45 protein-coding genes and 3 tRNA genes (1 of these 48 cut by a window edge) are annotated in these 57,671 nt (G+C 60.0%); 31 read left to right on the top strand and 17 right to left on the bottom strand.

Going from position 1 to position 57,671, the window contains the following annotated elements; translation table 11 throughout:
* Nucleotides 1-177: 177 nt before the first annotated feature.
* From rpsT to ACLIRY_RS05605, 6 genes are all read left to right on the top strand, one after another.
* Nucleotides 178-438, top strand: a complete 261-nt coding sequence (rpsT, locus tag ACLIRY_RS05630; protein ID WP_413204377.1) for a 30S ribosomal protein S20 — start codon at nucleotides 178-180, stop codon at nucleotides 436-438.
* 924 nt (nucleotides 439-1,362) lie between these two features.
* The gene (gene dnaA / locus ACLIRY_RS05625) at nucleotides 1,363-2,931 is read left to right on the top strand and encodes a chromosomal replication initiator protein DnaA (protein ID WP_413204779.1); all 1,569 of its coding nucleotides are present in this window, start codon (nucleotides 1,363-1,365) and stop codon (nucleotides 2,929-2,931) included.
* Between the two features lie 205 nt (nucleotides 2,932-3,136).
* Complete coding sequence (gene dnaN, locus ACLIRY_RS05620; RefSeq protein WP_413204376.1) at nucleotides 3,137-4,255, top strand: DNA polymerase III subunit beta; 1,119 nt, start codon at nucleotides 3,137-3,139, stop codon at nucleotides 4,253-4,255.
* A gap of 223 nt (nucleotides 4,256-4,478) precedes the next feature.
* A complete protein-coding gene (gene recF, locus ACLIRY_RS05615) occupies nucleotides 4,479-5,645 on the top strand; it encodes a DNA replication/repair protein RecF (protein ID WP_413204778.1) in 1,167 nt (388 codons plus the stop codon).
* Nucleotides 5,646-5,816: 171 nt separating this feature from the next.
* On the top strand, nucleotides 5,817-8,228 hold the full coding sequence (gyrB, locus tag ACLIRY_RS05610) for a DNA topoisomerase (ATP-hydrolyzing) subunit B (RefSeq protein WP_413204375.1): 2,412 nt from the start codon (nucleotides 5,817-5,819) through the stop codon (nucleotides 8,226-8,228).
* A 113-nt stretch (nucleotides 8,229-8,341) separates the two neighbouring features.
* A complete protein-coding gene (locus ACLIRY_RS05605; protein WP_413204374.1) occupies nucleotides 8,342-9,391 on the top strand; it encodes an NAD(P)H-dependent flavin oxidoreductase in 1,050 nt (349 codons plus the stop codon).
* Between the two features lie 1,013 nt (nucleotides 9,392-10,404).
* Here ACLIRY_RS05605 and ACLIRY_RS05600 read toward each other — a convergent pair.
* On the bottom strand, nucleotides 10,405-11,433 hold the full coding sequence (locus tag ACLIRY_RS05600; protein ID WP_413204373.1) for a complex I NDUFA9 subunit family protein: 1,029 nt from the start codon (nucleotides 11,431-11,433) through the stop codon (nucleotides 10,405-10,407).
* Nucleotides 11,434-11,693: 260 nt separating this feature from the next.
* Between ACLIRY_RS05600 and ACLIRY_RS05595 the strand changes: the two genes are divergently transcribed.
* The 9 genes from ACLIRY_RS05595 to ptsN all read left to right on the top strand — a co-directional run bounded on the left by ACLIRY_RS05595 (nucleotide 11,694) and on the right by ptsN (nucleotide 19,327).
* Nucleotides 11,694-11,780 (top strand) — tRNA-Leu (locus tag ACLIRY_RS05595).
* A 177-nt stretch (nucleotides 11,781-11,957) separates the two neighbouring features.
* Nucleotides 11,958-12,044 (top strand) — tRNA-Leu (locus tag ACLIRY_RS05590).
* Between the two features lie 127 nt (nucleotides 12,045-12,171).
* Nucleotides 12,172-12,801 (top strand): ribonuclease D, encoded by a 630-nt coding sequence (locus ACLIRY_RS05585; RefSeq protein WP_413204372.1) that lies wholly within the window; start codon nucleotides 12,172-12,174, stop codon nucleotides 12,799-12,801.
* A 388-nt stretch (nucleotides 12,802-13,189) separates the two neighbouring features.
* Nucleotides 13,190-14,221, top strand: coding sequence for a KpsF/GutQ family sugar-phosphate isomerase (locus ACLIRY_RS05580; RefSeq protein WP_413204371.1), 1,032 nt, complete (start codon nucleotides 13,190-13,192; stop codon nucleotides 14,219-14,221).
* Between the two features lie 50 nt (nucleotides 14,222-14,271).
* Nucleotides 14,272-15,000, top strand: a complete 729-nt coding sequence (gene lptC, locus ACLIRY_RS05575; RefSeq protein WP_413204370.1) for an LPS export ABC transporter periplasmic protein LptC — start codon at nucleotides 14,272-14,274, stop codon at nucleotides 14,998-15,000.
* A gap of 32 nt (nucleotides 15,001-15,032) precedes the next feature.
* Nucleotides 15,033-16,004, top strand: coding sequence for an LptA/OstA family protein (locus ACLIRY_RS05570; protein WP_413204369.1), 972 nt, complete (start codon nucleotides 15,033-15,035; stop codon nucleotides 16,002-16,004).
* 263 nt (nucleotides 16,005-16,267) lie between these two features.
* The gene (lptB, locus tag ACLIRY_RS05565; RefSeq protein WP_413204777.1) at nucleotides 16,268-16,987 is read left to right on the top strand and encodes an LPS export ABC transporter ATP-binding protein; all 720 of its coding nucleotides are present in this window, start codon (nucleotides 16,268-16,270) and stop codon (nucleotides 16,985-16,987) included.
* A gap of 13 nt (nucleotides 16,988-17,000) precedes the next feature.
* On the top strand, nucleotides 17,001-18,506 hold the full coding sequence (gene rpoN / locus ACLIRY_RS05560; RefSeq protein WP_413204368.1) for an RNA polymerase factor sigma-54: 1,506 nt from the start codon (nucleotides 17,001-17,003) through the stop codon (nucleotides 18,504-18,506).
* A 356-nt stretch (nucleotides 18,507-18,862) separates the two neighbouring features.
* The gene (gene ptsN, locus ACLIRY_RS05555) at nucleotides 18,863-19,327 is read left to right on the top strand and encodes a PTS IIA-like nitrogen regulatory protein PtsN (protein ID WP_413204367.1); all 465 of its coding nucleotides are present in this window, start codon (nucleotides 18,863-18,865) and stop codon (nucleotides 19,325-19,327) included.
* A 93-nt stretch (nucleotides 19,328-19,420) separates the two neighbouring features.
* On the opposite strand, the gene gluQRS is transcribed toward ptsN, so the two are convergent.
* The gene (gluQRS, locus tag ACLIRY_RS05550) at nucleotides 19,421-20,314 is read right to left on the bottom strand and encodes a tRNA glutamyl-Q(34) synthetase GluQRS (RefSeq protein WP_413204366.1); all 894 of its coding nucleotides are present in this window, start codon (nucleotides 20,312-20,314) and stop codon (nucleotides 19,421-19,423) included.
* 261 nt (nucleotides 20,315-20,575) lie between these two features.
* On the opposite strand from gluQRS, the gene ACLIRY_RS05545 reads away from it, so the two are divergent.
* The 3 genes from ACLIRY_RS05545 to ACLIRY_RS05535 all read left to right on the top strand — a co-directional run bounded on the left by ACLIRY_RS05545 (nucleotide 20,576) and on the right by ACLIRY_RS05535 (nucleotide 25,626).
* Nucleotides 20,576-22,267, top strand: coding sequence for a methyl-accepting chemotaxis protein (locus tag ACLIRY_RS05545; protein ID WP_413204365.1), 1,692 nt, complete (start codon nucleotides 20,576-20,578; stop codon nucleotides 22,265-22,267).
* A 588-nt stretch (nucleotides 22,268-22,855) separates the two neighbouring features.
* A complete protein-coding gene (locus ACLIRY_RS05540; protein WP_413204364.1) occupies nucleotides 22,856-24,499 on the top strand; it encodes a methyl-accepting chemotaxis protein in 1,644 nt (547 codons plus the stop codon).
* A gap of 563 nt (nucleotides 24,500-25,062) precedes the next feature.
* The gene (locus ACLIRY_RS05535) at nucleotides 25,063-25,626 is read left to right on the top strand and encodes an HNH endonuclease (RefSeq protein ID WP_413204363.1); all 564 of its coding nucleotides are present in this window, start codon (nucleotides 25,063-25,065) and stop codon (nucleotides 25,624-25,626) included.
* Here ACLIRY_RS05535 and ACLIRY_RS05530 read toward each other — a convergent pair.
* Nucleotides 25,623-26,963, bottom strand: coding sequence for a PLP-dependent aminotransferase family protein (locus tag ACLIRY_RS05530; RefSeq protein ID WP_413204362.1), 1,341 nt, complete (start codon nucleotides 26,961-26,963; stop codon nucleotides 25,623-25,625). The genes ACLIRY_RS05535 and ACLIRY_RS05530 overlap by 4 nt on opposite strands.
* 235 nt (nucleotides 26,964-27,198) lie before the next feature.
* On the opposite strand from ACLIRY_RS05530, the gene ACLIRY_RS05525 reads away from it, so the two are divergent.
* On the top strand, nucleotides 27,199-27,825 hold the full coding sequence (locus ACLIRY_RS05525; protein WP_413204361.1) for a DJ-1/PfpI family protein: 627 nt from the start codon (nucleotides 27,199-27,201) through the stop codon (nucleotides 27,823-27,825).
* Here ACLIRY_RS05525 and ACLIRY_RS05520 read toward each other — a convergent pair.
* From ACLIRY_RS05520 to ACLIRY_RS05485, 8 genes are all read right to left on the bottom strand, one after another.
* The gene (locus ACLIRY_RS05520; RefSeq protein WP_413204360.1) at nucleotides 27,822-29,141 is read right to left on the bottom strand and encodes a bifunctional folylpolyglutamate synthase/dihydrofolate synthase; all 1,320 of its coding nucleotides are present in this window, start codon (nucleotides 29,139-29,141) and stop codon (nucleotides 27,822-27,824) included. The genes ACLIRY_RS05525 and ACLIRY_RS05520 overlap by 4 nt on opposite strands.
* Before the next feature lie 73 nt (nucleotides 29,142-29,214).
* Nucleotides 29,215-30,219, bottom strand: a complete 1,005-nt coding sequence (gene accD, locus ACLIRY_RS05515) for an acetyl-CoA carboxylase, carboxyltransferase subunit beta (protein ID WP_413204359.1) — start codon at nucleotides 30,217-30,219, stop codon at nucleotides 29,215-29,217.
* An 86-nt stretch (nucleotides 30,220-30,305) separates the two neighbouring features.
* Nucleotides 30,306-31,112, bottom strand: a complete 807-nt coding sequence (gene trpA, locus ACLIRY_RS05510) for a tryptophan synthase subunit alpha (RefSeq protein WP_413204358.1) — start codon at nucleotides 31,110-31,112, stop codon at nucleotides 30,306-30,308.
* The gene (gene trpB / locus ACLIRY_RS05505; RefSeq protein ID WP_413204357.1) at nucleotides 31,109-32,335 is read right to left on the bottom strand and encodes a tryptophan synthase subunit beta; all 1,227 of its coding nucleotides are present in this window, start codon (nucleotides 32,333-32,335) and stop codon (nucleotides 31,109-31,111) included. Before trpB ends, trpA begins: the two co-directional genes overlap by 4 nt.
* A gap of 137 nt (nucleotides 32,336-32,472) precedes the next feature.
* Complete coding sequence (locus tag ACLIRY_RS05500) at nucleotides 32,473-32,709, bottom strand: hypothetical protein (RefSeq protein WP_413204356.1); 237 nt, start codon at nucleotides 32,707-32,709, stop codon at nucleotides 32,473-32,475.
* Nucleotides 32,710-32,765: 56 nt separating this feature from the next.
* The gene (gene moaB, locus ACLIRY_RS05495) at nucleotides 32,766-33,302 is read right to left on the bottom strand and encodes a molybdenum cofactor biosynthesis protein B (RefSeq protein WP_413204355.1); all 537 of its coding nucleotides are present in this window, start codon (nucleotides 33,300-33,302) and stop codon (nucleotides 32,766-32,768) included.
* Nucleotides 33,303-33,334: 32 nt separating this feature from the next.
* Nucleotides 33,335-35,065, bottom strand: a complete 1,731-nt coding sequence (locus ACLIRY_RS05490; RefSeq protein WP_413204354.1) for a transglycosylase SLT domain-containing protein — start codon at nucleotides 35,063-35,065, stop codon at nucleotides 33,335-33,337.
* A gap of 116 nt (nucleotides 35,066-35,181) precedes the next feature.
* Complete coding sequence (locus ACLIRY_RS05485; protein WP_413204353.1) at nucleotides 35,182-36,174, bottom strand: uracil-DNA glycosylase; 993 nt, start codon at nucleotides 36,172-36,174, stop codon at nucleotides 35,182-35,184.
* A 176-nt stretch (nucleotides 36,175-36,350) separates the two neighbouring features.
* Here ACLIRY_RS05485 and ACLIRY_RS05480 point away from each other — a divergent pair, with 176 nt between their 5' ends.
* The 5 genes from ACLIRY_RS05480 to ACLIRY_RS05460 all read left to right on the top strand — a co-directional run bounded on the left by ACLIRY_RS05480 (nucleotide 36,351) and on the right by ACLIRY_RS05460 (nucleotide 43,166).
* Entirely contained in the window at nucleotides 36,351-37,985 is a 1,635-nt protein-coding gene (locus ACLIRY_RS05480; RefSeq protein WP_413204352.1) for an electron transfer flavoprotein-ubiquinone oxidoreductase, read from the top strand.
* Nucleotides 37,986-38,213: 228 nt separating this feature from the next.
* Nucleotides 38,214-39,977, top strand: a complete 1,764-nt coding sequence (locus tag ACLIRY_RS05475) for a tetratricopeptide repeat protein (protein WP_413204351.1) — start codon at nucleotides 38,214-38,216, stop codon at nucleotides 39,975-39,977.
* Complete coding sequence (locus ACLIRY_RS05470; RefSeq protein ID WP_413204350.1) at nucleotides 39,974-40,894, top strand: 4-(cytidine 5'-diphospho)-2-C-methyl-D-erythritol kinase; 921 nt, start codon at nucleotides 39,974-39,976, stop codon at nucleotides 40,892-40,894. Before ACLIRY_RS05475 ends, ACLIRY_RS05470 begins: the two co-directional genes overlap by 4 nt.
* 747 nt (nucleotides 40,895-41,641) lie before the next feature.
* Entirely contained in the window at nucleotides 41,642-42,973 is a 1,332-nt protein-coding gene (locus ACLIRY_RS05465) for a methyl-accepting chemotaxis protein (RefSeq protein ID WP_413204349.1), read from the top strand.
* Between the two features lie 118 nt (nucleotides 42,974-43,091).
* Nucleotides 43,092-43,166, top strand: a tRNA-Gln gene (locus ACLIRY_RS05460).
* A gap of 580 nt (nucleotides 43,167-43,746) precedes the next feature.
* Here ACLIRY_RS05460 and ACLIRY_RS05455 read toward each other — a convergent pair.
* The 6 genes from ACLIRY_RS05455 to ACLIRY_RS05430 all read right to left on the bottom strand — a co-directional run bounded on the left by ACLIRY_RS05455 (nucleotide 43,747) and on the right by ACLIRY_RS05430 (nucleotide 49,642).
* Nucleotides 43,747-44,733, bottom strand: a complete 987-nt coding sequence (locus ACLIRY_RS05455; protein WP_413204348.1) for an NAD-dependent epimerase/dehydratase family protein — start codon at nucleotides 44,731-44,733, stop codon at nucleotides 43,747-43,749.
* Nucleotides 44,733-45,242: a dTDP-4-dehydrorhamnose 3,5-epimerase family protein gene (locus tag ACLIRY_RS05450; protein WP_413204347.1), complete on the bottom strand. Its 510-nt coding sequence runs from the start codon at nucleotides 45,240-45,242 to the stop codon at nucleotides 44,733-44,735. The genes ACLIRY_RS05455 and ACLIRY_RS05450 overlap by 1 nt, the downstream gene beginning before the upstream one ends.
* Nucleotides 45,239-46,264 carry an aldo/keto reductase gene (locus ACLIRY_RS05445; RefSeq protein ID WP_413204346.1) on the bottom strand — a complete coding sequence of 342 codons (1,026 nt, stop codon included), beginning with the start codon at nucleotides 46,262-46,264 and terminating at the stop codon, nucleotides 45,239-45,241. Before ACLIRY_RS05445 ends, ACLIRY_RS05450 begins: the two co-directional genes overlap by 4 nt.
* A 165-nt stretch (nucleotides 46,265-46,429) precedes the next feature.
* Entirely contained in the window at nucleotides 46,430-47,182 is a 753-nt protein-coding gene (locus tag ACLIRY_RS05440) for a crotonobetainyl-CoA--carnitine CoA-transferase (protein WP_413204345.1), read from the bottom strand.
* 122 nt (nucleotides 47,183-47,304) lie between these two features.
* Nucleotides 47,305-48,609 carry a B12-binding domain-containing radical SAM protein gene (locus tag ACLIRY_RS05435; protein ID WP_413204344.1) on the bottom strand — a complete coding sequence of 435 codons (1,305 nt, stop codon included), beginning with the start codon at nucleotides 48,607-48,609 and terminating at the stop codon, nucleotides 47,305-47,307.
* Nucleotides 48,602-49,642: an NAD-dependent epimerase/dehydratase family protein gene (locus ACLIRY_RS05430; protein ID WP_413204343.1), complete on the bottom strand. Its 1,041-nt coding sequence runs from the start codon at nucleotides 49,640-49,642 to the stop codon at nucleotides 48,602-48,604. The genes ACLIRY_RS05435 and ACLIRY_RS05430 overlap by 8 nt, the downstream gene beginning before the upstream one ends.
* Nucleotides 49,643-49,781: 139 nt before the next feature.
* Here ACLIRY_RS05430 and ACLIRY_RS05425 point away from each other — a divergent pair, with 139 nt between their 5' ends.
* From ACLIRY_RS05425 to ACLIRY_RS05395, 7 genes are all read left to right on the top strand, one after another.
* Nucleotides 49,782-50,726 (top strand): class I SAM-dependent methyltransferase, encoded by a 945-nt coding sequence (locus tag ACLIRY_RS05425; protein WP_413204342.1) that lies wholly within the window; start codon nucleotides 49,782-49,784, stop codon nucleotides 50,724-50,726.
* Nucleotides 50,727-51,289: 563 nt separating this feature from the next.
* Nucleotides 51,290-53,335 carry a thiamine pyrophosphate-dependent enzyme gene (locus tag ACLIRY_RS05420; RefSeq protein ID WP_413204341.1) on the top strand — a complete coding sequence of 682 codons (2,046 nt, stop codon included), beginning with the start codon at nucleotides 51,290-51,292 and terminating at the stop codon, nucleotides 53,333-53,335.
* Nucleotides 53,336-53,412: 77 nt separating this feature from the next.
* Entirely contained in the window at nucleotides 53,413-54,450 is a 1,038-nt protein-coding gene (locus ACLIRY_RS05415; RefSeq protein WP_413204340.1) for a kinase, read from the top strand.
* A complete protein-coding gene (locus tag ACLIRY_RS05410) occupies nucleotides 54,447-54,974 on the top strand; it encodes an NUDIX hydrolase (RefSeq protein ID WP_413204339.1) in 528 nt (175 codons plus the stop codon). Before ACLIRY_RS05415 ends, ACLIRY_RS05410 begins: the two co-directional genes overlap by 4 nt.
* 28 nt (nucleotides 54,975-55,002) lie before the next feature.
* Nucleotides 55,003-55,833 carry a transketolase gene (locus ACLIRY_RS05405; protein ID WP_413204338.1) on the top strand — a complete coding sequence of 277 codons (831 nt, stop codon included), beginning with the start codon at nucleotides 55,003-55,005 and terminating at the stop codon, nucleotides 55,831-55,833.
* Between the two features lie 16 nt (nucleotides 55,834-55,849).
* Nucleotides 55,850-56,767, top strand: coding sequence for a transketolase family protein (locus ACLIRY_RS05400; protein ID WP_413204337.1), 918 nt, complete (start codon nucleotides 55,850-55,852; stop codon nucleotides 56,765-56,767).
* A gap of 20 nt (nucleotides 56,768-56,787) precedes the next feature.
* Nucleotides 56,788-57,671: the 5' portion of an aldo/keto reductase gene (locus ACLIRY_RS05395; protein ID WP_413204336.1), read on the top strand. It continues 253 nt past the right edge of the window; only the first 884 of its 1,137 coding nucleotides appear in the window; the start codon lies at nucleotides 56,788-56,790; its stop codon lies off the right edge, out of view.

Raw genomic sequence — 57,671 nt, 5'->3', positions numbered from 1 at the left:
TTGCCATGGGGGCGGCCCCCTCTTTTTCTTGACGACTGCCCAGGGGCGATCTATAACGCCGCCCTTCCGCGTCTCCAGCCCGGCTGGGACCTTTTGCGCGGTCTCCAATTCCCATCGTCGCCTAGCGGGTCCTCCGGGTCCCTGTGGGTGACGGCAAATTCGAACAGGTAGAAGTCTATGGCCCATCATAAATCGGCTAAGAAGCGCATTCGTCGCAACGCCAACCGTTACGAGATCAATCACGCGCGTATCAGCCGTATCCGCACCTTCGTGAAGAAGGTGGAGGCCGCCATCGGCGCCGGTGACAAAGACGCCGCCCAGGCCGCGTTCAAGGTTGCCATGCCGGAAATGCAGCGCGGCGTGACCAAGGGTGTGGTTCACAAGAACACAGCCTCCCGCAAAATCTCGCGTCTGTCGGCGCGTATCAAGGCCATTTAATCGACCGCTTGCCTAAGGCAGACCATGCCGCACTTGGGGTCAGATGCAGACTCCGGGCGGGGGTGATTGCCGCAGGGTGGGATGGGGAGAGAATTGGCCTGTGAAAAGGACTGCCCTAAGGGGTGGGCTTCACAGTTTGATATACGAGAAGGGTTGCCATCCGTGATGGAGGCGACCCTTCTCTTTTGTGTTGTTGCGAGTGTTTGGTTCGTTTCTCTTTCGAAATATGATAGTCTAAAGCAGACTCGGCAAGAAAAGCAGTAAAAGCCAGATAGTGCTGGGCAGAGTCCGAGCGGCTCCTGGTGTCCGCTTCGCCAAAGCGGAGCGTGCTTTTTCCCGCCTGTCGTGGATTTGTCACCGAGACTGAACGAGTCCGAGGAGTCTGCCTTTGGTTTGCGGCCTCTCTGTGGTGTAGAAGCTCTTGAAAATGCTGTATTTAGTGGTTTTCTAGTAGTCGGCCCTACGGAAAACACGAGATGTGGTGTCAACGCGCGAAATTTCCAATGTACCCCCTTCGTTCTCGTTGTTTTGAATCCGAGGGGGACATATTCTCTCTGCTGCGGCCCAAATGAGGCTGAATTCACGAAGTGGCTAGGGGATCTTCGATGTCCCTCTTCGCGCTAGTTCTCCAAGAGAATATGGCGAAAGTACTCCATTCTTTTCGAGGAGTACTTTATCCAAAGGTCGGTGGAGTGAAATTTTAAGCAAATGCGGCAACGTTTATTTGCTTAATCATTTAGTAAGGGTCTGTGGCATTCTCTGCGCACGCAGGCGTCACCGTTTTGTCTCCCCACTGTCATGGGTGTGTCCGATGTTCCGGTGCAACGGGCCAGGGCATGCGCGCTGCAGGTAAGGGGGGCAGATCGTGGGATTTAGGGTAACGGGGCGGCGGCGTGCCGCCTGAAGTGAGAGCTGAGAGTGAGCGTGAGCGTGAACGTGGGAATCTACGAGACAACGGGCGGGGATGGCGCTCTGGCCGATCGATGGGATCGGGTGCGGGGTCAGCTGCGTCTGGAGTTCGGCGATGCAGCCTATCGCACCTGGGTGGCGCCCATGACCCTGGCGGACGGGGAGGGGGGGCAGGTCCGTCTGGGAGTTCCCACGCCATTCATGCGTGATTGGGTGATGAACCACTATGGCGACCGGATCAAAAGTTTGTGGTGCGCCGAGGACCCAAGCGTGCGGATGGTGGATTTCGTCGTGGATTCGGTGGCGACGCGTGCCGCTTCAGCGTCCAAATCCCGGTCGCGGTCGGCACCGCAGGCCGCGGGCGGCGAGGCCTCGGTCGGAAAGCGGCGGTCTGCGGGCGGGGGGAATGCCGGTCTGCAGTCGGGTGCCGCTCGTGGAGTCGAAGAGGGTGCCGAAAAAGGGAATACCGATAGGCAGGCCCGCTCCGTCCCGTCGGCGGAAGCAGCCAGTGGAAACCGTGTGAGCGCTGCTGTCGCCGGGACCGAGCGCAACGATGACGGCCTGTCCGCTCCTTTGGACCCCCGATTCACCTTTCAGAATTTCGTAGTCGGCAAGCCCAACGAGTTTGCCTATGCCGCCGCCAAGCGGGTGGCGGAATCGGATCGGGTGGCCTTCAATCCCCTGTTCCTCTATGGCGGCGTCGGGTTGGGGAAGACCCATTTGATGCATGCCATTGCCCGTCAGGCCAGGGAGAGCAATCCGGAACGCCGGATGATCTACCTGTCGGCGGAACAATTCATGCACCGCTTTATCCGAGCCCTGCGCCAACAGGACACCCTGTCCTTTAAGGAGCAGTTTCGCAGCGTGGATGTTCTGATGGTCGACGACATCCAGTTCATCAGCGGCAAGGACAGCACCCAGGAAGAATTCTTCCACACCTTCAATGCCCTGGTTGACCAGGGCAGTCAGATCGTGCTGTCCGCCGACAAATCCCCCAACGATCTGGAGAACATTGGCGCCCGCCTGCGGTCCCGCATGGCCTGTGGTCTGGTGGCCGATATCCATCCCACCACCTACGAGTTGCGTTTGGGGATTCTCGAGTCCAAGGCCGAGCAATTGGGCGCCCCCGTGCCAGAGAAGGTCCTGGAGTTCATCGCCCATAAGATTACGGCCAATGGTCGGGAGGTCGAGGGCGCACTGATTCGTCTGGTGGCCCATGCCCAATTGGTGGGGCGCGAACTGAACCTGGAAACTGCTCAGGAGGTCCTCCACGACCTTCTGCGCTCCTACGACAAACGGGTCACCGTTGACGAGATCCAGAAGCGGGTGGCCGAACATTTCAAAATCCGCTTGGCAGACATGCATTCCGCACGACGCTCCCGCTCCGTTGCCCGGCCCCGGCAGGTGGCGATGTACCTGAGCAAGCAGCTCACCAGCCGGTCCTTGCCGGAAATCGGCAAGAATTTCGGCGGGCGGGACCACACCACCGTCATGCATGCCGTGCGTAAGGTGGAGGAGCTGATCAATGGGGACTCCAGCTTTGCCGAGGACGTGGACCTTCTGCGGCGCATGCTTGAGGGCTGACCTCTGACCGAAACAGGGGGTGGCTGGAGAGCAAAAGACGGAGAGGTCTTTCTTGGTCCTTGACGGGTTGTGAAAAGCGCTTGGGTCATGGCCCCTCCCCGCGTATACTTCCGGCCCTTTCGGTGGGTTTCGCCCGCCGGTTTTCCCTCCATTGACGGGCGGGCGCCCCTGGTGGCGTCGACCCGGATTGTAAACGGGCCAGTCCATGAAGCTGACCATCGAGCGCACCGCCCTCCTGAAATCCCTGGGACATGTGCAAAGCGTCGTCGAGCGCCGCAACACGATTCCCATCCTGTCCAATGTTCGGATGGAAGCGACGGATCGCGGGTTGAGCCTGAACGCGACCGACATGGATCTGGAGATCGTGGAAACCGTCACCGCCGAGACGTCCACACCGGGCATTACAACGGCGCCAGCCCACACCCTCTACGATATCGTTCGCAAGCTGCCTGATGGCAGTCAGGTGGAATTGGTCTTCGACGGTGGCGATGGACAGTTGGTGCTGAAAGCCGGTCGGTCCCGATTCTCCTTGGCCTGTCTGCCGGTGGAGGATTTCCCGGTCATGAGCGCCGGTGAGTTCTCCCACAGCTTCTCGCTGGCGGCGGCGGAACTGCGCGGGCTGATTGACCGCACCCGGTTCGCCATCTCCACGGAAGAGACCCGCTATTATCTGAATGGCATCTTCCTGCATGCGGCGGACAGCGACGGCGTGCCGGTGCTGCGGGCGGTAGCCACCGATGGCCATCGCTTGGCACGGGCTGAAGTGCCTCTGCCAGAAGGGGCCAGGGACATGCCGGGGATCATTATCCCCCGCAAGACCGTGGCCGAGGTGCGAAAGTTGATTGATGAAACGGGTATGGATGTCACCCTGGCCCTGTCCGACCAGAAGGCCCGCTTCGATTTTGATGACACCCGGCTGACCTCCAAGCTGATCGATGGAACCTTCCCCGATTACGAACGGGTGATCCCGACCGAGAACGACAAGGTTCTGGAGGTGGACTGTAAGATCTTTGCCCAAGCCGTGGACCGGGTTTCCGCCATTTCTACCGAAAAGTCTCGGGCCATCAAGGTCACCGTCGGGGCGGGCAGTCTGACCCTGTCAGCCTCCAGCCCCGACGCAGGCAGCGCCGTGGAAGAGATCGAAGCGAGTTACGGCTCCACTGCCATGGATATCGGGTTCAACTCCCGCTATTTGCTGGATATTCTGGGGCAGGTAGAAGGTGATGCCGTGCGCTTGACTCTGGCCGATGCGGCTTCTCCCACCGTGGTACGGGACGTGGCCGACGCTTCGGCGGTCTATGTGCTCATGCCCATGCGCGTGTGACCGGGGCGTGATCCTAGAGCGAAACAGGGTCAGCTTGAGTCAAGCTGGCCCTGTTTCGCTCTGATTCTATAAATTTTAGAGTGTCTTCGAGATCAAGTTGGGCCATGAAATGGCCCAACTTGATCTCAGAATACTCTAAGGGAAATGTGGTCCCGTGACCGAGTCCCAGCAGCCATCACACCCACGCCAACGCCCTGGCCCCGCATCCCCGTCTTCTCCTCCTGTGCCTGAGGGGCGGCAGGGAGCCGCGGTCACCCGTCTGATTCTCACGGATTTTCGGAGTTATACGGGGCTGCGCCTGACGGTGGAGCCCCGTTCCGTTGTTCTGACCGGCCCCAATGGCGCGGGTAAGACCAACCTGCTGGAGGCCCTCTCCTTTCTGGCCCCAGGTAAGGGGCTGCGTCGGGCCGCCATCGCAGACGTGGTCCGCCGAGGGTCGGGTCTCAGCGATGCGGCGGGGGATGGCGGTTGGGCCGTTGCCGCCCGCGTCTTGCCGGTGAGTGGAGCCTCCCTGGACCTGGGAACGGGGCGGGAGCCTGGCCCCCTGGAGCGCCCGGGAAGCGACCGTCGGCTCGTCCGGGTGGATGGGGAGGCGGCTTCCGGTCAATCGGCCCTGGGGGAGCGGCTATCCGTCCTTTGGCTGACACCGGATATGGATGGCCTGTTCCGGGGAAGTGCCGGAGACAGGCGCCGTTTTCTCGATCGTCTGGTGACCGCTCTGGATGCTGATCACGCGGGCCGGGCCAATGCCTATGCCCATGCCCAACGCGAGCGGGGCCGTCTGCTGCGCGAGGGGCGGGGAACCGATGCCTGGCTTTCTGGATTGGAAGACGCCATGGCTCGCCATGGCGTGGCCCTCGTCGCCGCCCGCCGAGATCTTGTGGCGCGCCTGTCCGCTGCGGTTGGTCGGGCCGTTGGACCATTTCCCCGGGCTGACTTGGCCCTGGAGTCTGAGGTCGGTCAATGGTTGCTCGAAGGGCCGGCCCTTGCTGCGGAGGATCGCCTGCGGGACGCGCTCTCCGCATCTCGCCGTCGGGACGCCAAGGCAGGTGGAGCCGCCCATGGCCCGCACCGGGACGACTTGCTGGTGCGCCATGGCCCCAAGGACCTGCCCGCAGCCCAGGCCTCCACCGGCGAGCAAAAGGCGGTTTTGATCGCCCTCATGCTCGCTCAGGCCCGGGTTCAAGCGGGGACCCGCACCGGTGCCCCCCTGCTTTTGCTCGATGAAGTGGCCGCCCATCTGGACCAAGGACGGCGTGCGGCCCTGTTCGAAGCCTTGGATGGCTTGGGCGTCCAGGCCTGGGTCACGGGAACCGACGCCCAATCCTTTGAGTCTTGGGAAAAAACTGCGCAATTCCTACGCATTGATGAGGCGTCCGTGGTACAATAAATTTGTCATCGAAGGTGGTCTTCGGACCGCTCGGGTTGTCCGCATTTCTTGTCGGATAACTTATTGATTTATCAACCAGTTGGCGCCGATCTGTCAGGGGATTTCTCCGATCCCATGGGTCCCCTTGGAGACCGATTGGTCCGGCGCCGGTCAACATGAAGACGGGACCCCATGACCCAGCAGGCCTATACCTCCGATTCCATCAAGGTTCTCAAGGGACTGGAGGCGGTGCGAAAGCGCCCCGGCATGTACATCGGAGACACCGACGACGGGTCGGGCCTGCATCACATGGTCTACGAGGTGGTGGATAATGCCATCGACGAGGCTTTGGCGGGCTATTGCGATAAGTCGGAAGTGATTTTGAATGGCGACGGATCCGTCACCGTACGCGACAATGGCCGGGGCATTCCCGTGGACATCCACAAGGAAGAGGGGGTCAGCGCCGCAGAGGTCATCATGACCCAGCTCCATGCGGGCGGCAAATTCGACCAGAATTCCTACAAGGTCTCCGGTGGCCTGCATGGGGTGGGCGTGTCCGTGGTCAACGCCCTGTCCGACTGGCTGAACCTGCGCATCTGGCGGGATGGCAAGGAACATTTGATCCGCTTCGAACATGGCGTGGCCGTGGCCCCCCTTGAGGTGGTCGGGGACTGCGGGGACCGGACGGGTACGGAAATCACCTTCCTGTTTTCCCGAACCACATTCTCGGGCGTGAATGACTACGATTATGCCACGCTGGAACACCGTCTTCGGGAATTGGCCTTCCTGAATTCCGGGGTGCGCATCCTTTTGACCGATAAGCGCGGCGCCGAGCCGAAAAGCACGGATCTGCACTACGACGGGGGAATCGAAGCCTTCGTTCAATATCTGGATCGCTCGAAGACGGCCGTACATACCCCCCCCATTTCCGCCGTCGGCGAAAGGGATGGGATTACGGTCGAGTTGTCCATGGAATGGACCGACAGCTACCACGAGAATGTCCTGTGCTTCACCAATAACATTCCCCAACGGGATGGCGGCACGCATCTGGCGGGCTTTCGCGGCGCCCTGACCCGGACGGTGAATGCCTATGCCCAGGAAAGCGGCCTGCTGAAGAAGGAAAAGGTGGCCCTGACCGGAGACGACATGCGCGAGGGGCTGTCCTGCGTGCTGTCGGTGAAGGTCCCGGATCCGAAGTTCTCCAGCCAAACCAAAGACAAACTGGTGTCCAGCGAGGTTCGGCCCGTGGTCGAGTCGGTGGTGGCCCACCGTGTGTCCCAATGGTTCGAGGAACACCCCCAGGACGCCAAGAAGATTGTCGGCAAGGTGGTGGAAGCGGCCGCCGCACGCGAGGCCGCCCGCCGCGCCCGGGAGCTGACCCGGCGCAAGGGGGCGTTGGATATGGCCAGCCTGCCCGGTAAGTTGGCCGACTGCCAAAACCGGGATCCGGCCCACTCCGAACTGTTCCTGGTGGAGGGTGACTCCGCCGGTGGATCCGCCAAACAGGGACGGGATCGGGCCTTTCAGGCCATCCTGCCCTTGCGTGGTAAGATCCTCAACGTGGAGCGCGCCCGCTTTGACAAGATGCTGTCCTCGGCAGAAATCGGCACGCTGATTGCCGCTTTGGGCACAGGGATCGGGCGGGATGACTTCAACGTGGAGAAAGCCCGCTACCACAAGATCATCATCATGACGGACGCCGACGTGGACGGCAGTCACATCCGGACCCTGCTGTTGACCTTCTTCTTCCGGCAGATGCCTGAAATCGTGGAGAAGGGCTATCTGTACATTGCCCAACCGCCGCTCTATCGGGCGAAGCGGGGCAATTCCGAGCAGTATCTGAAGGACGACCGGGAGTTGGAGGATTATCTGATTACCTCCGGCTTGGACGATTCTGTCTTCACCGAGGGATCCGGTGCTCAAATGACCGGTCCTGATTTGCGGGCGCAGGTGGAACGGGCGCGTTTGGCCCGCAATGCCATCAACGCCATGACCTTGAAAATGCCCTGGAAGATCCTGGAGCAGGCTGCCATTGCCGGGGCCTTTGATCCGCAGGTTCTTGCGGATCTGGATCTGGCCAATGGGGCTGCGGCCGCCGTGGCCAGACGGGTGGATGACCTGGAAGATCCCCTGGAGCGGGGCTGGACCGGGGAAGCCGATGGCGAGGGGGGGCTGATCTTCAAGAGGACCCTGCGGGGGGTCATAGAGACCCACCATCTGGATAACCAATTGGCCCATTCCACGGAGGCCCGGCGTCTGGCAGCCATGGCAACGGAACTGCAAGAGGCCTATGCCACCTACGGGTCTTTGCGTTTGAAGGACCAGGACAAGGTCATCACGGGTCCCGTGGCCCTGGTGAACGAAATCATGGCCTGGGGCCGCAAGGGTATTGCTATCAACCGCTATAAGGGGTTGGGCGAGATGAACCCGGAGCAACTTTGGGAGACCACCCTGGATCCCAATGTCCGGCGTTTGTTGCAGGTGAAGGTTGCCCAGGTCGATGACGCCGAACAGGTCTTCAGCACCCTGATGGGCGATATTGTCGAGCCTCGCCGGGAATTCATCCAGGACAATGCACTGAATGTGAAGAACCTGGACGTTTAACTCTTCTGCGGGGCGCTGCCCCGCTCCCCGCCGGGGCCTGAGGCCCCGGACCCCCATTCATGAAAGAGGGAGCGGCAACCCAACATTTCGGAGAAATCAGAGGATCTGCACAGGTGACCGCTGCGCCGCAACAGGGCTTTTTTCTCGGAACTGAATTGCCTTTGATTCAGGCCCCCATGGCCGGGGTGCAAGGGAGTGCGCTCGCCATCGCGGTCAGTCGGGCCGGTGGCTTGGGATCGCTTCCCTGCGCCATGCTTGGACCCGAGGCGATCGTTGCGGAGATCGCGGCCATTCGTGGGGCCACGAAGGCTCCCTTCAACGTCAACTTTTTTTGCCACACTCCTCAGGATTCCACCTCCGAACAAACCACCCGGTGGGTTCAAGCTCTGGCTCCCTATTATGCGGAATTCGACCTCCCGCCAGCTCCGCCTGCGGGTGGGGCAAGCCGCCGCCCCTTTGACACCGTGACAGCGGACCTGCTTGAGCCCTTGGCCCCACCGGTTGTCAGCTTCCATTTTGGCCTTCCCAAGCCCGATCTGTTGGCGCGGGTGAAGGGCTGGGGAAGTCGAATCCTGGCCTCGGCCACCACCCTTGCCGAGGCCAAATGGCTGGCCGAGCGGGGTGTTGATGGCATTATCGCCCAAGGAGTCGAGGCCGGCGGTCACCGGGGTTGTTTTCTCTCGGAGGACATAACCACTCAGGTTGGCACTTTTGCCCTGGTGCCCCAGATGGTGGCTGCGGTGGATGTGCCGGTGATTGCTGCGGGTGGGATCGCCGACGCGGCTGGGGTGCGTGCCGCCTTGGCTTTGGGAGCGGCTGGGGTCCAGGTGGGGACGGCTTACATGTTGTGTCCTGAAGCAGCGACGACTCCGGCACATCGGCATGCCATCCGGCACTCTGCGCCGGAGGACACGGCCCTAACCAACCTCTATTCGGGACGGCCGGCCCGGGGAATCGTGACGCGTTTGATGCGAGACCTTGGGCCGATGGCCGAGGTGGCGCCTCCCTTTCCCCATGCGTCGACGAGTCTGGCCCCTCTCCGCGCCGCAGCGGAAGCGCGCGGATCGATCGATTTCACACCTCTCTGGCGTGGTCAGAATCGGGGGAATTTCGATGGTGTGCCTGCCGAAGAGGTGACAAGAGCATTGATGGGACGTCAATAAACCCTGCTTCGCCGTTTCTGGGCTTTGCCCAGACCCGCAAAGGGTTACGGACCCTTTGTTCCCATTGGTAAAAAAGCGAATGGGGGTCCGGGGCCTCAGGCCCCGGTGGGGAGCGGGGCAAAGCCCCGCGTTTTTCTGTTTTTCAAGGAGACAGAGTATAGATCAAACCGCATTGAGTCGTCCTGGGTACACGACAGGGGATGTTTTCCCGTCACGGGGCTTTGCTCCGTCGCCCACTGGGGCCGAAAAAGGCCCCAGAGCCGAGGAGCCCGGGCACTTATAAAAGAAAAATGGGGTTGGGCAATCGCCCAAAAAATACGAAACAGTGTCGTGTACCGTGTGAGTCGTCAAACGCGATGACGCGGTCTGTCGCGGGTCTCCCTGGACATCCACAACGCCGTTATGATCGCGAGAGAGAGCATCCAGGCAACCCGTATGGCCGCCGGAAGGGTGGTTCCTGGCACCATTCGTTTTGCGCGAATGACCACCAGGGCCATTGACGTCACCAAGATAGCCAGTCCGATTGCAATCGGGAGAGCGATGATCGCAACCACCCCCTCCACTCCCACTGGTCCTCCCACCGTGACCTCCGTCTCTATCATCGGCCCCGACCGATCTCAATCGAGGCGCATATGGTGCGATAGGGCTCTTGCTGCCCATGCTTCAGACGGAGTATGGGGCCAGCCCCTGACGGAGACCTGACGGGGGAGTGCTTTCCCGCCAGGGGGCTTTGCCTCGTCCCGCACTGGGGCCGAAAGGCCCCAGACTCCAGGCACTTATACCAAGCGGCGCGGGTTCAAACCCCACGCCGCTTTTCTTGCGTTCAAACGCCAGGCGGGCTTTTACGCGCCATAAGGCGCGGCGGCCACTTGGCCGCTTCCAAGGTGCGGTGAGGCAAACTCACCGCACCTTGGTATTATTTTCACAAAAAAAATTGGGGTTGGGGCCATCGCCCAAACAAAAACGGGACGCACCGTGGGGGCGTCCCGTTTTTTTTGCCTGAAGACCGGAGTTTACCCCCGGGGCACGGATCCGTTGCCTCGCAGGATCATATGACGGTGGATCGAGCGATAACGGTTCAGATAGGTCGGAAGGATGGGCTCACAAGCCTGGGCCTCGATCCCCAGGTCTGCCAAACCGGGCTGGACGCCGGAGACAACATTGTCCGTTTCCATCATCGCCACCTGGTCACTGGTCAGCATGGGTTTGGGCAGCAGGCCCATCAGGGCACCCTGAATCTTAGCGACCACGAAAGGCAGGGGGACCACAGGCATCTTGTGCTGGGTCTCACCCACGACCAATTCCATGACTTCCTTCATGGAGTAGATCTTCGGGCCGCCCAATTCGTAGGTCTTCCCTTTTGCTGCGGGCATCTCGAGCATCCGGAGCATGGCTTCGGCCACGTCGCCCACATAGACCGGCTGGAACTTGGGGCCTCCGGTGCCGCCCAGGTCCAGGGCGAAGCTGCCATCTTCCCGCTTGACCAGCTTAAAGCCGTCCCGGGTGAAATAGGGCAGGGCCGGAACAAAGCGGGTCAGGCCAGCGAACAGGTTGAAGAAGCCGTCGTCGGGGCCGAAGACCACGCTGGGCCGCAGGATGGTGGCGCTTGGGAAAGCAGCCTTCACCGCGGCTTCGCCTTTGGCCTTGCTCTGTCCGTATTTGGAAGAACTCTTCTCGTCGGCACCCAGGGCAGACATGTGGATGAGGGTCTTGACCCCGGCTGCCGCAGAGGCCTTCGCCACATTGGCTGCTCCGTCCACATGGATGGCCTGGAAGGTCCGTCGGCCGCTTTCTGCCAGGATTCCCACCAGGTTGACCACCATGTCAGCGCCCTCTACGGCGCGTTTGACCGACTCCATATTGGTGACCGACGCGGAGGTGGGGGCGATCTGCCCCAACTGTCCCAGGGGCTTCAAGAACAGGGCTCCCTCTGTGTCGCGTACGGCGACGCGCACCCGGGCGCCCTTGTCGGCCAAGAGGGCCACGAGCTGCCTGCCGATGGAGCCGGAGCCCCCGAATACCGTGACGACGCGGCCTTGCATCCTCGTCCCCTCCCCTAATCGGTCATCGATGAAAAACGAATAAGCCCCCTCCGGCCCAGAGGGCATAAAGGGTTGTTCGGAACCTGCCACAGGAAGGGGGCAAACGCAACGCGTATGGGCGATGGGAAGGGAGGATGAGAGCGGTTTAAGCGCGTGTTTTCGTGGGAAGGGTAAATTTTTTTTGGCTTCCTCCCTTTTTCACTTTACAGCGACCGACCAGAGCAGTAATTACTCGCTCCCTGCCGAGCAACGCAGCCTAAGCCCAGGTGGCGGAATTGGTAGACGCGCAGGTTTCAGGTACCTGTGGCCGAAAGGTCGTGGAAGTTCGAGTCTTCTCCTGGGCACCAATTCTCGAATTGGTTTTGTTCCGACGCAGTCGACAGCCGGATCCTGAGGGATCCGGCTTCGTCGTTTCTGGGGTTTGGGTCCGGTCCGCAGGAATTTGATAGGCACGCTCGAATTTCCCTTTACAGGGTCGGGTCGGCCCTTTACTTAGTCGCTCCCTGCCGAGTAACGCAGCCTAAGCCCAGGTGGCGGAATTGGTAGACGCGCAGGTTTCAGGTACCTGTGGCCGAAAGGTCGTGGAAGTTCGAGTCTTCTCCTGGGCACCAATCCCAATTACAGTTTATCTTCCAGTCGCCGCCCGTCGGCCCCTCACGGGGCTGACGGTGGTGATATATGTGCTTTTCTGTTTCACTCGTTGTTTCGTCCCCTCCATGACCCCTCAGGAAGCCGTCCATGACCGCCGCGCCGAAAATTGAATACCATCGGGGCGATCTGCCCCCGGGTTTGTCCTTTCCCGACGGAATCGCCATCGATACGGAAACCATGGGATTGCGGGTGCATCGGGACCGGCTCTGTGTCGCCCAGCTGTCCGGTGGTGATGGTGTGGCCCATGTGGTTCATCTGAATAGAGATCTGAACGCGCCGAATCTGAAGGCTTTACTGGCAGACAACACCATTCCAAAGATCATGCATTATGGTCGTTTCGATATCGCGTCACTTTATCATTGGCTGGGGGTGCTGTGCGAGCCGGTCTATTGCACGAAGATTGCCAGCAAGCTTTGCCGGACCAGCACGGACAGCCATGGGCTGAAATCCCTGTGCAAGGATCTGCTGGGTGTCGATATCTCCAAGCAGCAGCAAACCAGTGATTGGGGTGCCGAAACCTTAAGTCCGGAACAATTGACTTACGCCGCCAGTGACGTTCTTCATCTCCATGCCCTGCGGGACCGGCTGAATGGTCTATTGGAGCGGGAAGGGAGGCTGGAGTTGGCTCAGGAGTGTTTCCGCTTCCTGCCCACAAGGGCGCGTCTGGACCTGTTGGATTTCGGAGGGGATCTGGCCCCGGATCTGTTCAGCCACTGATGCATCGGTCCAAGCAAAGGCTTTGCCCCGAGCTTGGATCATTGATGCAGAAAGACGAAGCCATCATTTCGGGATTTGGCCTTCGATCAACGGACCGTGTTTCTGGCACCGCCTGAATGCGCTCTTTCGGCTGCCCTATCCGAATTGGTTGTCTTGCTTCGCAGGGGTGCTTCGGGCTAAACCTCTCGGAGTATATCCCGTTCATGAATCATGCCATGATCACGACACGGGATCGGGTCAGAATGCCGGGCTTGACCAAGGTCTGACCTTTCGGCTTTTTGGTGTCGCGCCCCAACAGCAGTACCCGTGCGGACCCGGTGGTCCGGGGAAGCGGGGATCCGAGCCGGTTTCGGTTTCGGAAGAGATCGAGGAAGGCTTGCGTTCGTCCATGAACACCACCTACACCGTCAAAGACAGCGGATCTCCTCAACAGCCCACAACCGCTGACGCGTCTTCGATCGGGTCGGGGTCCGCAATCCTTACCGCGCGCCGCGTCTTGGAGACGGAGGCAGCGGCCCTGCGGGACCTGTCTGAAAGCCTGGACGGTGCCTTCAGCGCTGCGGTGGACCTGTTGGCTGACCGGCCTGGCAAGGTCATCGTGTCTGGCATGGGGAAAAGTGGGCATGTGGCAAAAAAAATCGCCGCGACCTTGGCATCAACGGGATCGTCGGCCTTTTTCGTTCATCCTGCCGAGGCCAGTCACGGCGACCTTGGCATGATTGGCCGAGGTGATGCGGTGATCGCCCTATCCAATTCTGGAGAGACACCCGAACTGGCTGATTTGGTGGCTTATACCCGCCGTTTCGGCTTGGCGCTGGTATCTATCACAGGGCGGGCGCCCAGCACTCTGTCCGATGCTGCGGACGTGTCTCTTGTTTTGCCGACCCTGGAAGAGGCCTGTCCCCATGGTCTCGCCCCGACCACGTCGACCACGGCGATGATGGCTCTGGGGGATGCCTTGGCCGTGACCCTCTTGGAGCGCCGGGGATTCACCGCCAGTGATTTTCGGGTGTTTCATCCCGGCGGTCAATTGGGCCGCAAGTTGTTGAAGGTTTCTGACCTTATGCGCGCTGCGGGCGATTTGCCTTTGGTCACCGGTGCCGAGCCCATGTCGGAGGTCATCCTGACCATGAGTGCCAAAAGCCTTGGTTGTGCCGGTGTTATCGATGGGCAGGGACGCCTGCGGGGGATCATTACCGATGGCGATCTTCGTCGGCATATGAAGAACGGTCTTCTGTCCCTGACGGCGGGTGCGGTCATGACACCGGCACCGAAGACTATATCCGCCGGTGTCCTGGCTGTTGAGGGGCTGCGTTTGATGAACCAGAGCAGTATCACAGGCTTGTTCGCCCTGGACGGCGAAGGTCGTCCGGCGGGATTCCTCCATCTTCACGATTGCTTGCGCGCGGGGCTTGCATGACGGGCGGATCTACTCCTCCCCCCAGTGGATCCTCGTTCCGGCCGTTGGTGGTGACGAGGGGGCTGCCCAAGGTAAGGGGGGCGTCCGGTCTGCCGAGCCTGAGTATGGAGCAGGGGCAACGGCGGGCGGAGGCTGTCCGGAGCTACAGTCGATTTGTTGTCGGTATGAAGCTGCTCTTGCCAAGTTTGGCGGCTGTTTTGCTTGGGGCCGTGCTCGCGTGGCCGAATCTCACGGAGCGGACGGAGAGCCTCTCGGTGGAATTCATGACCCTGGACCGGGGTCAGGCGGATTTGGGAAGTGTGATCAACCCGCGCTATATCGGTGTCGATGACGACAATCAGCCCTTTACGGTGACAGCGGATATTGCCACGGAAATGGGCGATGGGACGGACCGTATGAAGCTGACCAATCCCAAGGGTGATATTGTCCAAAGTACAGGCCGTTGGATGTCCGTGACCAGCGATCTTGGCTATCTCACCGATGGAAATCAGCGGGTGGAGCTGGAACACGACGTGATGCTCTACCGCGATGATGGCTTTCAGTTCGAGACAGCCCGAGCCTTCATCCTCATGGACAACGATCACGCCTTTGGCGAGGAGCCGGTCAAGGGACAAGGGGATGGCATGGAAATCACCTCCTTATCCGGATTTGATGTCACGGAAGGGGGCGATGTGATTGTTTTCCGGGGTAAGTCCCACTTGGTTTTGCATGATGCCAAATCTGCGGGCCTCTCAATGGGCGGCGGCTCGGATGCCGCCGAAGAAGGGGGCACGAAGTGAGAAGAGTTGGACTGCCAGGGAGAAATAACCCTATGATAAAAAGGGAAACTGGCCTGGGCCAGGGACGGCTCGGTCGAGGTGTCTGGGGTATCGGCGTTCTCCTGCTGGCGAGTGTGGTGGGCCTCGCGGGATCGGCGATGGGCCAGACGGCCGGTGGCGAGCCGCTTGAAGTCTTCGCCGATGATGGCATCGAATGGCGACGGGATGAGGGGCTGTATATTGCGAACGGCAATGCCGCAGCCATCCAGGGGACCAGTGAGGTCTACGCTGACAGATTGATCGCTCGTTACCGCCCGACGGAAAGCGACGACGGGACCTCTTCGGGGTCTGATGTTTATCGCATGGAAGCTCTGGGTCACGTGCGCATCCTGATGCCCGATCAGACCATCACGGGCGACAAGGCGGTGCGGGACATGGAGCGGCATGTCATGTGGCTGACCGGGGACAACCTGCGCATGGAGACGACCACGGATATTGTGACCGCTCGGGATAGCTTGGAATACTGGGAGGCGCGGGATCTGGCGGTGGCCCGGGGCAATGCCGTGTCCACTCAGAAAGAATCCGGTCAGACCATTTCAGCAGATATTCTGACAGCCTATTTCAAGGACGAGACCGAGGATCCCCCCGTGCCGAACGCATCGTCGTCGTCCAAGAAGGGGGGAGCTGGGGTGAGTATGGCTGCTCCAGGTGGAGGGCAATCCCGGGTTAAGGTCATGACGGCGGTCGGAAACGTGGTGGTCGTGACCAACGAAGATGTGATCCGCGGCGATGAGGCCACTTATGACCCTGCCACGGGAGAGGCGACGATTTTGGGGGATGTGACCATAACCACGGCAGACCAGCAGATGAGCGGCAACCGGGCGACGGTCAACATGCGGACCGGGGTCAGTCGCCTGTTCAGCGATGGCAAAGGACGGACCCGTGCTTTGTTCAACTCCTCCGAGGGAATTGGCAGTGGATCCAGTGGGCTACTGGGTGGTGGGACGCAGGAGAAGAAACAATGAGTATGTCGGGAACCAAGCGGTCCGCGAAGAGCGGTAAGGGGGGGGGGCTTGCCCGGCTGTTTGGTTTGTCCAAGGGAGAGGGGGCCAAGGGCAAACGGTCCGTTGAACGGGGGCTTGGATCGGGCAATGTCCCCGCATTGACCTCTTCGGACGAGGTTTATTCCGACAGCCGCGATTCAGAGGTTCGGGCGCACCGGAGCACCGCCATCCTTCCGTCCACTCAGCTTGGAAGTCACCGGCCCAGCCGGTCCGAATTGGACAACATGGGGTTGGTGGCCCTGGGGATCGGCAAGCGGTTCAAGCGGCGTCAGGTCCTGCGAGATGTGTCCGTCTCCGTTCAGCGGGGTGAGGCGGTGGGCCTTCTGGGACCGAATGGAGCGGGCAAAACCACCTGCTTCTACTGTGTTACTGGCTTGATCAATCCCGATGCCGGGGCCATCTATCTGGACGGGCGCGAGGTTACGGGGTTGCCGATGTACCAACGTGCCCGCTTGGGAATTGGCTACTTGCCCCAGGAAATGTCCATTTTTCGCGGCTTGACCGTGGAAGAGAATGTGCGTGGTGTTTTGGAGGTGGTTGAATCCAACGCCGAGGTTCGTGCCCAGGAGTTGGACGATCTGCTCAATGAGTTTTCCATCTCCCACCTCCGCCACAGCTCCGCCCTCTCCCTTTCCGGTGGTGAGCGACGCCGGGCGGAAATCGCTCGGGCCCTGGCCTCTCGGCCGGGCTTTATCCTCCTTGATGAACCCCTGGCGGGCATTGACCCCATCGCCGTTGGTGAAATTCGCGATCTGGTCGCCCATTTGAAAGACAGAGGCTTGGGGGTCCTGATCACGGATCACAACGTTCGGGAAACCCTGGAGATCGTCGACCGTGCCTATATTCTTCACGAAGGAACGGTCATGATGGAGGGACGTCCCTCTGAGATCGTCTCCCATGAAGGGGTCCGACGGGTCTACCTGGGGGAAAAGTTTAGTCTGTGACGGGACCTAACCCATGGTAATGGCTCCCCGCCTGGATCTCAGGCAAACCCAATCGTTGGTGATGACGCCGCAATTGCAGCAGGCGATTAAGCTGTTGCAATTGTCGAACCTGGAATTGTCAGCCTTCGTCGAGCAGGAGATGGAGCGCAATCCCCTATTGGAGAGGGATGAGCGGCCCGAGGTCCCACGGGAAAAGGACCGACGGGAGGAGCGCGCCGACAGCGGCGATACTCAGGTGATGGATGCTCGGGCCGATGGGGCTTCGGATGCACCCATGGATCAAGACTTCAACACCGCAGCCGATGACAGTGGCCCCGCAGATGCTTGGGGCGGCGATGACGGTGCCGGATTCGAGGCGGGGTCCCAGTGGGGGTCGGGAGGTGGCGGGTCCTTTGAGGATCGGGAAGGGGGGCTGGAAGGCACCCTGGTCCAGGGGCTGTCCCTGCGCGATCACCTGACCGATCAGATCAATGTGGATATTCCGGACCAGGTCGGGCGGGTGATCGCCCAATACCTGATGGGTCTGTTGGATGATGCCGGTTATCTGTCCGGAACCCTGGAAGAGGCTGCGGACGCTCTGGGCTGTCCTGTGGAGCAGGTGGCCGAGGTCCTGACCCGATTGCAGTCCATGGACCCCCCTGGGCTTTTTGCCCGATCCCTCAAGGAGTGCCTGGCCCTGCAGTTGGCCGATCGGAATCGCCTGGATCCGGCGATGCAGGCCCTGCTGGACAATCTGGAGCTTCTTGCCAAACGGGATATGGCCGCCTTGCTGAAAGTTTGCGGTGTCGATGGCGAAGACCTATCGGAGATGATCGGCGAAATCCGCGCCCTAGACCCCAAGCCGGCCTTGCGCTTCGACGTCGGCACGTCCCAACCCGTGGTCCCTGATGTGCTCATGCGACCTGACCCCCAAGGAGGGTGGATCGTTGAGTTGAACGGCGAGACCCTGCCTCGGGTATTGGTCAATAATCGATACATGGCCCGCCTGAGCAAAACCGGGGACAAACAGACCAAGGCCTTCGTTTCTGAAAGTCTGGCGACGGCCAATTGGTTGGTAAAATCCCTGGATCAACGGGCCAATACCATCCTGAAAGTGGCTGCGGAAATGGTGCGACGGCAGGACGCATTTTTCGTCCACGGCGTCTCCCATTTGCGCCCCCTCATCCTACGGGACATCGCAGAAGCCATTGAGATGCACGAAAGCACGGTTAGTCGGGTGACCAGTAACAAATACATCTCCACTCCCCGGGGGCTTTATGAACTGAAGTATTTCTTCACCCAGGCCATTGCGGGTTCCGGTGGGGCAGAGAGTCATTCTGCGGAATCCGTCCGTCACCGGATCAAGGTTCTGATCGATGAAGAACCCCCGGAGAAGGTGCTCTCCGATGATCGCATCGTCGAAATCCTGAAGTCGGAGGGGGTAGATATTGCCCGTCGGACGGTGGCGAAATATCGGGAAGGGATGAAGATTCCCTCCTCGGTGCGGCGTCGGCGAGAGAAGACCGCACAACTATCGTAAAAACGAAGGGGGGGAAACCGTGGAATGTGAGGGCAATGCTCCCATATAGAACAAGGTTTGCTGCCTTGACAGGGACGAATCATGGGCCTACTGTCCGCCTCCGCTGAAAATGCTGGCGCCCTCCGGAGACATCGGTGGGTGAAGGCCAGACCGGAGAGTCCCCAAGAAGGGGGAAATCCCAATCCGGGGCGGATGGGCCGTACCGCGAAGGCGCGGATTTAGAAACAAAGTTGAACGGAACCGAAACGCTTAGCATCGGTGCCGTTTTATGGAAACATGAGGACGTTGGGCCAGAACGCGCCGCCGTCGTTAAGTTCGCCGTTAGCCCATGAAGATCACTTAAATAAGGGGCCGGAATGGAAATCACCGACCTGATTACGCCTGAATGTATCGTGCCTACCCTAAGGGTTGGCAGTAAGAAGCAGGTGCTACAGGAATTGGCCAAGGTTGCTGCGGAAGTGACCAGCCAGAGCGAGCGGGCCGTGTTCGACGTGTTGTTGGAGCGAGAACGCCTGGGAACCACTGGTGTCGGCAACGGCATCGCCATTCCCCATGGAAAGCTTTCAGCCTTAACTGGCTTGAAAGGCGTTTTCGCGCGTCTGGAAGAACCGGTGGATTTCGACTCCATCGACGATCAGCCGGTCGATCTGATTTTTTTGCTCTTGGCCCCGGAATCAGCGGGTGCCGACCATTTGAAGGCCTTGGCCAGGGTGTCGCGTTTGCTGCGTGACCGCGGGATCTGCGAAAAGCTGCGCGGAACCAGCAATGCCGAGGCTCTGTACACCATCCTTTGCCAAGCTCAGGCCTCACAGGCGGCTTAGAGTGAAACTGGATCAGTTTGACTTAACCGATCCAGCTTGACTCTTGATCTCAGACGGACAGAGGCTTTCATCTGCGGAATGGGGACCATTTCGTCAGGTCAAGGGTGGTCCGATGCGTCGCCTGATCCCCTGGGGAGTCTCGCCGGACTCCCGTAGGGAGGCGAGTGTTGTGGCCCGATCGCGTTTGGCCAGCCGCTTCCCACTGTCATTCACCAAAAGCCGATGGTGTCGGTAGGATGGCGTTGGCAGGTGCAAGAGGGCTTGGAGCAAGCGGTGAACATGGGTTGCCTCCCTTAAATCCTCTCCACGGACCACTAAGGTGATCCCCTGGGATGCGTCGTCGATTGTCACCGCCAGATGGTAGCTTGTGGGACAGTCTTTGCGGGCCAGGACCACGTCGCCGAATGTTTCGGGCCGGGCCTGGATGTCTGTTTCTTTTCCATCATCGTCAAGGCAGGTCCAAGTGAGTGGACCTGCCCTTTTCACAGCTTTTGCCATGTCCAAGCGCAGGCAATGGGGTGGGCTCGTCGCCAGGCGCGTGGCGCGATCCTTTTGTGTCAAGGTCCGGCAAGTACCTGGATACAGGGGGCCATCCGGTCCCTGAGGGGCGCTGGGGCTGCGTGCGATCTCCTCCTGAATGTCTTTTCGGGTGCAGAAACAGGGGTAAAGCAGCCCTTCGTCGGTGAGGTGGTCCAAGTGTTTCCGGTAGAGCGCCATGCGCTCCGACTGGCGGAGCACCGGTCCATCCCAGCTCAGACCAAGCCACCGCAGGTCTTCCAGGATTCCCGTGACGAATTCGGGGCGGCAGCGGCCTCCGTCTATGTCCTCCAGGCGCAGGAGAAAGCGGCCACCCAATGCCCTGGCTGTGTCGTGGGACAGAATGGCGGAAAAGGCATGGCCGAGGTGCAGGCCTCCGGTTGGACTCGGTGCGAAACGTGTGATGGGAGGAGCGCCCGGCCAGTGGAGCGTCTTATTGTGGAGATTCATTGTGCTTCCGTGGTGGTGTGGACCTGCGTTTCTGGGGTACCGTCCCTGGAGCGAATTTAAGGCGCTGAATTGGAGCATCGAGCGGAAAAGTGGGCACCGGTTTTCCGGTCTACTCGATGCTCAACTTATTGAATCTAGATCAAAGTGTTATTCAGGAGCTTTTGCCACTCCTTTGGCCCCTCCTACCTGCTCGCACTGGAATCGGCCTGTCATAAGTCCCTAAACTCGATACGGGTTTCAACCTTCCTTGGGTGGAATACGATGTCTTTTCTCGGCAACCTGCGCATTCGAACCAAGTTGGCTTTGTTGCTAGCCCTTTTCGCTTTGGGTTTGGGCGCGACTTTGGCGATCAACGCCCATCGGACCTGGAACAACATGTACGCCGATCGGGTCGAAAAGCTGAAGGCGGCGGTCGACATGGCTATAAGTTATGCTGAAGCCTTGGAAAAGAAGGTTCAAGGGGGCGTGTTGACCCGGGACCAGGCCATGGATGATCTGCACAACGTTGTCCATACCATGCGCTTTGACCAGGGAATGGGCTTTATCACCGTCTTACGGATTGATGGCTTGGTGCTATCCCATGGGGCGCGGCCCGATCGAGAAGGCAAGCCCGCCCCGGCGAAGGACGCGGAAGGACGGCCCCTCAAAAGCTTGATCGCCGAGGTTTTGAAGGCCGGAGATACGGGCACGATCTGGTTTAATGGCACCCGGCCTGGACAAAAGGAGATGCAGCCAAAAGTCTCTTATATCGCGCGCTTTGCCCCGCTCGATGCCGTGTTTATGACCGGGGCTTTTATCGATGATCTGGACGAGGACTTTGGGCGTCAGACAACGGAAATTGTCCTGATGGGGATGGTGGTCTTTGCCGTGGTCCTTCTTGTGGCTTGGTTGATCAACCGGGACATCACCGGCCCCCTTGGCCGACTCGGTAGCGTCATGGAGGGGGTCGCCGACGGACAGGTGGATATGCAGATCCCAGATGCGGATCGTAAGGACGAGGTGGGGCGCATGGCCCGGGCCCTGGCGGTATTCAAGGACAATGCCCGGGAAGTGGCACAGCTGAAAGCGGAAGGGGAAGAAGCAGCCGCGCATGTGGAAGAAGAAAAGCGCGAGGCCCGAAACCAGCTTGCGGACGCCTTCAAAGCCACCGTCGGGGGAATCGTTGACACCCTGACCGATGCGAGTCGGAAGATGGAAAGGGCGGTGAAGGCCATGACGACCCTGGCCCACCGCACCAACGAGCAAGCTATTGTCGTGGCTTCGGCTTCGGACGAGGCATCGACCAATGTCCAGTCCATGGCCAGTGCGGCGGAAGAACTATCGGCGTCGGTCAGCGCGATCCGCAGTCAGGTTGCGTCCTCTGCGGAGATTGCGGGGAAGGCCGTCGCGGAATCCCAACATACAAATGAGATGGTTGGGGAAATGGCTGCGGCGGCCGAGAAAATTGGACGGGTGGTGGAATTGATCAACGACATCGCCTCTCAAACCAGTCTGCTTGCGCTGAACGCCACCATTGAGGCCGCCCGGGCGGGCGAAGCGGGTAAGGGCTTCGCCGTGGTCGCCAACGAGGTTAAGACGCTCTCCCACCAGACCGCGAAGGCCACGGAGGAAATCTCCAGCCAGATTTCCTCCATGCAGACGGTAACAGATGGCGCGGTGGGTGCGATCCGGTCCATCGGCTCGACCATTGAGGAGTTGGAAGGAATCGCTTCATCCATCAGCGCTGCGGTCGAGGAGCAGGGCGTGGCGACGCAGGGGATTGCCCAGAATGCCCAGCAGGCAGCGGATGGATCGTCCGAAGTGTCCCGGAATATTGCCGGGGTCACGACAACCGTCGAGGATACCAACCAAGCGCTGAACGATGTCCTGGCGGTCGCTGCCGATTTGTCCCGACAAGTGGAAATCCTGCATCAGGAAGTCGATGATTTTCTATCCCGGGTGCGCCACTCCTGATCGGACGCCCTTTGTTCTGTGACAGAAAGATTCAGAACCCGTGTCCCCGGATCTTGGCTAATACCAAGCGGTGCGGGTTGAAAAACCCACGCCGCTTTTCTTGCGTTCAAACGCCAGGAGGGCTTTTACGCGCCATAAGGCGCGGCGGCCACTTGGCCGCTTCCAAAGTGCGGTGAGGCAAACTCACCGCACCTTGGTATTATACGGCTCTATTTGTTTTGAGATGTGGGCATCTTGTTCGATGGACCACTGATTCAAAGAAGAACTGACTCAATCAAGATATGTGAAGGAATGGGGGCGTTCCTAATAAGAGCGAATTGCCAGCTTCATGTTCCAAACAAAGCGCAACCATAGGAAGCTTATCTTGGGTTGGAATGTGCTGCAGGTTGTTTGTGGATATGCAGCCATAAAAGTAAGAAAAAATCGAGTATAATATTGTGTTTTTGGTTTTAACTTGATAGTCAACAATATTTTTGTTGCGGTAAAATGGTGTGTTTGATATCCCCCTTTTGGGGGCGTACTTTAGATAAAGGAATTCTCGTGAACTTTCTTGCCAATTTTCCTATTAAGATAAAATTGATCCTCCTTATGTCTTTCGTCGCTTTTGGTTTGAGTGTCACGCTTACAATCGACGGAATGCGCGCTTGGGACAATAAGCACGCTGATCGGATTGCGAAGCTCAAGGCCGTCGTTGATATGACGACCAGCTATGCTGGAGTCCTTGAGGAGCGGGTCAAGAAAGGGGATCTGGAACGGGACGAAGCCTTCGCTCGTTTGAAAGACATGATTCACGGCGCGCGATTTGATGATGGACTGGGATACATTTCGGTTATTCAGGCGGATGGTTTGATGCTGATTATCGGCTCGCGGCCGGACCGAGAGGGAAAGGTCGCAGAGGCGAAAGATGCCGAAGGACGGCCTCTCACCGAGCTGATCGCGAATCTCATCAAGACTGGGAAAAGTGGCACACTTTGGTTTAAAGGAATCAGGCCCGGTCAGACAGAGATGCAGTCCAAGATGACCTACGTCTCCTATTTCGAGCCCCTGAACGCCGTTTTTATGACGGGGGCATTTACCGATGATTTGAATCGGGAACTCAGAGATCAAACCATCCAGCTTATCCTGGTCGGGGTCGGTATTTTCCTGGTTATTTTGGTGGTGGCTTTCCTGATCAACCGGGACATTACCGGGCCTTTGGGCCGCTTGAATCTGGCGATGAAGGACTTGGCGAATGGTCACCTGGATCGTCAGATCACGGACATGAACCGCCGGGATGAAGTGGGGCAAATGGCGGCCACCTTGAGCGTCTTCAAGGAGAACGCCCAGGACGTGGCACGTCTGACGGCGGAGAGCGCCGGCCTTGCAGAGCAGGCGGAGCGGGACAAGCGGATGGCGCAGAGGCAACTCGCGGATGGGTTTCAGGCCTCGGTCGGTCGCATTGTTGAGTCCTTAAGTGTGTCGTCGGACACCATGAAGGCAAAGATGACGACGATGACGGGGATGGCCCGTCGGACCAACGAACAGGCCATTGCCGTCGCGGCAGCATCCGATGAAGCCTCTGCCAACGTTCAAGCCATGGCGAGCGCGGCCGAGGAGTTGTCCGCTTCGGTCAATGAAATCCGCAGCCAAGTCTCTACCTCGTCGGATACGGCGGGTAAGGCTGTTGAGGAGTCGGACCGGACAAATGTATTGGTGGCGGATCTGTCGACGGCGGCTCAGAAAATCGGAGATGTCGTCGAATTGATCAATGATATCGCCACACAGACCAGTTTGCTGGCGCTGAATGCGACCATTGAGGCCGCCCGGGCAGGGGATGCGGGGAAGGGCTTCGCCGTGGTTGCCAACGAAGTGAAGACACTGTCGAATCAGACGGCAAGGGCGACGGAGGAAATCGCCAGCCAAATTGCCGCCATGCAGTCGGCGACAGGGGACGCGGTAGGGGCGATCCGGTCCATTGGTTCGACCATTGGGGAGCTGGAAGGCATCGCATCGACCATCAGCTCTTCGGTTGACCAACAGGGCGCAGCCACACAAGGCATCGCCCAGAATGCCCAGCAGGCAGCGGACAGATCATCTGCTGTGTCCCAGAATATTGCAGGGGTCACGACAACCGTCGAGGAGACGAACCAAGCGGCCACCGATGTCCTGGAGGTTGCTGCGGATCTGTCCCGGCAGGTCGTTGCCCTGCGTCAGGAAATCGATCAATTCTTATCCCAAGTGCATCAGTCCTGATCGACCAGTCGACGGCTTGTTCTGTGACTCCGCTTTCTCGGAGTTCGCAACAAATGTCAGAGCCCAACCCAAGAGTGATGCCGTGAAATCAAAGGTTTCCGTCATGTCCGTGAAAACGGGTATTCAGGGTTGATTTCGGTGTCGGTGCTTAAACACACTGGCGTCGCGGAATTTGCCTCCGTAGCCTGTTCCCACCCTGGGTCCCGCCTGCGCGGGTTGAAACCCACGCCGCTATAAATGGGAGCCTGGGGTCTGGGGCCTTTCGGCCCCAGCCTCGCCAAAGAGGGGGGGGACGGGGCCAAGCCCCGTGACGGGAAAACGCCACCTGTCGTGTACCGTGTCTCAGAGCTTTCGAGCATTTCGCGATACCATATTTACGCGGACTCGTCGCCTATGCCGTGACACTGGGATTCAGGCACTGCATTCCGGGGCCTGTGATTTTTGTAGTGATATGGTTTGCTTAACGCTTTTTACCGAAGTGTCATATTCCCTTTGACAGAAACCGCTTACAAGTTACCATTCAGAAACGCCGATCGACCATCTTGTGACGAGGGGAAGGTGCGGTGCGGATTACGGCGAATACTTGTCCGGCTTTGGTACTGAACGCTGACTTCCAGCCGCTCAGTTACTTCCCTCTGTCTCTATGGTCCTGGCATGAGACCGTCAAGGCGGTCTTCATGGACCGGGTCAACGTGGTGAGCGAGTATGACCAAGTGGTCCGCTCTCCCAGCCTGACTTTTAAACTCCCCAGCGTTATTGCTCTGAAGGAATACGTTCCCTCCTCGCGGCGGGTGGCGTTCACGCGGTTCAATGTGTTCTTGCGAGATGGCTTTTCCTGCCAATACTGCGGGGTCCAGAAGAACACCCATGATTTGACCTTCGACCATGTGGTGCCCCGGTCCCAAGGGGGGCTCACCACTTGGGAAAACGTGGTGACGGCGTGCAGTCCTTGCAACATGCGCAAGGCCAACCGAACGCCGAGGGAAGCGAGTATGCCCCTCCTCTTCCCCGCCCGGGAGCCCAGTGCTCACCGTCTCAGGGATGAAGGCCGCTCCTTCCCGCCAGGCTATCTGCACGAAAGCTGGCGGGATTTTCTTTATTGGGACGTGGAGTTGGAGCCGTTTTAGGGGGCTTCTGTCGGATCCGACCGGGCAAGGGCAGCCAGCTCTTGAAGCGCTGGGGACAAGCGGTCCAGGGGTGGAGCGGCCAAGGCAAGGCGGACCGCGTTGGGGGCATGACCCGGGGCGACGGCGAAGGCCGAAGCTGGAGTGATGGCGATGCCCCGTTGTCGCGCTGCCTGAGCGTAGGGGTCAGCCCGCCAGGGTTCCGGCAAATCCAGGATGACATGATAGCTGGCGGGATTCGAGCGGAGGGGAAGGCCTCTCAGAAGGCGGGTTGCTGTGGTCTGCCGGACCCGGGCGTCGGCGCGTTTGGACCGTGCCAACTCTTCCACGGTGCCGTCGGAAAGCCAGCGCGTCGAGAGCGCCAAGGCAAACCCGGAGGCCGTCCAGGCCCCCGCAACCAGGGCCTTGCCCACTTGGGACCGGAGACCTTCGGGGACCCAGAGCATGCCCAAGGTCAGTCCCGGAGCGATGCGTTTGGACAGGCTATCCACCACCACGACATGGTTTGGGACCCAAGCAGCGAGGGGCGGCGGAGCCTCCGGCTCCAGGAAGGCATAGACCCGATCCTCGATGGCAGTGGGATATCCCGGGCGGGCGAGAAACGCCGCGATGTCCGTGCGCCGTTGGACAGACATGGTCAGACCTAAGGGATTGTGCAGTGTGGGCTGTAGATAGAGGGCGTGAAGGGGGGCCTCCTTGACGGCCTGTTCGATGGCATCGGGGCGGAGGCCTTCGGCGTCCGTCTCCAGGGGAACAGGCGTCAGACCCAAATGTCGAGCTGTGGCCAGGGCGACCGGATAGGTCAGGGTGTCGAATCCAATGCGCCCTCCCCGGGGAACCAGAGCGGAAAATGCTGCCGCCAAGGCTTGACGGCCATTCCCGGCGAACAGTAGGGAGGTTGGGGAGGGGCGCCAGTTGGCGTCCGTCAGGGCGGTGGTCGTTGCAATGCGCGCCGCGTGGGTGCCGTCGGCCAATGTGGCCCGGAGCGCCTCCCCAAGCACATCTCCCCGTGACGAGAAAAGACCTAAAGCAGGGGCGAGACGTCGGTGCTGATCCGGCAGAACGGGGTAGTTCGTTTCCATGTCGACGGGAGAGTCGGGTGGTTCGGCCAAGGCGGGGTGGGGGCTTGGCATGCTGGCCCGAACATAGGTCCCTCGCCCTACTTCACCACTGACAAGGCCGCGACGGACCAACTCTGTGTAGACCCGGCCGGCGGTGGAGGCCGCGATTCCCTGCTCGTGGGCGAAGGTCCGTTGGGGAGGCAATCGATCCCCCGGGCGGAGGTGGCCCGCCTCAATGTCCGCCGCAATCCGGGCCGCAATCTTGCGAAAGTCGTCCATGCTATATTGCACCGAGGTTAATGTTTCAATTGCACCGATAATGTCGCCGGATCAATCTGTGCCCACCAGTGAAAACAGCGCATCCACAGTACGCGACAGGGGGAGTTTTCCCGTCACGGGGTTTTGCCTCGTCCCCCCCTCATTGGCGAGGCTGGGGCCGAAAGGCCCCAGACCCCAAGCCCAAAAAAGACGAGATACTGTCGTGTACCGTGCCGCGCATCATGAAAGGGCGACCATGCAAATTGCGATCCTCACGTTTGATGGCTTCAACGAATTGGATTCCTTCGTCGCGTCCGCCATCTTGAATCGGATGCGGAGCAAGGGCTGGAAGGCATCGATTACGTGTCCAACAGCCCAGGTGACATCGATGAACGGCGTAACGATTCAGGCGGAACAGTCGCTGGATTTCGCTGCAAGCGCGGACGCCGTTCTGATCGGAAGCGGTATGAAAACCCGAGAGGTCGTGCGGGATCGCTCGGTGCTGGATCAAATTCGTTTGGATCCGATGCGGCAATTGATTGGCGCGCAATGTTCCGGCGCCTTGCTCTTGGCCAAATTGGGGTGGATCGGGGAGGGTCCGGTTTGCACGGACCTGACGACGAAACCTTGGGCGATTGAGGCGGGAGTTCGGGTGTTGGAGAAGCCGTTTCATGCCGAAGGCCATATCGCCACGGCAGGAGGATGTCTGGCGTCCCAATATCTGGCCGCTTGGGTCCTGGCGAAATTGGGGTCCGAGGACGACGCCCGGGCGGCGATTCACTATGTGGCACCGGTTGGCGAGAAAGAGTCCTATGTGGCCCGCGCGATGGAAGTCGTTCTTGGAGGGGGGCTCCCCGCGTTTAGAACCGGGGTCCGGTGTTAAACGGGTGGTGTCCCATTTTCCCAAAGCGCGGCACCCGCGAGATAGAGCGAGCCGCAAATCAGCACCCGGGCGGGGCCATCACGACCGGCCAAGTCTTTCAGGGCGCGGGTCACGCTGCTGGCGGTGCGGACCTCCTTGAAGCCCGCCTGCCGGGCAAGATCGGCCAGCACATGGGCTGGCAGGCCCGCGCCGGTCTGGCCGGAGGCCACGGGGACGGCAATGAACGTGCGGGTCAGGCTCGCCAGGGGTTTGAGAAAACCCAACGTGTCCTTGGTGTCCAACATGCCGCAGACGAGATCCAGGGGGCCTGTTCCATGGGTCTCGCCGGGAGAACTGGTGGCCAGGGTGCTGGCCAGGGCATGGGCGGCATGGGGATTATGGCCACCGTCCAGCCAAAGGGAGAAATCGCCGGGCAGACGGTCCGCCAGAGCTCCCGTCGTCAAGCGTTGCAGGCGGGCCGGCCAATCCACGGTGGTCATCGCCTTGGTGCGGGCTGCCCAGTCCACGGTCAGACCCGTCGCCGTCTCCAGGGCATCCAGGGCGGCGAAGGCAAGGGCCGCATTGGCCTTTTGGTGTTCCCCCATCAGGCGGGGCTCAGGCAGGACGTGGGTCATGCCATAGCGCCATCCCGATGCCGTGTCGGTCCATTGCCAGGACTGCTCACCCAGGGAGAGGGGCGCCCCGATTTCGTCGGAATGGGCAGAAATGACCGCGAGCGCTTCCGGTTTTTGGGGGGCGACCACGGCGGTGACGCCGGGTTTCATGATGCCGGCCTTCTCCGCCGCGATGGCCGCCAGGCTGGAGCCCAAATATCCCTGGTGGTCCAGGTCGACGGGCGTGATCACGGTCACCGCCGGGCTCTCGATCACATTGGTGGCGTCCAGACGGCCCCCCAGGCCAACCTCCAAGAGCAACACATTGGCCGGTGAGCGGGAGAAGGCCAGAAAGGCAGCGGCGGTGGTGACCTCGAAATACGTGATGGGGGCCTCCCCATTGGCGGCTTCAACCTCCTCCAGCAGAGCGGCTAAGGCCTCTTCCGAGATGAGCTTGCCTGATAGGCGGATTCGTTCGTTGAAGCGGACCAGATGGGGGCTGGTATAGGCATGGACCCTTAACCCCGCAGCCTCCAGTGCGGCCCGCAGGAAAGCGACGGTCGAGCCCTTGCCGTTGGTCCCGGCGACATGGATCACCGGGGGAAGAGCGCGCTCTGGATGGCCCAGAGCGGCGAGGAGCCGTTCGACCCGCCCCAAGGACAGGTCAATGACTTTGGGGTGTAATGTCATTAACCGGGCGAGAACGGCATCTGAAGGGCCCATGATCGCCTCACCAATTTATGGAGTGGAACGCAATGCGAGTGCTCCCGTCCAGAGTCACTCGGATCCTGCACCTCTATTCTGCAGGTTTTGTTCTGTCTGAAGAACCGTCGTCCACGACCTCGAAGTCCCCGTCCTGGACAATTTTTCTGTCGACCGGTTTCTCTTTCTGGGTCGGTTTGGCCGTCACAGGAGCCTTGTCCGATGGCAGGGGAATGACGTCGCCCGCAGCCTGTCTATGGGTCAGCATGGCCAGGATCTTGCCCAAGGTGTCTTTCAGTTCCGTGCGCGAAACGACCATGTCAACCATGCCATGGTCCAACAGGTATTCGGCGCGTTGGAAGCCTTCTGGCAGGGTTTCGCGGATGGTCGCCTCGATCACCCGGGCCCCGGCGAAGCCGATCACCGCACCGGGTTCGGCAATGGCGACGTCGCCCAGCATGGCGAAGGAGGCCGTGACCCCTCCCGTTGTCGGGTCGGTAAGCAGGACGATATAGGGAAGTCCCGCTTCCTTGACCTTGTCCACAGCCACCGTGGTCCGGGCCATCTGCATCAGGGACAGAATGCCTTCCTGCATACGGGCGCCACCAGATGCGGGGATGGCGATCAGGGGCGCTTTCTGCAGGATGGCCAATTCGGCTGCGGCAACCAAACCCTCGCCCACGGCCATGCCCATGGAGCCGCCCATGAAGTCGAAATCGAAGGCTGCGATCACCACGTTCTGACCCTGCAGCTTGCCATGGGTGACCAGGATGGCGTCCTTTTCCCCGGTCTTGGCCTGGGCGTCCTTCAGGCGGTCACCGTAGCGCTTCAGGTCCTTGAAGCGCAGGGGATCATGGGCGGGTTTGGGCAGCTCGATGGCCGTATAGGCTCCGCCATCAAACAGCAGCTTTAAGCGCTGTTTCACCGGCAGACGCATGTGGTGGCCGCAATGGGTGCACACCTGTAGCGCCTTCTCCAGCTCCTTATGGAAGATCATATGGCCGCAGGATGGGCACTTCCGCCAGAGATTCTCGGGAACCTCCTTGGGGCCAACCAGACTGCGGATCTTGGGGCGGACGAAGCTTGTCAGCCAGTTCATGGGAGCATGCTCTTTTCAATGGCGCGATGGGCGCAGTGTAAAGACTTCTGGTGCGATGCGAAAGTGTCGGAGGGACAGAACGGGAGTTACGCGGTTTTGCGGATGGCCTGGGCCAGACTTCCGACAAACCCCAGAACATCCCCCCCCTCTTCGATCTTGCGGACAATGGCCGAGCCCACGACAGCCGCGTCGCCGATTCGAGACATGGTTGCGGCCTGTTCGGGTGTGGAGACACCGAAGCCCACGGCCACAGGCAGATCCGTATGGGCGCGGATCCGGGTCACGGCTGCGGCGACGGCATCCTCGGCGGCGGCTGCGGTTCCGGTGATGCCGGTGATCGAGACGTAATAGACAAAGCCACCGGCCTTCTCCAGCACCCGGGGCAGACGGGCGTCGTCGGAGGTGGGGGTGGTCAGCATGATCAGATGCAGACCCTGGGCGCGCAGCTGGGGCAGCAGTTCCTCGGCTTCTTCCGGTGGCAGATCGACGATGATCAGGCCATCGGCCCCCGCCTCTGCCGCATCCCGGGCGAAGGCCTCGCCGCCATGGATATAGATGGGGTTGTAGTAGCCCATCAGGACGACGGGGGTTTCGTTGTCGGTCTCGCGGAAGGCCCGCAGGGTGTCGAGCGTGCCCTTGAGGGTCATGCCCTGACCCAAGGCCCGGAGCGCCGCCGCCTGGATGGCCGGGCCGTCGGCCATGGGATCGGAAAAGGGCATGCCCAGTTCGATCACGTCGGCTCCGGCCGCAGGCAGACCCTTGAGGATGTCCAGCGCCTTTTCCGGGGTCGGGTCTCCGGCCATGGTGTAGGTGACCAGACCGCCGCGCCCTTCTGCCTTCAGAGCAGCGAAACGGCGGGTCAGGCGATCCGTTTGGGGCGTGGTGGTGCTCATGACAGGTCTTCCCCCTTGGATTGGCCAATGGCCTGGGCAATGGTGTTGACGTCCTTGTCGCCCCGTCCCGAGAGGTTGATCACCATCAGGTGATCCTTGGGCAGGTTGGGGGCAATTTTCATGGCGTGGGCGATGGCATGGCTGCTTTCCAGGGCCGGAATGATCCCCTCCAGCCGAGTCGTCTCCTGGAAAGCCTCAACCGCTTCCGCATCCGTAATGGGGACATAGTCAACACGACCCGTATCCTTGAGCCAGGAATGTTCCGGCCCCACGCCGGGATAGTCCAACCCGGCGGAGATGGAATGGGCTTCGGTGATCTGGCCGTCCTGGTCTTGCAGAAGGTAGGTCCGGTTGCCGTGGAGCACGCCGGGCTTGCCACCGGTCATGGAGGCCGCATGCTTGCCGTGTAGACCCTCGCCTGCGGCCTCCACGCCGATGATCCGGACATCGGGGTCATCCAGGAAGGGGTGGAACAGGCCAATGGCGTTGGATCCGCCGCCGATGCAGGCCACCAAGCTGTCGGGCAGGCGCCCCTCGGCGGCCAGGATTTGCTCGCGGACTTCCTCGCCGATGACCTTTTGCAGGTCGCGGACCATGGCCGGATAGGGGTGGGGACCCGCAGCGGTGCCGATCAGGTAATAGGTGCTGTCGACATTGGCCACCCAGTCGCGGAGCGCATCATTCATGGCATCCTTCAGGGTGCCCGTGCCACTGGTCACCGGCTTGACCTCGGCGCCCAACAGCTTCATGCGGAAGACGTTGGGGGCTTGGCGCTCGATGTCGGTGGCGCCCATGTAGATCACGCAATCCAGACCAAAGAGGGCACAGACCGTGGCCGTGGCCACGCCATGTTGACCCGCCCCGGTTTCGGCGATGATGCGCTTTTTGCCCATGCGTTGGGCCAGCAGGATCTGGCCCATGCAGTTGTTGATCTTGTGCGCGCCGGTGTGGTTCAGGTCCTCGCGCTTGAAATAGATCTTGGCTCCGCCCAGTTTTTCGGTGAGGCGGCTGGCGAAGTAAAGGGGGCTGGGCCGACCCACGAAGGTCGAGAGATAGCCGTTCAATGTGGTGTGAAAGGCCGGATCGTTCCGCGCAGCGTCCCAGGCCGTCTCCAGTTCCAGGATCAGGGGCATTAATGTTTCTGCTACATAACGACCTCCGTGGATGCCGAAATGGCCTTGGTCGTCCGGTCCGGAGCGATAGGTGTTCAGGGGCGCGTTCATCGGAAGAGTCCTTAACCTGGGGCCTTGGATACGCGAAAGGGAGCATGGAAATTGGGCGGTGGTTATAGCCCGGTATAGGGTCGGGAGCAAAGAACCCTTGGTCCATGCTGTCTCTGTCATACGGGCGGGGGGAGGCGTTAGATCCCCAGACCGGTCTCGAATTCCTCGCGGACGATGCTGCGTCCGGGGTCCAGCAGGCTGGCCTTGTGCACGCCGTCACTGATCCGGGAGACCTTGAGCCAACCTTTGGTCCGGCATTCGTCCAAGGTGCGCCAGAGGATGGAATGCTTGGCAATGTTGAGGACGGCGATGTCCCCGGACATGGCAATCAATTCCAACAAAAGACGCTGCTGTGGCAGGACGGTGGAGGTCATTGGTTTTCTCAAGTTCTGGCTGGCTGAACAGGACGACTGGGTTTTCCCGGAAGATCCTATTTCATATGTTCCATCAAGCGGGGCATTAATTCGACAAAGTTACAGGGTCGGTAGCGGCTGTCCAGTTGCCAAACGAGAATGTCGTCCCAGCCGTCTTTGCAGGCTCCGGTGGATCCGGGCAGGGCAAACAGGTAGGTGCCCCGGGCCACACCTGCCGTGGCCCGGGATTGGATGGTCGATGTTCCGATCTTGGCGAAGGACAGTTGGCGGAACAACTCGCCGAATCCGGGGATTTCCTTTTCGTAGACTCCCTTGAAGGCCTCTGGCGTCACGTCCCGGCCGGTCACGCCGGTGCCGCCGGTGGAAATCACCACATCCACCTTGGGGTCATCGATCCACCGTTCCAGGGTGGCGCGGATGGCCGCTACATCGTCCTTGACGATGGTCCGGTCGGCCAATTCGTGTCCGGCCTTCTCCAGGCGCTCGACCAGGGTGGCCCCGCTTTTGTCGGAGTCCAGGTCCCGGGTGTCGGAGACGGTCAGGATGGCGATGCGCACGGGAAGGAAGGGTTTGGACTCGTCGATACCGGCCATGGGGTGTTCCTCAGGAAGGGATGGTCGCGACCTTAGGGCATGACGGTCGCAGACACTTGTTGGCTCTCCATATAGCGGGGCCAATCCCCGGCGGCAACGGCATCCAGGGTCGGGGTGGGTTTCTTCATGCGCGCCCGATAGGCCCAATAGTTGGAGAGGACCTTCTCGATGAAGATACGGCTTTCCCGGCTAGAGATGCTTTCGATAAACATCAGGGGGTCGCCCATGAAGCGGTTCTCCCGGATCCACCCCTGGAGGCGCCCGGGACCGCTGTTATAGGCCACAGCCAGGAAAAACAGGTTTCCCTGGATCTGGCCACTGGTCAGCAGCTCGTCCAGATAGCGCTGTCCCAGGGATAGGCTGACCTCTGGTTTGTACAGGAGTGTGCCCCCCTTCAGCGAGCGGCCCCCGGCCACATGGGCTGCCGTCGCGGGCATCAACTGCATCAAGCCTTTCGCGCCTGCGCCACTGGTGGCCTTGGGGTTGAAACCACTTTCCTGGCGCGCGAAGGCATGGACCAAGGCCGGGTCGACGCGCCACCCGTCTGTCGGGCGCCAGGGTGCCAGGGGATAGCGGGCAACATCGCCGGAGGAACTGTCCAGGCCGCTGATGCGCAGAGCCATCTGGGGAAGCCCCTTGGCCGCAGCGACGGCGACGATATGGCGGCGCAGCTCCGGTCCGGCGCTGGGGTAAAGGCCGCGCAATTCCTCTTCGGCGTCTGCCATGCGCCCCACCTGTATCAGGGCCAGGGCTCTGGCGCCCGCAGCGGTGGTGGCGAGCTTTTTATAGGCTCTGGGGGAGGCCTCGGCGTTTTTGAAGTCGAAGGGGAGGGGGCGGCCCAGGGCACGAAGGGCGACCATGCCATAGAATGAGCGGGGCACGGCGGCCGCCCGCTCCAGCAGGGCCGTGGATTTCTCCGGCTCGCGGTTCCGCAGGTGGGCGCGGGCAGCCCAATAGGCGCCCCCGGCACGCAGCCAGCTTGACGCTTTGGGCGCCCGGGCCACGGCTTCCAGGAAGGGGGCTGCCTGGGCATAGTCGCCCGCCCGGAAATGGGCCAATCCCGCCGCCCAATTGGCCAGGGGGACCCGGTCGCCGGAGCGTTTGGCGGCCTCTTCCGCCCATTGGATGGCCCAATCATCCCGGCCATCGACGAAATAGGCGTAGGCCAATCCGGCCTTCATGCGGTCGGCATCGATGGGGTCCAGGGCTTTGGTTCCCTTCGCGTCCACGAGTTCCTTGATGACCAGAGTGTGGCCCCGGTTCAGGGCACGGAGAAATTTTCGCCAATGTTTGGTCGCCGCAACCTTGCCCGAACGGGAGTAGCTCCCCTCCAGGCGCCACCCCGTACCGCCGGTTCCCCCATTGCCGATTCCAGAGAGGAAATCCTCCTCCGGCTCCACCAGCGGGGCAGAGGTCCGGCGGCTCGCCAGCTTATGGATGCGATCGGCGCCGGGATGGTCCGCATAGGCTTCCAGCCAGGCTTTCAGCTCGGCCCCCGTGGCCCGATAGGCGGTGGGGTGCATCAGGCGTTGAAAGGTGACGTGGCCCATCAGGATGGGATTGGAGACCTGGGCGATCAATCGGTCGGCGGCTTTCCAGTTGCCCTTTTCCTGGACATCGAAGATTTGGGAATAGAGCGTCTGGTCCTTGGGGGTGAGGACCTCTCCCGCAGTTTGAAGGCTCTCCGCTTTGGAAAGGGAGGGAAGGCAGAGCGGAAACGCGATATTCAAAAGGAGGAGGACCCAGACTATTCGCTTCCACATCCACCCCATGGTCCCTGCTCCTTCCGGTCACTGTTCTCGTTGATCGAAGAAGCAGGTTATATCCGTCCGGGTGGCAGGTGTCAGCCCGAACTATCGGCCCGAACTATCGGCCCGAACTATCGGCCCGAACTATCGGTTGGTGTCGTTTGGTGGGCAAGGGGGGAGGTATGATTGGGCGCCTCAAAGCTGTCCAGTCGGGCGCGCAGGGTCCTCATGTCCTTCCAGGCCAAGCGTTTTTGGGCAGGGGTGCGGAGCAGATAGGCCGGGTGGAAGGTGGCCAGAACGGGCACCGGGCGGGAGAGACCCGGCGTGGCGTAGTCCTTCCATTGGCCCCGCAGCCGGGTGATTCCCTCGGTCCGGGCAAGCAGCGACTGGGCGGCGAGTCCGCCCACCGCCAGGATGACCCGGGGACGGACCAGCTCCACATGTCGCTCCAGGAAGGGCAGGCAGAGGGCCACCTCGTCGCCGGTCGGCTTGCGGTTCCCTGGGGGACGCCAGGGAACCACGTTGGTGATATAGGTCAGGCGTCGGTCCAGGCCGATGGAGGCCAGCATGGCGTCCAGCAGCTTGCCGGAGACACCAACGAAGGGCAGGCCCAGGCGGTCCTCGTCGGCGCCTGGGGCCTCGCCGATGACCATCACGCCGAAATCGGGCTTGCCGTCGGCGAAGACCGTATTGGTCGCGGTTCGGCGGAGGGCGCAGGCATGGAAGCTGTCCAGGGTCGCGCGCAGGGCTTCCAGGCTGGTCGCTTCCGAGGCCATATGGGCGGCGGCGCGCAGGGTTTCCACTTGGCTGGCCGGGCTGTCGTCATCCTCTCCCACCCCGGGACTGCGGTCCATGGGAGTGTGGCCAGTGGAAGGATGGCCCGCAAATCCTGTGGAGCGTCCCCTGGACTCAGAACCGCCGCCACGAGGAGCGGGTGGGGCCGCAGCCCGGTTCCGCTCCCCGTCCCGTTGGGCGCGCTCCCGGGCCTCGGTGGTCAGGGCGTAGCGATCCAGGGGGTATTCGCCGATACCCACGTCCACACCCGCGTCCAGGTACCACCGCAGCAGAATGGCGGCGGCGTCTTGTTCGGATGGGGCGGTGGTGATGGGTGGATCGGTGGCCATAATTCGGGCAAGGTATCACTCTGGGAAGCGAGGCCCAGGCATTTTTTTCACAGGGCTCGGCTTTGTGGTATCAAGGGCTCGAGCCCGCCCGGGTGGGGAGAGCACGGCGCGGGGTTCCTTGGTCAAAATCATGCTGGATCGAAGACCAACGAGGGTTGAAAGGAAGGAACCCAGGAATGAGTGAACGGGAGTCGATGGAATTTGACGTGGTGATCGTCGGCGGTGGCCCCTCGGGCTTGGCCACAGCGATTCGCCTGCGCCAATTGGCGGAAAAGAACGGGAAGGACTGCTCGGTCTGCGTCCTTGAAAAGGGATCGGAAATCGGTGCCCATATTCTATCGGGCGCGGTGATCGAAACCCGTGCCCTGGACGAGTTGATTCCAGATTGGAAGGACAAGGGTGCTCCCCTGACCGTGGAAGCCTCGGGCGATGTCTTCTGGTACCTGACGGAACCGAACCATATCCGTCTGCCCACACCGCCGCAGATGCACAACAAGGGCAATTACATTGTCAGCTTGGGAAATGTGTGCCGCTGGCTGGCCGAACAGGCTGAAGCCCTGGGCGTGGAGGTCTATCCGGGCTTCGCTGCGGCCGAGGTCCTGTATGACGAGTCCGGCGCTGTGGCCGGTGTCGCCACCGGTGACATGGGGTTGGATAAGAATGGTGAGAAAACGGCGGCCTACGAGCCGGGGGTGGAACTGCGCGCCAAGGTCACCGTCTTTGCTGAAGGGTGCCGGGGCTCGCTGACCAAGGAGCTCCAGGCCAAATTTGACCTGCGCAAGGATGCCCAGCCCCAGACCTATGGCATCGGTATCAAGGAACTGTGGGAGGTTCCGGCCGAGAACCATGAGCAGGGCCGGATCATCCATACCGTGGGATGGCCCCTGAAACAGGACACCTACGGCGGGTCCTTCATGTACCACCTGGATAACAACCAGATTGCCATCGGTTTCGTGGTCGGCCTGGATTATGCCAACCCCTGGCTTTCCCCCTTCGAGGAATTTCAGCGGTTCAAGACTCACCCCTCCATTGCGCCCTTTCTGAAGGGTGGGCGGCGTATCGCCTATGGCGCCCGGGCCCTGTCCGAGGGAGGATTTCAGTCCATCCCGGCCCTGTCCTTTCCTGGGGGCGTGCTGGTGGGCGATACGGCGGGCTTCCTGAATGTCCCCAAAATCAAGGGCACCCATACGGCCATGAAATCGGGCATGGTCGCCGCAGAGGCGGTCTTCGATCATCTGGCTGCGGACAAGTCCGGCCCCGTCGCCGATTACCGGGACCGTCTGTCCGAGACCTGGGTTTGGCGGGAACTGAAGAAGGTTCGGAATATTCGTCCGTCCTTCAAGTTCGGTCTGTTGATGGGGATTGCCTATTCCGCGCTGGAAACCTTCTTGCTGCGCGGCTACGCCCCTTGGACTCTGGCCCATCATGAGGATCACAGCAGTCTGAAAAAAGCCAATGCGGCAAAGAAGATTACCTATCCCAAACCCGATGGGGTGCTGAGCTTTGACAGGCTGTCCTCGGTCTACATCTCCAACACCAACCATGCCGAGGATCAGCCTTGTCACCTGACCCTGAAGGATCCGTCGGTTCCTGTGTCGGTGAACCTGGCCGAATACGGTGGCCCGGAAGCCAGATTCTGTCCGGCTGGCGTCTATGAGTTCGTGGAGGATGAGGTCAAGGGCGGAGAGAGGCTGCAAATCAACGCCCAGAACTGCGTCCACTGCAAGACATGTGACATCAAGGATCCGACCCAAAACATCAACTGGGTGGTGCCTCAGGGTGGAGATGGTCCGAACTATCCGAATATGTGATTGTTCACCCTATATGGGGTAAAGAGTGCATGAACACGCGATGTCGCCTCGGCATTCCATGGGATCCACGGCGCATCGCGCGTTCGCTTTTGAGACTTTGAGTGGGATGGGGTGGAAAACCGGTATCCACTTTTCCTGATCCCGCTTTATTGTATCTCCGTTGAATAACGGGTGTGGGACCTTCGATGGGGTCCCGCTTTTCCATCCAGGCTAGGCGAGGACAAGGGTATGCAGTTTCATTGGCGGGGTCCAAAGTCGACATTTCTTGGGACGGCGCTGGCCCTGTCTGTGGCGGTTCTTCCTGCGGGATGTGCCGTCGGTGGCCAGGATCTGGCGGTCCAGCCGTCTGCAGAAGACACCGGCTTCTCGTCCCTGGGAAACTACCTCTCCGCCCGCCACGCGGAAGCTGTGGGGGACACCAAGGCCGCAGCGACCTTCTACAGGCTCGCCCTTGAGGACGATCCAGACAACATTGATCTGTTGCGGCGGGCCTATTTCTTTTCGACTGTGGAGGGCGACGTCTCTGGCGCGGCGCCCCTGGCCGCCCGTCTGATGGTCTTGGATCCCGGTGCGTCCATTGCCTCGCTGGTCGTCTCTGCTGACTTGGCAAAGCAAGGGCAGTTCGACGATTTGGCGACTCTGGTCGGCAAAACCGCACAACAGGGGTTGAATGGTTTTCTGAACCCGGTTCTGGAGGCCTGGGCCAAGGCCGGAGCGGGGGACTATGAGGGCGCTATCGCGGCCCTGAATGGTTTGGACGCAAACCCCGGTTATCTCACTCTAAAAACCCAGCACGCGGCCCTTATCGCCGAGATGATGGGTAAGGATAAGGATGCCGAGACCTTCTTCCAAAGCTATCTGAAATCCGGCGATCAACCCTCCCTTCGGGGGATTCAATTGGCGGGGGGGTATCTGGTGCGTCACGGGCGGGCCGCAGAAGCCCGCGAGTTGGCCGCAAATTACGCAACCCGCTTTCCCAATAGCCTGCTGCTGGCCGATGCCATCGTTGGCTTTGGCGAGGGAGAGGATCCTCCCCCCCTGGAAGTGACGAATGCCGCGCAGGGGATGGCCGAGTTGCATTACGGCACGGCAGCCCTGCTTGCGGAAAGCGATCTTCAGACGGCGACCATGTTTGTCCGCTTGGCCTTGCACCTGCGGCCAGACTTTCCCCTGGCCCAGTTGCTTCTCGGTCAATTGATGGCCGCGCAGGAGCGGTATGACGAGGCCATTGCCGCATACCGGTCCGTGGACCACCGGGAGAGCCTGAAATTGGCGGCCTCCCTGGCTGAAGCGGAAACCCAAGGCGCGGCGGGGCATTTGGATGAAGCCATCGCACTTTATTCCAAAATCGCCGACAGTCGACCCGACAGATTGGATGCCCTGGTCGAGCTGGGCGACCTGCTGCGCCGGGAAGAGCGTTTTGAGGAGGCCGCAGCCGTTTATACCCGGGCCATCAAGCGCCTAGGAACACCGGACGCGCGGCACTGGACTCTGTTCTTCGGGCGGGGGGTCTCCAACGAGCGGACCGAGCGGTGGGCCCAGGCCGAGAGCGATTTCCTGAAAGCTTTGGAGCTTAGCCCTGAGCAACCCTTCGTGCTGAACTATCTGGGATATTCTTGGGTTGATCAGGGAATTAACGTGGAACGGGCGAAGGATCTGATCGAACGGGCCGTGGCTCAGCGGCCAAAGGACGGGTATATCATCGACAGCCTGGGGTGGGTTCACTATCGTCTGGGCGAATACGATGAAGCCGTGACTACCCTGGAGCGGGCCATCCGGGAAACGCCTGACGATCCCACCATCAATGATCACTTGGGGGATGCCTATTGGATGGTTGGTCGCCGTTTGGAAGCGCGCTTCCAGTGGGAACGGGCCCTGGACCTGTCGAAGGACGCGGAGCTGTCGGCGAACTTGCAGAAGAAACTCGACACGGGGTTGACCGCCCCCAAACCGGTTTCTTCCAAGACCGCTGCCGGGAAAAAAGGGCGGTGACCGTCTTCACTCCCTCCGACAAGGCCGTGATCGAGGCTGCTCCGGCCAAGGTTAACTTGACCCTGCATGTGACGGGAAAACGCCCCGATGGCTACCATGAGCTAGAAAGCCTCGTGGTTTTTTCGGGCGTTCACGACACCCTGATCGCGGAACCGGCAGAGGACTTTTCCCTATCGATCACGGGGCCCAATGCTCAGGGATTGGAAGGGGAGGGGGACAATATCATCAGCCGCGCCGCCCACCGGCTTGCTGACCTCACGGGGAAGCGTGTCTGCGCCCGTTTGATTCTGATCAAGCGCCTGCCCGTTGCTGCGGGGATTGGTGGGGGATCGGCCGATGCCGCCGCAACGCTGCGTGCCTTGAACCGCCTTTGGGGCCTGGATCGTGCCCTTGGCGCTTATATGGAGCTGGCCCGAGGTCTGGGGGCGGACGTGCCGGTCTGCTTGCGGGGCGAAGCCGTGACCATGGCGGGGATCGGCGAAATTCTGACTCCAGCGCCCGTTCTGCCACCAACTTGGCTGCTTTTGGTCAATCCCATGAAACCGGTCTCCACGCCTGCGGTGTTCAAGGCGCGAAGGGCGGGCTTTTCTGCGGCCAATCCTCTGGTAGAGGAGCCCGAGGACGGGGGCGCCTTCGCCGCTGCCCTTGCACTCCGGACCAACGACCTCGCTGATCCGGCTCGCCTTGTGGAGCCAGAGATTTCCGATGTCCTGACTGCGATAGAGGATGCGCCCGGCTGTCTCCTGTCTCGTATGTCGGGGAGTGGCGCCACTTGCTTCGGTTTGTTCGCCGATGCCGAAAGCTGCGCCGAGGCAGCTCGCACGCTTGGGGAAGAGAAGTCGGGATGGTGGGTGTCCGCTGCACCTCTCGTCACCCAAACCTCAGAAATTCAACCCTCTCTTAATTTAAGCAGGTAAAGCCGCCTGGCTTCACCTATGAAAATTTGGAAAACCTGCCATTCCAAGAATGCATGGCAGGTGGTTTTGTTGGTCGGCTCCTTTTCGCAATGCGTCATAATAGATTGATTTATATGACGAAAGTCTTGGTCGAGATTGCTTGGCGAGGGCGGGGCTTTGCGGCTCTCATATGGTATAGAACGAGGGTACATTCTTTTTGTTGTGATTACTCATAGCTAAAAAGATGTGTTGCGTTTTTGGAAACCGCTCTGTCTACCTATAACGCATTGGAAAGAACGCTTTATAAATTTTAGAGTCCCCCGTTTCAGGACCATCGAATCGAACCGAAAAACCTCCGTTTCATTCTGCATCGCATTGTGCCTGTCTAATTGCCATTTCATTATATTCAGCTGACCGCACTGACCTTTCATAATGCAATAATAAATTACTAAAAATCAGAAAAGAGTAAGTGAGGGTCATTTAAAAATGACGTCTATCAATTTATGAGACAATTTGTTCTCACGGAATACGTGCTCTTGCGTCTCTGTTTGAAAATGGTACTTAGTATGTAGGGCCATGGATCGACATTGAATCAAGTCGGTTCAAGTCCCTGGGGCTGGTATTAGAAATGCGGTTAAAGATAGGAGTGTCTTTAACTAAAAAAGGTGAAGGCGTGTTTCTACGAAGTTCTGAATAAATTGAAGCCACTCCTCATTTTTCATTTTTGAGACTCTTCAATCGCATTGCGATTTGGGATCGAGGGCCAGGATGATGTACCAAGCAAGTCTCATATCGTCATTGTTGAAGCCAGATGTGAAGCTCACCGATGATCTCCGAGAAATTCGTCCATTCGTTGAAAGCGTTATTGACGATCTCCTCGAAGATTTCTACGGAGGGGTTAAAGCGTCGCCGGAACTTTATGGTTTATTCGGATCCGAAGCCTCACTCGCCCGGGCTCGTGCGGCACAGCGGAACCATTGGCTGAATGTCTTGTTTCAAGGCGACTGGCAAGCCCACGGTGAGCAGGCCGAGCGTATCGGTAAGGCTCATGTCCTTCGTGGGGTGACGCCAAATATCTACTTCGCGGCCTATGCCCATGTCCTCTGTGGTTTGTCCGATCGGATGGCACGCGCCAAATTTAAGAACGCGGAGAATCTCGCGCGTGGTTTAAATGCCTCTATTCGCGCGATCTACCTCGACATGCTCACTGTGCTGGATGTGTATTTTCACGAGGAAAAAGAGAAGGCGCGTCAAGCCATTCGCGGCCATGCAGATCAATTCCAGGGTACGGTTTTGACGGTGACCCATGACCTGGATGAAAGTGGCGAAGCGCTTGATATTCAGGCTCAGGAGATGTCCCGCGACGCTTCGGCATTGGATCGGCGTTTGGATGATTTGGAGAGAAGCGCCACGGAAACGTCTGTTTCGATGGAAACTGTTGCAGGGGCGACGGAAGAAATATCGGCGTCCATGCGGGAGGTTTCGAAGCAGAATATGCATGCTGCGACAGTGGCTCGGGCGGCCACTGATCGGGCGGCCGGTTTGGAAGTGGTCGTGACTCGCTTGACCAAAGCGACAGAAGGAATTGCCGAGGCGACGGTGATGATCGACCAAATCGCCCGTCAGACACGCCTTTTGGCCCTGAACGCGACGATCGAAGCCGCGCGGGCCGGTGTGGCGGGCAAGGGATTCGCCGTGGTTGCGGGCGAGGTCAAGACCCTGGCTCACCAGACGGCTAGCGGTACTGTCCGAGTGCAAGAGCGCGTCACGCAGGTTCGTGACGCCGTGAGCGAAGCGGCAGAGGCAATCGGGTCCATTGCGGAAACTGTACGGGAGTTGGATGGGATCACCGATCAAGTGGCCGCTGCCGTCCATGAGCAACAGGCCGCTCAAGAGGAAATCGCGCGCAATCTCGACCAAGTTGTGTCGGCGACCACGGAGGTGACACGGGCGATTGGGGATGCGCGGGGTCTCTCCAGAAGCGCGTCGGAACGTGTTTCGGTCGTCGGTGCGGCTGCAGAAGGACTGCGCACGCGGCTTGGCGGGCTCAAAGAGAACGCTACGAGCTTTCTCAGCGCAGTTCTCGCGCAGACCAAATAGGCGTTTTTCACCTGCAGGGCCAAATTTTTTTGAAAAGTTTGGCTTTCCGAAGCAAGAAGGTCGCATCTCCCTCTTGCTCCGCAGATCATTTGCTTTTATGGTCCCGGTCTTCCGCGATTGGGGCGTAGCCAAGCGGTAAGGCAGCGGTTTTTGGTACCGCCATTCGCAGGTTCGATCCCTGCCGCCCCAGCCACCTCTTCAAGACCGTTTGGTCTTCTTCCAAGCCATTCGACTTTCTCTGTCGCAGCGGTTTCGCGCGGCGTCGGTTAAAGGGTCTTCGAGGCCAAGTTGGACCATGAAACACGGTACACAACAGTGTTTCGTCTTTTTTGGGCGATTGCCCAAGCCCATTTGGGGGCAGACGCCCCCTATCCTCCCCTTTCTTTAGAGCAAATCCTGAGCAATCCGGAACAGATTGCCACGGGCGGAACGCACGCCGCAGGCGTGACGATTTGCTTCAATGTCAGAGGCTTATACCAAGCGGCGCGGGTTGAAACCCACGCCGCTCTTCTTGCGTTCAAACGCCAGGCGGGCTTTTACGCGCCATAAGGCGCGGCGGCCACTTGGCCGCTTCCAAGGTGCGGTGAGGCAAACTCACCGCACCTTGGTATTAGGGCATGTCGCGTGAATCACATGTCACGCGACATGCTCTAACCCGGGGTCTGGGGCCTTTCGGCCCCAGTGGGGGACGGGGCAAAGCCCCGTGACGGGAAAGGACCAGCTGTGGTGTACTGTTGTGCCCATGAAATGGCCCAACTTGGCCTCGGAGCACTCTAGCGATCCCATACGGATTGGGGTGTTGCCCGAAGCCAGGCGAAGGTGCGCTCCATTCCCTCGGCGAGACTGGTCTTCGCGGTGAAGCCCAGTTCCGTTTGGGCGCGACCGGTTTCGAACAACAGGATGGGCACGGTGCTCGGTTTGGTGGGGTCGCAATAAACCTCTGCCTCGTGGCCTTCGATTTCCATGGCTTTGTGCAGAATATCGAGCACGGTGATCCCGGTGCCACTGGCGATATTGACTTCCAAATAGGGCTTGGCAACGCGAGCGGCGCGGACCACGCCTTCGATGAAGTCATCGACAAAAATCACATCCCGAACGTCTTTCCCCGTACCCCAGACCTCGATGGGGTTCTGGCGCTCGAAAACCTTGCGGATTTGCGCGGCGGTAACGTGGGAGGTCTTCCAGCCGAATTTATCCCCGGGGCCATATACATTGGCCGGCCGGATGACGACTGTGGACATGGGCGCTTTGGGGATCTTCTCCGCGTAGGTGCGACAGAGAGTTTCCGTGTAGCGCTTCATCCACCCCACCGCGAAATAGGTGTCAAAGGGCGGGGCGGAAAAGGCGTCTTCTTCCTTCACAGGAACGCCTTTGGTGTCGGGGTACACACTCCCTGTGGATAGGAACACGACCCGTTTTACGCCCGCGTTATGGGCGGCTTCCAGCAAAAGGGTGTTGATCAGGACGTTGGGCGTTACATGGCTGAGGGGGGAGCCGGTGATCACTGCGGCGCCGGACGTATGCGCGGCGCAAAGGAACACCGTATCGATGCCCTGGACGACGCGCTCGCAAACCGCTGCATCCCGCAAGTCGGCCTGAACCCACTCCACTCCCGCAGGCGGGTCGTGGGGCTGTCGGCTCCGCCAGGTCGCGCGGATCGGTCCTACGCCATCTCGGGCCAGTCGGGCGACCAGATTTGATCCTAGGAAACCGCTGCCGCCGGCGACCAGCACCGCACCCATGTCTTCAAAGGAAGTCATCATTCCAGTCCTTCGTCTCGGCGCGATAGGATCGGCGCCTTAATGGGCCACCAGAAATCGAACTCCGGATCATTCCAGAGAATGGTGAACTGGCCAGCCCGGTTGTAATGGGTATTTTGCTTGTAATGGAAAATGGCCGTGTCGCTGAGGACGACATGCCCATTTCCGTGCTTGGGAGGGATCAGGACCTGTCTCCGATTGGAGTCGGACAGGGTGAAGCCTTCCCACTTTCGGTAGGTTGGGGAGTCCGGATCCATGTCCACCACCAGAAGGTAAAACTTCCCCGATAGGCAGGAGATCAGCTTCCAGGTTTCCTGGTCCCCGTGGATGCCGCGTAACACATGGCGGGTTGAGGTGGAAATGTCGTCCTGCAGGAAGTCCACGGTGATCCCAGCCTCGCGGTAGAGGTCGCGGTTGTAGATCTCCACATAGGAGCCCCGAAAGTCCTCGAAATTGGTGGGCGGGGTGATGCTCTTCACCCCAGACAGCGTGGTGCTTTCGACATTCATTTCCGCAGTCCCCGGCGCGGCTTGGTGGGAATGGAAAAGGACTCGTCCTGGTACAGACCGCGCATGCGCTCCACCGCTGCCGATGAAAGTGGCGGCAACACAGAGGCCGCGTCCGCGTTTTCGTCCACTTCGCTGGGCGAGAGCATGCCGGGAATGGCGCTGCACATGGCCTTGTGCCACAGGCAGAAGCGCAGGGCGATTTGGGCTTGGGTTCCCCCGGCATCGATGCGGGCTGCGTCAACCATGGCGCGGCCCTCGGCGATCCATTTCGCCTTGATCTCCTCGCTCCACTTCGCCCGGTGATCGCCCTCGGGGAAGAGGCTCGAGGTATCCAGGCTTCCGGCCAGGAAACCGAAACAAAGGGGGGTGCGGGCGATCAGGGAGCAGCCTGCCTCCCAGGCGGCATCCAGAAGGCCAAGTCCGTCGCACCGCTGATCCACCAGGTTGAAGTTGACCAGCAATGCGTCGGGGGCGAGGCCTTTTAGGGCGGCCTCCCCATCGGCTGGGCGGGCCACGGAGGACCCGAAAGCGCGGATCTTGCCTTCCGCTTTCCACCGGTCGGCGAGGGCGCGCAGGTCATCCCCTTCGAGCATCCGCTCAGGGGGCGGGTTGTGGAGCAGGAACAGGTCGACGTGATCGGTCTTCAGGCGACGAAGGCTCTCCTCCAATCCCCGCTCCAGGGAGGGGATGCTGAAATCGAGGGGGTCTTCGTAGGTTTTGCACCCGCCCTTGGTGGTGATCACCAAGCCATCCCGTTTAGAACCGGCGAAGGCTTGCCCGACCAGCTCCTCGCTGTGTCCGGCGCCATAGACCGGGGCCGTGTCAAAGAACGTGATGCCCCGCTCCCGGGCCCGCTCCAGGGTGCGAAGGGATTGGGAGTCGTCGGTGGCGCCATAGGAGGTTTGGCCCGGTGTGCGCCCCCCGATGCCCCAACATCCGAAACCGATCTCCGAGACCATCAGGGGCGTTCGGCCCAAACGACGGAGGCGGATCCCTCCATCCGCCTGCGGTGTGCTATGCATAACTCGTCTCCATTTCTATTCCGAGCCCCGCCCAGGGATCTTGTCCTTGGGGTCGGCATCATTCCAAGGTTCGGCCTGCCCCCTGTCGCGTCGGTGGCCTGGACCACCGGAGTTCCCCAGTGGTCGCTTCGTTTTTCAACAAGACACCGGCGGAGTCCTTTATCCCTATTCGACCACGTAGTAGGAAACACGGGAGGCGTAGCGGTATTTTTTCAACCGAACATTGGGCAAGCCCACGGTTTCCATGACCGCGAGGGTTTCGCCGGGCGAGTCGGGGTCGTTCAATTCGTCGAAGGCGACAACGCTGCCCTTTGTCAGGCGGGGAGCGATCAACTCCATGACCTTTCGGGTCGGCTCGTAGATATCGAAATCGAAAAAGGCCAGGGCGATGATCGTCTCGGGGCGTTCCTTGAGATATCGGTCGACTTCGACGCTGGCATCCCCTTTGCGGATTTCGAACTTTTTGATGTGGTTGAGGGGGTTGAGTTCTTCATGAACGGTCAGGACCCGTTCCAGAAAGGCGTCATAGTTTTCCGCTGTGGAGAGGGCGCCCTTGAACATCATTTCATGGGCGCCGTCCTTTTCATGGAGCGATGGGAACCCTTCGAAGGTATCGAAGGCCACCAGCTTGCGATGGCGGTTGAAGGGGTCGTAGATCCCCCGCAGGGCGGCGAACAGGGCCATGTTCTGTCCCCAGCGGGTGCCAAATTCCATGATGCTGCCATGGACGTCGACGATCTGGCGGAACAGGTGATCCATCAATAAAATTCGCGATAAATTCTTTGATTCGATGAACAGGCCAATATTCTGAAGCAATTGATCGGAAGGAATAGGTGCGTCACGCAGGCAATTCAGCATGGCGTCGCGCTGACTGCTTTCGTGGTCCGAGGCCTGGGTGATAATTCCGCTCGGTTGCATTGGTGGAGTCTCCCGCCGGTTAGAGCATTTTGCGCAAAAATGGGCACCGGTCTTGCGCATAAAAATGCGATAAAACAAAACATTAGAGCATTTTTCCTGATTCATAAATCAGGCAAAATGCTCTAATAGCTCATCCCGCGTTCGCGCAGGTAGCTTTGAATGTTCATGATGTTGGATTGGATCTCAGCCCGGGTCAGAGGGGTGCCCCAGGAGGTTTCTTCTGCGTAGTCGAAGGGCAGGCCCACGTCTTCTTTTTCCCCAAATCGGTAAAGCAGGTGGGCATGTTTGGTCAGGTCGTCGTCGATATGGGCGATGCCATGGTCCTGGGGATTCCGATAGAAGGGGCTGCCCGGAACCGGGTCGAAGCCAGAGACAGCGACGAAATCCGGTTGGGTGTCTTCAAGGAAAGCGATGGTGTTGTCCAGGACCTGTTGAGATTCGCCAGGAAGTCCGAAGATCAGGCAAACCTTGACCTTGATGCCGTGCTTCTTGAGCACCTCGATATACCGTCTGTTGTTGTCGATACTCTTGGACGGTTTATTGGCCAGCACCAGGACCGCGTCTGAATCCACGCTTTCCAGGCCGAGCGCCACTTCCTTCAATCCGCTTTGGGCGGCCAAGGCGACGATGTCCTCATCTCCCATGGGCACCGTCTGCCCCCGCCAAATGACATCGGACTCGCCGATGGCTTCGATATAGGGGATCGCTTCGGAGCGTTTGACGGGAAGGCAGACTTCGTCGCGCAGGTTTACCCCCTGAACCCCGTAGGTGGACTTCAGGTAGGCGATTTCCGCGCGGATCTGATCCGGGGTCCGGTACTCGAACTTTCCGGGATTGTTATAGACGCAGAAATTGCACCGAAACGCACAGCCTCGGGAAAAATAGACACCTGTGCCAGGAACGCCGCCATACATTTGGAAATGCTTGTCGTTTACGACGCGGTCTGTGGGGATGAAATCCCGGCGGGCGTGGGAAAAGCTGCAAAATTGGTTCCGGGCCTGGGCTGGGGGACGGGGGGCGAGCGGGTGGCCAGCCAGGGCATCCTTGACCGCCTGCGTGAGCGTATCCTCAGCAGTGCCAGAGAGGATAACGTCGAAATGCTCGGCACATTGGTCCGGCATGTGGTCGACATGGGTGCCTCCGGCAATGTGCTTGGACCGGGGATAGGCTTGGCTCAGCTTGGCCCGGATATCATAGAGTTCGAAGGCATCCGCCGATTTCATGATCCAGTAGACGTACACGTCCCGTTCAGGCAGAGGGATTTCGGCGTCGTCACCCGGTGCCTTTCGCAGGTCGATCAGGTCGACCACGGCTTCCGGAAGGCGTTCGGACAATAGGGTCGCGTAGTACAGCTCCCACAGGGGTTGGAGCTTGATCGGGTCGATCCAGTAGTGCCAGCTGGGCACGACGAGAGCAACGCTAGCCATGATCGTTTCCTTCGCGGTGAGAAAGTGCTGTGTCCTGCGGCGTTTCTGGTCTGGCAGGATCACTGCCTTGGCCGTGATACCATTCCAGGGTACGCCGGAGTCCGGCGCGAAGCGAGAGCGCCGGGCGGAAGCCGAGTTCTTGGTTGGCCCGTCTGGTGTCAAAGCGGCGGCGCGACACTGTGCTTGGCTTGTCCAAACGATGGACGATGCGGGCGTTGCTGAAACCATCCAGTTCCAGAAGCATGTTCAGGCAGGCGTTAACGGAATGAGCCTCGCCCGCGCCGATGGTCCAGGCGCGATACCCCTGGACGGTTGCGAGTGCAAGGAGAGCGGCTCGGGCGACATCAGCGCCGTGGACCAGGTCCCGGGTCTGCTCACCGGTGCCCCAGATCTCGATTGGGGTCTCCCGATTGACCACTCGGCGGAGAATGGCCGGGAGGAAATGGGCGGTTTCATCATCGAAATGGTCGTATTCGCCGTAGATCAGGGTGGGGCGGATGACCGCGACATGCATGGAGCGGGGCAATCCTTTGGCAAACCAGTGGGCCTGAGTTTCGACAAAGCGTGCGACTTGGCCAAGTCCGGCCCATCCTGGCGGGGGGGCGCCGACGAAAAATTGATCCTCGTCCAGGGAGGTCTCCAAGGCAGGATAGCCGGTGGTCGAAGAAACCAGGAGACAGCGAGCGACTCCTTCCGTCCAGGCGGCTTCCAGGGCGTTGGTGGCGATACGCAAATTGGTCAGAACCGGTCCCACGGGGTCTCGGGCCAGGACCGGAGCGGAGGCAACGATCCCTGCGGCGATCACGGCGAAATCGGCGCCCTGCATGGCGGCTCGGGCCTGGTCCGGATCGGTCAAGTCCAGCGAAATGGGGGTGATATTGGGTGCTTGGATCCTTGGGGCACGGTGATGAACGACCGCGCGGACTTGGACACCGGGGCGGTTTGCCAAGGCGGACAGGAGATGGGAGCCCAGAAGGCCCGATGCCCCAAGGACGCTATACTGGCCCGGCATGATGGTGGTGTCGTCAGGCACGGATTCCGTCGCTCCAAATCTTGGCGGTAGTGTTAAATCAAGGTTAAACAGAATCCGTAAAGAAAATGGTAAAAATGGTTCATTCCCTTTCCTTATTCGCGTTAATCTGCGGCCAATTCACGTTAAACGGGGGAGTTTCATGGTTGAAAAGCATCTGACCGTTACCGATTTCGCTGATCTGTTCGGAACGGCAAGCACCAGTCTGCCCTCGGACATTCAGGATCGAATCCATGCCCGGTCCTGGCGATACCGCCCCCTTGATCGGGAAGAGCGCGATAAGGTGATCCTGGGTCTGCTGCAGCGGGTGGAACGGCGGGACTTTTCCATTGTCGAGAATCGGGACAAAAGCCGTTGGGAAAAGGGGTGGGCCGAGAACCTTTGCGCTTTTGAAGAGAGTGATGGCGATTTGGCCGCCTTGGCGCCCAAGTACTGGAAGGAGGGGCTTCCTTTGCGCCTGTGGGGCGATTTCGTTATGCCTCTTGACCCGGATTTTGAACCTGATTGGTTTCGCATCTTCACCCAGTGGTATTTCTCAACCTATTTGTCCGGGTTTGAAACCATTTTGGAGTTTGGGTCTGGTTCGGGGATCAATGTGCCCACCCTCGCGGCGATGTTTCCCGAAACGCGGGTTGTCGGATTGGACTGGGCCCAGTCGGCGGTGGATATCGTCAATGGTCTCCGCCGCCATTTCGGGGACCGGGTGGAAGGGCGACCGTTCGACTTTTTTGAACCAGACTATGACCTGGATATTCTGCCCGGCAGCGCCATTCTTACGGTTGGGGCCATTGAGCAAACGGGGACGGAATTTGCTCCATTTCTCAATTTTCTTTTGGAAAAAAGGCCGTCCAGAGTCGTGCATATCGAGCCGATCATTGAATGGTACGATCCCGGAAATTTAGTGGATTACACGGGGATCCGTTCCCAGGAGGTTCGGAACTTCTTGAAAGGATACCCGGAGGCCTTGAATGATTTGGAGCGGCAAGGGCGGATTCGGATTTTGAAAACAAAGCGGGCCAATTTTGGGAGTATTGCCCACGAAGGGTATTCGCAAATTATTTGGGAGCCTGTTTTTTCGGGGTCTTGAAAAGGGGGGCAATATTGGAGAGATCATCTTGCGCCTTTTAGAGGCCAACCCAAAAGTCATGCCGTGGCGTCAAAGGTTTCCGTTAGACCCGTGAAAACGGGCATCCAGGGTGGATTTCGGTGTCGGCGCTCAGACGTAGCAGATTACGATGAAATCAGGTCTGCCCGACCTCACAGTGCACGACAATAGATGTTTTCCCCCGTTACGGGGCTTTGCCCCGTCCCCCATTGGGGCCGAAAGGCCCCAGACCCCGGGTTCTAATTTGTAAAAGGAAAACGGGGGTTTGGGGGCATTTGCCCCCAAATGGGCTTGGGCAATCGCCCAAAAAAGACGAGCGTTTGGGTTAAAGCATAAGATCGGGACGTGGAATGGGAGCCTGCTGTTGGTTCAACGCTTCCTTTACCCCTAGGGCGTAAAAATGGTCAGAAGGTGTCGTCGATTCGACTACGGAACCTGAAGGCCTTTACGGGCATCGGTTCAATGGCCGTATGGATGGCAATTGGGTCTTTTCAGCAGCGTGGCCTTTGCTTGCGCCGATATTATATGGAATCATGGAGATCTCCATGCAGAACACCCGCCTCGCCCTCGATTCCAGCTCCGAGGAGTTGTTTCGCGCCGCTTTGATGATCCGCCGGGTCGAGGAGCGGATCTGCGACATTTACGCCTCGGACCGGATTCAGAGCCCCGTGCATTTGTCTATCGGGCAAGAAGCGGTCGCCGTGGGTGTTTGTGCCTGCCTGACCCCAGAAGACTGGTTGTTCTCCTCCTATCGAAGCCACGCCTATTATCTGGCCAAGGGGGGGGATCTGAAACGCATGTTTGCGGAACTCTGCGGAAAGGTTGATGGGGACGCCAAGGGCAAAGCGGGGTCCATGCACCTCACCGCCCCGGAGGTGGGACTGATGGGATCTTCCGCCGTGGTCGCGAGTACCCTGCCCCATGCGGTCGGCGCGGCCTTCGGTTTTCGCCGCCAGGCCAAGGGGGCCATCGTCGTTGTCACTTTCGGAGACGGGGCCACGGACGAAGGTGTCTTCCACGAGAGTATGAATGCCGCTGCCTTGTACAAGGTCCCGCTTCTGTTCCTATGCGAAGACAATGGCCTTGCTGTGCATAGTGAAAAGGGAGCACGGCAGAGCTATGACATTCCTACGCTGGCCTCCCAATACGGCATGCCTGTCACCGTCATCGAGGACGGTCATGACGTCGAGGTGGTTCGGGCCAAGGTCGCTGCTGAAGTGGCGCGACTCCGGGCGGGGGAGGGACCCCGGTTTGTCCTGGTTAAGACCTACCGCTATAAAGAGCATGTGGGACCGGGTGATGATTTCGATGCCGGGTACCGGGGAAGGGAAGCCTTCGACCGGTGGCGGGCTTTGGATCCCCTGCTGACCGACGGCGATACCCGGAATCGGTTGCTCCCGGGTGTGGAGGCCGATATCGACGCTGCCCTCGCCTTCGCTGAGGAGAGTCCCTGGCCCGGTCCGGAAGAGCTTTGCTCGGATGTCGACCGGCCTGATTTCACCTATGGCCCTCCCCTTACCTGGGCGCCCGGAAAAGCGGAAGCGATGACCTACCGCGAGGCTCTGTTCCGTTCCATGGATGGCGCCCTGCGCGACCATTCGGGAGCCTTCATCATGGGGCAGGGGGTGGACGACCATAAGGGGATCTTCGGCACCACCACCGGACTGCCAGAGACCTATGGCGCGGAGCGCTGTTTCGATACGCCCATCGCCGAGGAAGGGGTGGCGGGGATGGCCCTGGGGGCCTCCCTGACGGGGCTATACCCGATTCAAACCCACATCCGTGCCGATTTCATGCTGTTGGCCACCAACCAGATCATCAATCTGGCGGCTAAATATCGCTATATGTTCGGGGGCCGGTTCGAGGTGCCCCTGTTGATCCGCTCGGTTATCGGACGCAGTTGGGGGCAAGGCGCCCAGCACTCCCAAAGTCTACAATCCCTGTTCGCCCATATCCCGGGCCTCTGCGTCCTGATGCCAGCGGATAGCCAGTCCATCCTGGATAGCTATGAATACGCCGTCCGCCATTACCGGGGGCCGGTCATCGCCTTCGAGCATCGGCTGCTTTACGATTTGGCGTTTCAAACCGGCCCCGCGCTGGAGCAACGACATCCTTTTGGCGCCCGCCTGCTGCGCCGAGGTAAGGACGTGACCATCGTGGCCACGTCCATCATGGTTTTGGAAGCCCGTCGCGCTGCCGATCACCTGGCGGGCCAAGGGATCGACTGCGAGATTATCGATTTGAATTGCGTGTCCCATCCCGACGGGGGGATGGTGCTCGACAGTTTGCGCAAGACGGGCAAGCTTCTGGTCGCCGATACAAGTTGGCTGCCCTATGGGGTCTGTGCCGAGGTCTGCCGCTTGGTTTGCGAAACAGCGCCAGAGCTGCTTCGGGCTCCCGTCAAGACCCTGGGGATGGCTCCTGCCCCTTGCCCGACAGCCAAGGCTTTGGAAGATCTGTACTATCCGAATTTGACGACCCTTTGCGATGCCCTTGCCACATTGGTGATGGGTCAGGAGAAGCACGGTATCCCATTGCCCGAAGAGCGGTCGATGGCTGACATCTACAAGCGCTTCAAGGGGCCGTTCTAGATCAAACCGCCCTAAATCGAAATCGATGTAGGGAGGATAATTTGATCTAGACTCATGAGTGAAAGAGAAACCAGCCCATGATCATGTCCCGTACACCATTCCGGGTCTCCTTTTTCGGGGGAGGGACCGATTATCCGGACTGGTACCTGAAGGAAGGCGGCGCGGTTCTTTCTTCATCCATTGACAAATATATCTATATAACCTGCCGTTACCTTCCCCCTTTCTTTGATATGCGCCATCGCATTGTCTGGTCGCGGATTGAAAGCGTCTGGAAGATCGATGAAATCCAGCATCCGGCGGTCCGCGAAGCTTTGCTTGCCATGGAGTTCACCGACGCCAATGGCCTGGATATCCACTACCAGGGGGACCTTCCCGCCCGCAGTGGCATGGGGTCCAGCTCTACGTTTTCCGTTGGCCTGTTGAATGCTCTGTCTGCCTTGAGGGGGCAGCGTCTGTCCAAGAAGGAGCTGACTTCCCGCGCCATTGACCTGGAGCGAAATCGTCTCAAGGAACATGTTGGAGCCCAGGATCAGACGGCTGCCGCCTATGGGGGGCTGAATTTCATCGAATTCATGAAAACCGGGGACATCCGCGTGGAACCCTTGACCCTGAATCCGGAACGACTCCGTCACTTGGAGTCCCATCTGATGCTGTTCTATTCAGGGCTTAGCCGATCAAGCTCCGAATTGGCTGGACAGATTATCGCCAATATCGGCAGCCGACAGGACCAGTTGCGGCGCATGCGGCGCATGGTGGACAAAGGGATCGATGTTCTTTGCGGCTCTGGCCCCCTGTCCGCCTTTGGGGAGCTTTTGCACGAGGGGTGGTGTTTGAAGCGGGAACTGTCCCAGAACATGACCAATGCCAAGGTGGATGGCATCTACGAAACGGCAAGGGAGAATGGGGCCCTGGGAGGCAAGTTACTGGGGGCCGGTGAGTCCGGCTTCATGCTCTTCTTTGTGCCGCCGGAATGCCAAAAAGCGGTGAAACGGGCTCTTGGCTTGCTCCATGTCCCCTTTGAACTGTCCTGGGAAGGCAGCACAATCATACAATATGATCCGGATACCGTGACCTATCCAGACCGGGTCCATGCTGCGGAGACGCGCTACGGATGACGGTCGAAACGGTCTTTTCCACACCCTGGTTTTCTATCGAGGCGATCACTCTTCCTGGTGGGGATCCCGCCGCCCTGCCCTATTATAGCTTCACCGCCCAGAATGGTGCCCTTGTCGTGCCCGTAACACCAGCGGGAGAGCTGGTTCTGATCCGCCAATACCGGCCGGTTTTGGGGCGGTGGACCTTGGAGTTTCCCGCTGGTGGTGTGGATCCCGGGGAGACGGCGGAAACTGCCATCGCCCGTGAGTTGTTGGAAGAAACCGGCTACCGATGCGCCGAGCTGATGGAGGTCTACCAAGGCCCCTTGAGGCCGGAGCGGGAAACCATGACCAATCATTTCTTCTTGGGGGTGGGAGCGGAGCGGCTGCCCGGTCCATCTGTAGAGAAAGAGTTCGACGTTGTTCTCCTGACGCCCAAGGCCTTTCGCGAGGAAGTGCTGGCCGGGCGTTTCGATCACGTGGCTGCCCTGCCCGTTCTCACCCTGGCCCAATGGCGCTTTGGTTTTACCTTGCCGGGCCTTTGATACCCTTATCCGTCCGGAGGACCATCACATGTACCGCCCAAATACGGCGTTGGCTGAAAAGGCCATGGACATTCGTCGGATCGCATTGGAAACGGCGTTGAAAGCTGGAAAAGGGCATGTCGCTCCCGCCTTTTCCTGGGCGGATCTCGGTGTGATGCTTTACTACGGTGGCGTCTTACGGGTCCGACCCGAGGAGCCCCATTGGCCCGACCGGGACCGGCTGATCCTGAGCAAGGGCCATGCTTGCTTGACCCTTTACGCCATCCTTGCCGATCAGGGCTTCTTTCCCTCTGCGGAATTGGATGATTTCGCTGGGGATGGCTCCCTTTTGCCGGGACATCCCGATCATCGGATTCCCGGGGTCGATGTGCTGTCCGGATCCCTGGGGCATGGCTTGGGCGTGGCCGCCGGAATGGCCTTTGCCGCCAAGGTCGATGACAAGCCCTATCGTGTGTTCACCATCCTGGGAGATGGGGAATGCCACGAGGGATCTGTTTGGGAAGCCGCCATGTTCGCCGGACACCATCGCTTGGCGAATATGGTTGCTATTCTGGACAACAATGGCCTCTCGGCTACCAATTACACCGATCAGGTTGTGACCCTGGGACCCGTCGCCGATCGCTTCGCCGCCTTTGGCTGGGATACGGTCACCGTGGATGGCCATGATTTCGAGGCATTGGCGAGGGTGTTCGATCCCGCGAGCCTTGATGCCCGGGTACGCCCCCTGGCGGTGATCGCCCAGACCGTGAAGGGCAAGGGGGTCGACTTCATGGAAAACTCGCCGAAGTGGCATCACCAGTTGCCCAAGGGGGAACAGGTGGCCGCCGCCCTCGCCCAATTGCGCACACCGAAGGCCTGAGGAAGGAAACGGACCCATGGATTTCCGCGATAGCGTGTTTGAAGCCATCCGTGACCTCATGCGGGTCGACCCCGCCGTTATGGTCGTGACCAATGACATGGGCGCCATGGTTCTCGACCAGATTCGCGAGGAATGGCCGGGGAGAGTTGTCAACGTCGGCATCGCCGAACAGAACATGATGAGCCTCTGTGGCGGTCTCGCCCTGGCGGGACGGAAGGTCTTTGCTTTTGGCATCGCCGCCCATGTGGCGACCCGGTGTTGGGAACAGATCAAGTTGGATATTTGCGCCCCGAACCTGCCTGTGGTCATTGTTGGGGTCGGTCCGGGTTTGGCCTATGGCAATGATGGCCCGACCCATCACGCGACCGAGGACCTGGCGCTGATGGCCACCTTGCCCAACATGGCCATCTACAATCCCTGCGATCCGATCAATACCATCCAATGCGTCCGCTTGGCCTATGCGCAGGGTGGTCCGGGTTACCTGCGTTTGGACAAGGAACGCATTGAGCCAGTGTATGAGCTGGACGAAGATGTCTCCCAAGGGTTCAAGGTGCTGCGTGAAGGGGCTGATGTCACGATTCTGTCCACGGGCGTGCTGACCATCCAGGTCCTGAAGGCCGCAGCCCTGCTGGAGGAGGAGGGCATTATGGCCAGAGTTGTCGATGTCTTCCGCCTGAAGCCCCTGGATGATGCGGCGATAGAGGCTTTCATCGGCACACCGAAAAGGGTCGTAACGGTGGAGGAACACAATATTTCCAACGCTTTCGGTGCGCGGATCGCGCTCCATTTGGCCCGGCGAGCCAATGCTCCGCCCCTGACCACCCTAGGCCTGCCAGATGCTTTTCTGTTCGGGTCGGCCAGCCGAGCCTGGGTCCATCAAGCCTCTGGTCTGACCCCGGACGGACTCGCAGCCACTATTATTTCTGTTTCGTGACGTTGCCTCAGGAGTGTTCTATGCCCCCATCGCAAGAGCAGTTTCCGCCGTTGACTCTACCGGGCGGCCTTGTCGTTGCCCGGTTGGGGTTGGGGACCATGGGGTTGGGGGGGCGCTATGACCGGGATGAAAGCGGTGACGCAGACGCCATTGCTCTCATTCATCGGGCCCTCGAGAGGGGGGTGAATCTGTTCGATACGGCATCGGTTTACGGTGACGGCCATGGGGAGGAAGTGCTGGGACGGGCCCTCTTGGGACGCCGGGATCAGGCAATCATCGCCACCAAGTTCAAGCCGGGCCAATCCCGGGCGGAGGAGGTCGTTGCCGCCTGCGAAGCCAGTCTTATGCGCCTGGGTGTTGACCATATCGATCTGTTCCAGACCCATTGGCCCAATCCGGCGGTTCCCCTGGAGGATACCCTGGCTGGGTTGACTCGATTGGTGGAGGGGGGAAAGGTCCGCGCGATTGGCTTTTCCAACACCACGGTTGCTGACGTTCGCCGGGCCCGGGCTCTTCTCCCAGACGGCGTTGCGGTTGCCAGCTTGCAGCAGGACTACAGTCTGGTTGAGCGGTTCGTCGAGCATGGCGCCCTTCCCTATTGCCAGGGGCAGGGCATGGCCTTGCTGGCCTATAGCCCCCTTGGCCAGGGGCGCCTTGCCAGGAATGGTGGCAGCCTGCTGGAAACCATGGCGGCTGACCACGGGGTGGCACCGGGCGCGGTGGCCTTGCGGTGGTTACTGTCGCGAAAGGGTGTTGTTCCCATTCCGATGACATCGAGCTTGCGGAATCTCGAAGCCAACCTTGCTGCCCTCGACTTGGTCCTGTCCGAGGATGACATTGCGCTCCTGGACCGGGCTTTCTCCGTGACCATCAAGGACATCTCCGTTGAGCGGATCCGGGTCGT

It is taken from the genome of Rhodospirillum sp. A1_3_36 (assembly GCF_047263945.1).
Classification (GTDB): domain Bacteria; phylum Pseudomonadota; class Alphaproteobacteria; order Rhodospirillales; family Rhodospirillaceae; genus Rhodospirillum.
Note: the sequence above shows the minus strand (reverse complement) of the source record. Positions and strands in the feature narration are given on the sequence as shown.

Excerpts from the sequence above, each read along its gene's own strand:
- ACLIRY_RS05435 (WP_413204344.1), bottom strand. The coding sequence starts at position 48,609 with ATGGCTAGCGTTGCTCTCGTCGTGCCCAGCTGGCACTACTGGATCGAC.
- dnaN (WP_413204376.1), top strand. The coding sequence starts at position 3,137 with ATGAAGCTGACCATCGAGCGCACCGCCCTCCTGAAATCCCTGGGACAT.
- ACLIRY_RS05475 (WP_413204351.1), top strand. The coding sequence starts at position 38,214 with ATGCAGTTTCATTGGCGGGGTCCAAAGTCGACATTTCTTGGGACGGCG.
- ACLIRY_RS05600 (WP_413204373.1), bottom strand. The coding sequence starts at position 11,433 with ATGCAAGGCCGCGTCGTCACGGTATTCGGGGGCTCCGGCTCCATCGGC.
- rpoN (WP_413204368.1), top strand. The coding sequence starts at position 17,001 with ATGGTAATGGCTCCCCGCCTGGATCTCAGGCAAACCCAATCGTTGGTG.
- trpA (WP_413204358.1), bottom strand. The coding sequence starts at position 31,112 with ATGAGCACCACCACGCCCCAAACGGATCGCCTGACCCGCCGTTTCGCT.
- gyrB (WP_413204375.1), top strand. The coding sequence starts at position 5,817 with ATGACCCAGCAGGCCTATACCTCCGATTCCATCAAGGTTCTCAAGGGA.
- ACLIRY_RS05405 (WP_413204338.1), top strand. The coding sequence starts at position 55,003 with ATGTACCGCCCAAATACGGCGTTGGCTGAAAAGGCCATGGACATTCGT.
- ACLIRY_RS05545 (WP_413204365.1), top strand. The coding sequence starts at position 20,576 with ATGTCTTTTCTCGGCAACCTGCGCATTCGAACCAAGTTGGCTTTGTTG.
- ACLIRY_RS05520 (WP_413204360.1), bottom strand. The coding sequence starts at position 29,141 with ATGGGCCCTTCAGATGCCGTTCTCGCCCGGTTAATGACATTACACCCC.
- ACLIRY_RS05530 (WP_413204362.1), bottom strand. The coding sequence starts at position 26,963 with ATGGACGACTTTCGCAAGATTGCGGCCCGGATTGCGGCGGACATTGAG.
- ACLIRY_RS05525 (WP_413204361.1), top strand. The coding sequence starts at position 27,199 with ATGCAAATTGCGATCCTCACGTTTGATGGCTTCAACGAATTGGATTCC.
- ACLIRY_RS05465 (WP_413204349.1), top strand. The coding sequence starts at position 41,642 with ATGATGTACCAAGCAAGTCTCATATCGTCATTGTTGAAGCCAGATGTG.
- ACLIRY_RS05585 (WP_413204372.1), top strand. The coding sequence starts at position 12,172 with ATGACCGCCGCGCCGAAAATTGAATACCATCGGGGCGATCTGCCCCCG.
- ACLIRY_RS05415 (WP_413204340.1), top strand. The coding sequence starts at position 53,413 with ATGATCATGTCCCGTACACCATTCCGGGTCTCCTTTTTCGGGGGAGGG.
- rpsT (WP_413204377.1), top strand. The coding sequence starts at position 178 with ATGGCCCATCATAAATCGGCTAAGAAGCGCATTCGTCGCAACGCCAAC.
- ACLIRY_RS05580 (WP_413204371.1), top strand. The coding sequence starts at position 13,190 with ATGAACACCACCTACACCGTCAAAGACAGCGGATCTCCTCAACAGCCC.
- ACLIRY_RS05400 (WP_413204337.1), top strand. The coding sequence starts at position 55,850 with ATGGATTTCCGCGATAGCGTGTTTGAAGCCATCCGTGACCTCATGCGG.
- lptB (WP_413204777.1), top strand. The coding sequence starts at position 16,268 with ATGGGGTTGGTGGCCCTGGGGATCGGCAAGCGGTTCAAGCGGCGTCAG.
- accD (WP_413204359.1), bottom strand. The coding sequence starts at position 30,219 with ATGAACTGGCTGACAAGCTTCGTCCGCCCCAAGATCCGCAGTCTGGTT.
- ptsN (WP_413204367.1), top strand. The coding sequence starts at position 18,863 with ATGGAAATCACCGACCTGATTACGCCTGAATGTATCGTGCCTACCCTA.
- gluQRS (WP_413204366.1), bottom strand. The coding sequence starts at position 20,314 with ATGAATCTCCACAATAAGACGCTCCACTGGCCGGGCGCTCCTCCCATC.
- ACLIRY_RS05485 (WP_413204353.1), bottom strand. The coding sequence starts at position 36,174 with ATGGCCACCGATCCACCCATCACCACCGCCCCATCCGAACAAGACGCC.
- ACLIRY_RS05425 (WP_413204342.1), top strand. The coding sequence starts at position 49,782 with ATGGTTGAAAAGCATCTGACCGTTACCGATTTCGCTGATCTGTTCGGA.
- ACLIRY_RS05500 (WP_413204356.1), bottom strand. The coding sequence starts at position 32,709 with ATGACCTCCACCGTCCTGCCACAGCAGCGTCTTTTGTTGGAATTGATT.
- ACLIRY_RS05480 (WP_413204352.1), top strand. The coding sequence starts at position 36,351 with ATGAGTGAACGGGAGTCGATGGAATTTGACGTGGTGATCGTCGGCGGT.
- ACLIRY_RS05420 (WP_413204341.1), top strand. The coding sequence starts at position 51,290 with ATGCAGAACACCCGCCTCGCCCTCGATTCCAGCTCCGAGGAGTTGTTT.
- moaB (WP_413204355.1), bottom strand. The coding sequence starts at position 33,302 with ATGGCCGGTATCGACGAGTCCAAACCCTTCCTTCCCGTGCGCATCGCC.
- ACLIRY_RS05440 (WP_413204345.1), bottom strand. The coding sequence starts at position 47,182 with ATGCAACCGAGCGGAATTATCACCCAGGCCTCGGACCACGAAAGCAGT.
- ACLIRY_RS05490 (WP_413204354.1), bottom strand. The coding sequence starts at position 35,065 with ATGTGGAAGCGAATAGTCTGGGTCCTCCTCCTTTTGAATATCGCGTTT.
- ACLIRY_RS05410 (WP_413204339.1), top strand. The coding sequence starts at position 54,447 with ATGACGGTCGAAACGGTCTTTTCCACACCCTGGTTTTCTATCGAGGCG.
- ACLIRY_RS05540 (WP_413204364.1), top strand. The coding sequence starts at position 22,856 with ATGTCTTTCGTCGCTTTTGGTTTGAGTGTCACGCTTACAATCGACGGA.
- trpB (WP_413204357.1), bottom strand. The coding sequence starts at position 32,335 with ATGAACGCGCCCCTGAACACCTATCGCTCCGGACCGGACGACCAAGGC.
- ACLIRY_RS05450 (WP_413204347.1), bottom strand. The coding sequence starts at position 45,242 with ATGAATGTCGAAAGCACCACGCTGTCTGGGGTGAAGAGCATCACCCCG.
- ACLIRY_RS05455 (WP_413204348.1), bottom strand. The coding sequence starts at position 44,733 with ATGACTTCCTTTGAAGACATGGGTGCGGTGCTGGTCGCCGGCGGCAGC.
- ACLIRY_RS05570 (WP_413204369.1), top strand. The coding sequence starts at position 15,033 with ATGATAAAAAGGGAAACTGGCCTGGGCCAGGGACGGCTCGGTCGAGGT.
- ACLIRY_RS05445 (WP_413204346.1), bottom strand. The coding sequence starts at position 46,264 with ATGCATAGCACACCGCAGGCGGATGGAGGGATCCGCCTCCGTCGTTTG.